The sequence below is a fragment of the Escherichia sp. E2661 genome (genome assembly GCF_004745185.1).
Taxonomy (GTDB): domain Bacteria; phylum Pseudomonadota; class Gammaproteobacteria; order Enterobacterales; family Enterobacteriaceae; genus Escherichia.
Genome location: NZ_PDIG01000019.1, coordinates 57,672 through 115,342, shown reverse-complemented (window position 1 = coordinate 115,342; position 57,671 = coordinate 57,672). Strand labels below are relative to the sequence as shown.

At 52.3% G+C, this 57,671-nt stretch carries 46 protein-coding genes and 7 pseudogenes (2 of these 53 cut by a window edge); 29 read left to right on the top strand and 24 right to left on the bottom strand.

Annotated elements, in window-relative coordinates; all coding sequences use genetic code 11:
• Both rtcB and rtcA read left to right on the top strand, forming a co-directional pair.
• Nucleotides 1-827: pseudogene (rtcB, locus tag CRI63_RS10135) on the top strand (RNA-splicing ligase RtcB); it begins 401 nt to the left of the window's first position.
• A 3-nt stretch (nt 828-830) separates the two neighbouring features.
• Nucleotides 831-1,847, top strand: coding sequence for an RNA 3'-terminal phosphate cyclase (rtcA, locus tag CRI63_RS10130; protein ID WP_135385416.1), 1,017 nt, complete (start codon nt 831-833; stop codon nt 1,845-1,847).
• A gap of 42 nt (nt 1,848-1,889) precedes the next feature.
• On the opposite strand, the gene malT is transcribed toward rtcA, so the two are convergent.
• On the bottom strand, nt 1,890-4,595 hold the full coding sequence (malT, locus tag CRI63_RS10125) for an HTH-type transcriptional regulator MalT (protein ID WP_130217682.1): 2,706 nt from the start codon (nt 4,593-4,595) through the stop codon (nt 1,890-1,892).
• A 623-nt stretch (nt 4,596-5,218) separates the two neighbouring features.
• Here malT and malP point away from each other — a divergent pair.
• Together malP and malQ are read left to right on the top strand one after the other, a co-directional pair.
• A pseudogene (malP, locus tag CRI63_RS10120) lies at nt 5,219-7,611 on the top strand (maltodextrin phosphorylase).
• A 9-nt stretch (nt 7,612-7,620) separates the two neighbouring features.
• Nucleotides 7,621-9,705 (top strand): 4-alpha-glucanotransferase, encoded by a 2,085-nt coding sequence (gene malQ / locus CRI63_RS10115; RefSeq protein WP_135519425.1) that lies wholly within the window; start codon nt 7,621-7,623, stop codon nt 9,703-9,705.
• Nucleotides 9,706-9,815: 110 nt separating this feature from the next.
• Here the strand turns inward: malQ and gntT are convergent.
• The 3 genes and pseudogenes from gntT to gntX all read right to left on the bottom strand — a co-directional run bounded on the left by gntT (nt 9,816) and on the right by gntX (nt 12,799).
• A pseudogene (gene gntT / locus CRI63_RS10110) lies at nt 9,816-11,131 on the bottom strand (gluconate transporter).
• A gap of 350 nt (nt 11,132-11,481) precedes the next feature.
• A complete protein-coding gene (gene nfuA, locus CRI63_RS10105; protein ID WP_000619389.1) occupies nt 11,482-12,057 on the bottom strand; it encodes a Fe-S biogenesis protein NfuA in 576 nt (191 codons plus the stop codon).
• 58 nt (nt 12,058-12,115) lie between these two features.
• Nucleotides 12,116-12,799 carry a DNA utilization protein GntX gene (gene gntX / locus CRI63_RS10100; RefSeq protein ID WP_130217676.1) on the bottom strand — a complete coding sequence of 228 codons (684 nt, stop codon included), beginning with the start codon at nt 12,797-12,799 and terminating at the stop codon, nt 12,116-12,118.
• Between the two features lie 37 nt (nt 12,800-12,836).
• Between gntX and bioH the strand changes: the two genes are divergently transcribed.
• A complete protein-coding gene (gene bioH / locus CRI63_RS10095) occupies nt 12,837-13,607 on the top strand; it encodes a pimeloyl-ACP methyl ester esterase BioH (protein ID WP_135519423.1) in 771 nt (256 codons plus the stop codon).
• A gap of 14 nt (nt 13,608-13,621) precedes the next feature.
• Here the strand turns inward: bioH and CRI63_RS10090 are convergent, their stop codons facing one another.
• The 8 genes and pseudogenes from CRI63_RS10090 to greB all read right to left on the bottom strand — a co-directional run bounded on the left by CRI63_RS10090 (nt 13,622) and on the right by greB (nt 21,571).
• Complete coding sequence (locus CRI63_RS10090) at nt 13,622-13,990, bottom strand: type II toxin-antitoxin system PemK/MazF family toxin (RefSeq protein ID WP_130221387.1); 369 nt, start codon at nt 13,988-13,990, stop codon at nt 13,622-13,624.
• Nucleotides 13,984-14,253 (bottom strand): hypothetical protein, encoded by a 270-nt coding sequence (locus CRI63_RS10085; RefSeq protein ID WP_032218497.1) that lies wholly within the window; start codon nt 14,251-14,253, stop codon nt 13,984-13,986. The genes CRI63_RS10090 and CRI63_RS10085 overlap by 7 nt, the downstream gene beginning before the upstream one ends.
• A 71-nt stretch (nt 14,254-14,324) precedes the next feature.
• Nucleotides 14,325-15,203 carry a recombination-promoting nuclease RpnA gene (gene rpnA / locus CRI63_RS10080; RefSeq protein ID WP_135488669.1) on the bottom strand — a complete coding sequence of 293 codons (879 nt, stop codon included), beginning with the start codon at nt 15,201-15,203 and terminating at the stop codon, nt 14,325-14,327.
• A gap of 203 nt (nt 15,204-15,406) precedes the next feature.
• A complete protein-coding gene (feoC, locus tag CRI63_RS10075) occupies nt 15,407-15,643 on the bottom strand; it encodes a [Fe-S]-dependent transcriptional repressor FeoC (RefSeq protein ID WP_000157586.1) in 237 nt (78 codons plus the stop codon).
• A 10-nt stretch (nt 15,644-15,653) separates the two neighbouring features.
• The gene (gene feoB / locus CRI63_RS10070) at nt 15,654-17,975 is read right to left on the bottom strand and encodes a Fe(2+) transporter permease subunit FeoB (RefSeq protein ID WP_130258698.1); all 2,322 of its coding nucleotides are present in this window, start codon (nt 17,973-17,975) and stop codon (nt 15,654-15,656) included.
• 16 nt (nt 17,976-17,991) lie between these two features.
• Nucleotides 17,992-18,219: a ferrous iron transporter A gene (gene feoA, locus CRI63_RS10065; protein WP_001200455.1), complete on the bottom strand. Its 228-nt coding sequence runs from the start codon at nt 18,217-18,219 to the stop codon at nt 17,992-17,994.
• A gap of 456 nt (nt 18,220-18,675) precedes the next feature.
• Nucleotides 18,676-20,998 (bottom strand): annotated as a pseudogene (locus tag CRI63_RS10060) (Tex family protein).
• A gap of 96 nt (nt 20,999-21,094) precedes the next feature.
• Nucleotides 21,095-21,571, bottom strand: coding sequence for a transcription elongation factor GreB (gene greB / locus CRI63_RS10055; RefSeq protein WP_000856744.1), 477 nt, complete (start codon nt 21,569-21,571; stop codon nt 21,095-21,097).
• 227 nt (nt 21,572-21,798) lie between these two features.
• On the opposite strand from greB, the gene ompR reads away from it, so the two are divergent.
• The gene (gene ompR / locus CRI63_RS10050; RefSeq protein ID WP_001157751.1) at nt 21,799-22,518 is read left to right on the top strand and encodes a two-component system response regulator OmpR; all 720 of its coding nucleotides are present in this window, start codon (nt 21,799-21,801) and stop codon (nt 22,516-22,518) included.
• The gene (envZ, locus tag CRI63_RS10045) at nt 22,515-23,867 is read left to right on the top strand and encodes a two-component system sensor histidine kinase EnvZ (RefSeq protein ID WP_130217662.1); all 1,353 of its coding nucleotides are present in this window, start codon (nt 22,515-22,517) and stop codon (nt 23,865-23,867) included. Before ompR ends, envZ begins: the two co-directional genes overlap by 4 nt.
• 152 nt (nt 23,868-24,019) lie before the next feature.
• Here the strand turns inward: envZ and CRI63_RS10040 are convergent, their stop codons facing one another.
• Together CRI63_RS10040 and pckA are read right to left on the bottom strand one after the other, a co-directional pair.
• Nucleotides 24,020-24,352, bottom strand: a complete 333-nt coding sequence (locus tag CRI63_RS10040) for a hypothetical protein (protein ID WP_240782744.1) — start codon at nt 24,350-24,352, stop codon at nt 24,020-24,022.
• 74 nt (nt 24,353-24,426) lie between these two features.
• Entirely contained in the window at nt 24,427-26,049 is a 1,623-nt protein-coding gene (pckA, locus tag CRI63_RS10035; protein ID WP_130208983.1) for a phosphoenolpyruvate carboxykinase (ATP), read from the bottom strand.
• 379 nt (nt 26,050-26,428) lie between these two features.
• Between pckA and CRI63_RS10030 the strand changes: the two genes are divergently transcribed.
• On the top strand, nt 26,429-28,153 hold the full coding sequence (locus CRI63_RS10030) for a DUF4153 domain-containing protein (protein WP_135519421.1): 1,725 nt from the start codon (nt 26,429-26,431) through the stop codon (nt 28,151-28,153).
• Nucleotides 28,154-28,283: 130 nt separating this feature from the next.
• On the opposite strand, the gene hslO is transcribed toward CRI63_RS10030, so the two are convergent.
• From hslO to igaA, 4 genes and pseudogenes are all read right to left on the bottom strand, one after another.
• Nucleotides 28,284-29,162: an Hsp33 family molecular chaperone HslO gene (hslO, locus tag CRI63_RS10025; RefSeq protein WP_130208979.1), complete on the bottom strand. Its 879-nt coding sequence runs from the start codon at nt 29,160-29,162 to the stop codon at nt 28,284-28,286.
• Nucleotides 29,163-29,186: 24 nt separating this feature from the next.
• A complete protein-coding gene (hslR, locus tag CRI63_RS10020; protein WP_135519419.1) occupies nt 29,187-29,588 on the bottom strand; it encodes a ribosome-associated heat shock protein Hsp15 in 402 nt (133 codons plus the stop codon).
• A gap of 10 nt (nt 29,589-29,598) precedes the next feature.
• Nucleotides 29,599-30,267: a GMP/IMP nucleotidase gene (gene yrfG / locus CRI63_RS10015; RefSeq protein WP_130221392.1), complete on the bottom strand. Its 669-nt coding sequence runs from the start codon at nt 30,265-30,267 to the stop codon at nt 29,599-29,601.
• A gap of 64 nt (nt 30,268-30,331) precedes the next feature.
• Nucleotides 30,332-32,467 (bottom strand): annotated as a pseudogene (gene igaA / locus CRI63_RS10010) (intracellular growth attenuator protein IgaA).
• A gap of 321 nt (nt 32,468-32,788) precedes the next feature.
• Here igaA and nudE point away from each other — a divergent pair.
• Nucleotides 32,789-33,349: an ADP compounds hydrolase NudE gene (nudE, locus tag CRI63_RS10005; RefSeq protein ID WP_126511443.1), complete on the top strand. Its 561-nt coding sequence runs from the start codon at nt 32,789-32,791 to the stop codon at nt 33,347-33,349.
• Between the two features lie 166 nt (nt 33,350-33,515).
• Here nudE and mrcA read toward each other — a convergent pair whose 3' ends face one another.
• The gene (mrcA, locus tag CRI63_RS10000; RefSeq protein WP_135519417.1) at nt 33,516-36,068 is read right to left on the bottom strand and encodes a peptidoglycan glycosyltransferase/peptidoglycan DD-transpeptidase MrcA; all 2,553 of its coding nucleotides are present in this window, start codon (nt 36,066-36,068) and stop codon (nt 33,516-33,518) included.
• Between the two features lie 119 nt (nt 36,069-36,187).
• On the opposite strand from mrcA, the gene hofM reads away from it, so the two are divergent.
• The 20 genes and pseudogenes from hofM (at nt 36,188) to CRI63_RS09900 (ending at nt 54,016) form a co-directional block, all read left to right on the top strand.
• Nucleotides 36,188-36,967, top strand: a complete 780-nt coding sequence (gene hofM, locus CRI63_RS09995; RefSeq protein WP_130217654.1) for a DNA utilization protein HofM — start codon at nt 36,188-36,190, stop codon at nt 36,965-36,967.
• A complete protein-coding gene (locus CRI63_RS09990) occupies nt 36,967-37,506 on the top strand; it encodes a PilN domain-containing protein (RefSeq protein ID WP_135519415.1) in 540 nt (179 codons plus the stop codon). Before hofM ends, CRI63_RS09990 begins: the two co-directional genes overlap by 1 nt.
• Nucleotides 37,490-37,930: a DNA utilization protein HofO gene (locus CRI63_RS09985; RefSeq protein WP_135519413.1), complete on the top strand. Its 441-nt coding sequence runs from the start codon at nt 37,490-37,492 to the stop codon at nt 37,928-37,930. The genes CRI63_RS09990 and CRI63_RS09985 overlap by 17 nt, the downstream gene beginning before the upstream one ends.
• Complete coding sequence (locus CRI63_RS09980) at nt 37,920-38,324, top strand: DUF2531 family protein (protein WP_130221396.1); 405 nt, start codon at nt 37,920-37,922, stop codon at nt 38,322-38,324. Before CRI63_RS09985 ends, CRI63_RS09980 begins: the two co-directional genes overlap by 11 nt.
• Nucleotides 38,236-39,474 (top strand): DNA uptake porin HofQ, encoded by a 1,239-nt coding sequence (gene hofQ, locus CRI63_RS09975; protein WP_135519411.1) that lies wholly within the window; start codon nt 38,236-38,238, stop codon nt 39,472-39,474. Before CRI63_RS09980 ends, hofQ begins: the two co-directional genes overlap by 89 nt.
• 400 nt (nt 39,475-39,874) lie before the next feature.
• Nucleotides 39,875-40,397 (top strand): annotated as a pseudogene (gene aroK / locus CRI63_RS09970) (shikimate kinase AroK).
• Nucleotides 40,398-40,453: 56 nt separating this feature from the next.
• Complete coding sequence (gene aroB / locus CRI63_RS09965; protein WP_130208963.1) at nt 40,454-41,542, top strand: 3-dehydroquinate synthase; 1,089 nt, start codon at nt 40,454-40,456, stop codon at nt 41,540-41,542.
• Nucleotides 41,543-41,633: 91 nt separating this feature from the next.
• A pseudogene (damX, locus tag CRI63_RS09960) lies at nt 41,634-42,931 on the top strand (cell division protein DamX).
• A 105-nt stretch (nt 42,932-43,036) separates the two neighbouring features.
• Nucleotides 43,037-43,873: an adenine-specific DNA-methyltransferase gene (gene dam / locus CRI63_RS09955; protein WP_130217642.1), complete on the top strand. Its 837-nt coding sequence runs from the start codon at nt 43,037-43,039 to the stop codon at nt 43,871-43,873.
• A 17-nt stretch (nt 43,874-43,890) separates the two neighbouring features.
• Nucleotides 43,891-44,568 carry a ribulose-phosphate 3-epimerase gene (gene rpe / locus CRI63_RS09950; RefSeq protein ID WP_000816280.1) on the top strand — a complete coding sequence of 226 codons (678 nt, stop codon included), beginning with the start codon at nt 43,891-43,893 and terminating at the stop codon, nt 44,566-44,568.
• On the top strand, nt 44,561-45,319 hold the full coding sequence (gene gph, locus CRI63_RS09945; protein WP_135519409.1) for a phosphoglycolate phosphatase: 759 nt from the start codon (nt 44,561-44,563) through the stop codon (nt 45,317-45,319). Before rpe ends, gph begins: the two co-directional genes overlap by 8 nt.
• Nucleotides 45,312-46,316 (top strand): tryptophan--tRNA ligase, encoded by a 1,005-nt coding sequence (trpS, locus tag CRI63_RS09940; RefSeq protein ID WP_130208955.1) that lies wholly within the window; start codon nt 45,312-45,314, stop codon nt 46,314-46,316. The genes gph and trpS overlap by 8 nt, the downstream gene beginning before the upstream one ends.
• A 290-nt stretch (nt 46,317-46,606) precedes the next feature.
• On the top strand, nt 46,607-47,512 hold the full coding sequence (yhfZ, locus tag CRI63_RS09935; protein WP_130221399.1) for a GntR family transcriptional regulator YhfZ: 906 nt from the start codon (nt 46,607-46,609) through the stop codon (nt 47,510-47,512).
• A 16-nt stretch (nt 47,513-47,528) separates the two neighbouring features.
• The gene (locus CRI63_RS09930; RefSeq protein ID WP_130208951.1) at nt 47,529-47,891 is read left to right on the top strand and encodes a PRD domain-containing protein; all 363 of its coding nucleotides are present in this window, start codon (nt 47,529-47,531) and stop codon (nt 47,889-47,891) included.
• Between the two features lie 83 nt (nt 47,892-47,974).
• The gene (locus CRI63_RS09925; RefSeq protein ID WP_135519407.1) at nt 47,975-49,138 is read left to right on the top strand and encodes a YhfX family PLP-dependent enzyme; all 1,164 of its coding nucleotides are present in this window, start codon (nt 47,975-47,977) and stop codon (nt 49,136-49,138) included.
• The gene (locus CRI63_RS09920; protein ID WP_135519405.1) at nt 49,138-50,364 is read left to right on the top strand and encodes a phosphopentomutase; all 1,227 of its coding nucleotides are present in this window, start codon (nt 49,138-49,140) and stop codon (nt 50,362-50,364) included. The genes CRI63_RS09925 and CRI63_RS09920 overlap by 1 nt, the downstream gene beginning before the upstream one ends.
• On the top strand, nt 50,361-51,239 hold the full coding sequence (locus CRI63_RS09915; RefSeq protein WP_135519403.1) for a phosphotriesterase-related protein: 879 nt from the start codon (nt 50,361-50,363) through the stop codon (nt 51,237-51,239). Before CRI63_RS09920 ends, CRI63_RS09915 begins: the two co-directional genes overlap by 4 nt.
• Nucleotides 51,240-51,249: 10 nt before the next feature.
• Nucleotides 51,250-51,603 (top strand): DUF2620 domain-containing protein, encoded by a 354-nt coding sequence (locus tag CRI63_RS09910; protein WP_000719728.1) that lies wholly within the window; start codon nt 51,250-51,252, stop codon nt 51,601-51,603.
• Nucleotides 51,604-51,614: 11 nt separating this feature from the next.
• Nucleotides 51,615-52,919: a YhfT family protein gene (locus CRI63_RS09905; protein WP_000366844.1), complete on the top strand. Its 1,305-nt coding sequence runs from the start codon at nt 51,615-51,617 to the stop codon at nt 52,917-52,919.
• 11 nt (nt 52,920-52,930) lie between these two features.
• Nucleotides 52,931-54,016 carry an aminotransferase class I/II-fold pyridoxal phosphate-dependent enzyme gene (locus CRI63_RS09900; protein WP_135519401.1) on the top strand — a complete coding sequence of 362 codons (1,086 nt, stop codon included), beginning with the start codon at nt 52,931-52,933 and terminating at the stop codon, nt 54,014-54,016.
• Between the two features lie 107 nt (nt 54,017-54,123).
• Here the strand turns inward: CRI63_RS09900 and CRI63_RS09895 are convergent, their stop codons facing one another.
• The 5 genes from CRI63_RS09895 to nirB form a co-directional block, all read right to left on the bottom strand.
• Nucleotides 54,124-54,291, bottom strand: coding sequence for a YhfL family protein (locus CRI63_RS09895; protein WP_064527562.1), 168 nt, complete (start codon nt 54,289-54,291; stop codon nt 54,124-54,126).
• Between the two features lie 276 nt (nt 54,292-54,567).
• Nucleotides 54,568-55,941, bottom strand: a complete 1,374-nt coding sequence (gene cysG / locus CRI63_RS09890; RefSeq protein ID WP_130217628.1) for a siroheme synthase CysG — start codon at nt 55,939-55,941, stop codon at nt 54,568-54,570.
• An 18-nt stretch (nt 55,942-55,959) separates the two neighbouring features.
• The gene (nirC, locus tag CRI63_RS09885; RefSeq protein ID WP_130208937.1) at nt 55,960-56,766 is read right to left on the bottom strand and encodes a nitrite transporter NirC; all 807 of its coding nucleotides are present in this window, start codon (nt 56,764-56,766) and stop codon (nt 55,960-55,962) included.
• A 125-nt stretch (nt 56,767-56,891) separates the two neighbouring features.
• Nucleotides 56,892-57,218, bottom strand: coding sequence for a nitrite reductase small subunit NirD (gene nirD / locus CRI63_RS09880; RefSeq protein ID WP_135519399.1), 327 nt, complete (start codon nt 57,216-57,218; stop codon nt 56,892-56,894).
• Nucleotides 57,215-57,671, bottom strand: the final stretch of a protein-coding gene (gene nirB, locus CRI63_RS09875; RefSeq protein WP_000049213.1) for an NADPH-nitrite reductase large subunit. 2,087 nt of this gene lie beyond the right edge of the window; the window shows 457 of its 2,544 coding nt (coding positions 2,088-2,544); the start codon falls outside the window, past its right edge; its stop codon occupies nt 57,215-57,217. The genes nirD and nirB overlap by 4 nt, the downstream gene beginning before the upstream one ends.

Sequence of the window (57,671 nt, the reverse complement as noted above, 5' to 3'; positions counted from 1 at the left end):
GGCTGAGCTTGAAGCCGGTTATCAGTGGTTAACGCAAAAATATCCCCGTTTCCTTAACACTAACAACTATAAACACCTGGGAACGCTGGGAACGGGTAACCACTTTATTGAAATCTGCCTTGATGAGTCGGACCAGGTGTGGATTATGCTGCACTCCGGTTCACGCGGAATCGGTAACGCCATCGGAACATATTTTATCGATCTGGCACAAAAAGAGATGCAGGACCAGCTTGAGACGTTGCCGTCGCGTGATCTGGCGTACTTTATGGAAGGTACGGAATACTTTGATGATTACCTGAAAGCCGTGGCCTGGGCGCAGCTTTTTGCCAGCCTTAACCGCGATGCGATGATGGAAAACGTGGTAACGGCGTTGCAGAGCATTACGCAGAAAACGGTAAGACAGCCACAAACGCTGGCGATGGAAGAGATCAACTGTCACCACAACTATGTGCAAAAAGAACAAGCACTTTGGCGAAGAGATCTACGTGACGCGTAAAGGCGCGGTGTCTGCGCGTGCTGGTCAATATGGAATTATTCCCGGTTCGATGGGAGCGAAAAGCTTTATCGTCCGTGGGCAGGGAAATGAAGAGTCGTTCTGTTCGTGCAGCCACGGTGCCGGGCGGGTTATGAGCCGTACTAAAGCGAAAAAACTGTTCAGCGTGGAAGATCAAATTCGTGCCACCGCGCATGTGGAATGCCGTAAAGATGCCGAAGTGATCGACGAAATCCCGATGGCGTATAAAGATATTGATGCGGTGATGGCGGCACAAAGCGATCTGGTGGAAGTTATCTACACCCTGCGTCAGGTGGTGTGCGTAAAAGGATAAATGATGAAAAGGATGATTGCGCTGGATGGCGCACAGGGCGAAGGCGGCGGGCAGATCCTGCGCTCGGCGCTGAGTCTGTCGATGATAACCGGCCAGCCATTTACCATCACCGGCATTCGTGCCGGGCGGGCGAAACCGGGGCTGTTGCGCCAGCATCTGACTGCGGTAAAGGCGGCGACGGAAATTTGCGGAGCAACGGTGGAAGGCGCGGAGCTGGGATCGCAGCGTCTGGTCTTCCGGCCTGGTACCGTGCGCGGCGGCGATTACCGCTTTGCTATCGGTAGCGCCGGAAGTTGTACGCTGGTGCTGCAAACGGTGCTGCCCGCGCTGTGGTTTGCCGACGGGCCTTCGCGTGTTGAAGTGAGCGGCGGTACCGATAACCCGTCGGCCCCGCCTGCGGATTTTATCCGCCGGGTGCTGGAGCCGCTGCTGGCGAAAATAGGAGTTCATCAGCAAACCACATTATTACGCCACGGTTTTTACCCTGCCGGAGGCGGCGTGGTGGCAACGGATGTCTCGCCCGTGGCATCGTTTAACACCTTGCAACTTGGCGAGCGCGGGAACATTGTGCAGATGCGTGGAGAGGTGCTACTGGCTGGTGTGCCGCGCCATGTCGCTGAACGTGAAATCGCTACGCTGGCGGCAAGTTTTTCCCTGCATGAGCAGAATATTCATAACCTGCCGCGCGACCAGGGGCCGGGTAATACCGTCTCGCTTGAAGTCGAAAGTGAAAATATCACCGAACGCTTTTTTGTCGTCGGTGAAAAGCGCGTCAGTGCCGAGGTGGTCGCGGCACAGTTAGTGAAAGAGGTGAAACGCTACCTGGCAAGCCCAGCTGCGGTGGGGGAATATCTCGCTGACCAGTTGGTACTGCCGATGGCGCTGGCGGGCGCGGGAGAATTTACGGTCGCCCATCCCTCATGTCATCTGCTGACCAATATCGCCGTGGTGGAGCGTTTCTTGCCCGTGCAGTTCAGTCTGACAGAAACAGACGGCGTAACGCGAGTGAGCGTTGAATGATGCAGAGATGTCAGCCGGATCTGGCGCGTTATCCGGCTAAATTCACACTCCATACCCCATCATCTTCAGCAGTTTCTGCGCGTGTTGTACCGCAGCCTGGCGGTGGGCGACGCCGAGTTTCTGATACAGGTTGCGGATATGCGTCTTGATAGTGGTCGCTGCGACTTCCAGCTCGCCCGCAATTTGTTCGTTGCTGTAACCGGAGTAAATCAGCCCCAGTACTTGCCATTCACGTTGTGTCAGCGGGCTGGTGCGGATAAGTTCTGGCACTTCCGGATGATTTAGCAGACGTTCAACGAAACTCTCATCGAAATGGGCGAATTTATGTCGATGATGTTGATTGATTTCCCGCAGAATACGCTGCGCGCGGTGCTGTTCCAGTTCCGGCAACGTATTGAGTTGAATCAGCTGACGTAACTGTTGCGCCATCGCTTCGCCTTCAATAACAAAATGACTGATAAATCCAGTGCGGTTTGCCAGTTTTAATGCATCCAGCAACACACGCTGGGCGTCGCTTTTACGCCCAGCTTGCCAGTACAACTGATTGAGTAAAAGCAGGTTCCGGTTGAGGTCGCTCATTAACCGCAGACTGCGGGCGTTTTCGTTCAGTTCTTCGAGGACTATTTCCGCCGGTTCAAACTCGCCCAGCAAGATTTGTGCACGGGCAATGTTGCGCCATTGACCTTGCAGGAAGTGATTGTTCGCAAACTCTGGTTTCGCAGTATGGCTCAGCCAGTTGGCGGCAGCCGCTTTATCGCCGGTCATCTGCCAGTAAATCACGCGAACTTTGTTGGCGTTAGAGATCCAGTCGCTGTGATATTTGCCATTCCCCAGCAGGTTTTCCAGACGGTTAAGCTGGCTACGGGCGTTATCCAGATCGCCACGGGCCAGCGAGCATTGAATCAACATTGCCAGGCACTGAAGCTGTTGCTGCGGCTGATAAGACGACAAGACTTCAATCCCGCTACGCGCCGACGCTTCGGCTTCATCCAGTCGCGCCCAGGCCCATAGCAGCTGTGCACGGATGCGCACCAGAAACTCATGCATCGGCAACTGTTCCAGATGCTGCTCGTTTATCAACTGGAACGCTTTTTCCTGTGTTTCCCATGCAGTTTGCAGGAACCCTTGGGCAAACAGAATTTCACTTTGCTGAATCAGACTCCACAAAGCGTAGTGCCAGACATCGTGCTGACGCGCCATTTGTTCGGTTTGCTGCATTAACGCCAGTGAGCGGGTCAATTCGCCTTTGCAGTGCAACACTTCGCCAAGCACGGATGTCGCGACAATGCGGCTGTAGAACCAGCCCGGGGGCAGTTCTTCCAGCGCCAGTTTTGCCAGGCGCTCGGCTTCATCCGGATTGCCGTCGTTAATAGCCACCTGGGCGCGCAGAGCGTTAAATTCTGCGTGCATGGTACCTTCCCTGATATCCTTGATCTCATGCTCGGCACGCGCCAGCAGGGTGTTCACTTCGCCATAGCGATGTTGGCTTTGCATCAGCCACGCCTGCAACAACACCAGCTGTGGGTTTTCCAGCAGGCTGTCCCACGGCAGGGCGTTGAGCGACTCTTCCAGCAGTGACAGTTCGCTATGGTTGAACAAACTCCAGGCGTGATTAAGCAGGATATCGCGCAGCATCAGCGCGTCGCCTGCGGCCAGCGCATGATGAATAGCTTCGCTGGGAAAACCTTGCGCCATCCAGCTTTCTGCGGCAGCACGGTGAATTTCCGGCAGTTCCGCCGCCAGTTCCCACTGGCAGCGCTGGCGCAGGAAGTTGCCAAACAACGGGTGATAGCAGAACCACTCGCCGGTATCATCCATCCGTTGCAAAAACAGTCCCTGACGTTCAATTTCTTCGAGGCGCATTTGCCCGTTGTCTTCACCGGTCACGCGGGTGATTAGCGCATCGTTCATCGAGCGTAAAATGGCACTTTTCAGTAGAAAATGGCGCGTCGCCAGATCAACGTTATCCAACACTTCATCGACCAGATAATCAGAAAGATGGCTGGCATTAATGCCCGCCAGGCGACGTGCGGATTTGTGCGCAGAGTGGGTATTCTGTCGGACGGAGAGGGCGATTAATTGTAAAGCCGTTGCCCAACCAGAAACGTCATCGCAAATCCGGCTACTTTCAGCGGCTTCAATGGGCGAAGACAGACGGCAATCAAAAAACTGCTTGGCTTCCTGGTGGGTAAACGCCAGTTGCTGGCTGCCAATTTCCAGCAGTTGGTCACGTACACGCAAATTGGCAATACCCAGTTGCGGAAGATTGCGCGACAAAACCACCAGGGTCAGATTTTCTGGTTGATGACGAATAAAGAAGCGCATTGACTCGTGAATCACTGGGTTGGTGATCAGATGATAATCGTCAATAACCAGGTAGAGCGGCTGGTGCCACTCTGCCAGTTCGATAAACAGTTGGGCAAAAAGTGAGGATAGACTGGCATATTGCCGCTTTTGCGCCATCACTTCACTGGCGGGGCAATGCCCGTTGGTGGCCTGTTGAATTGCGGCAATCAGGTAGCTGGCGAAACGTTCTTGCTGGTTATCGCCGTCATCCAGCGAGTACCAGCCCAAATCGTTTTTGCCTGCCGCCCATTGGGATATGAGCGTTGTCTTTCCGTAGCCCGCAGGACTTGTGATCAGCACCAGCCTGAAGTTGTTCGCGCCGGAAAGTTTAGCCAGCAGGCGCTCACGAACCACGGTATGGTCGAGTCGAACCGGACGACTTAATTTTGACGGAATCAGCATAGTTAATCACTTCACTGTGGAAATTGAGGAAATATTATTTTTTTTGCGCTTCGTAATTAATGGTTATAAGGTCGGCCAGAAATCTGTGCAATGCAAGCGATGACGGTTTTTTATGTGTCTGAATTTGCACTCTGTCACAATTCAAAACCTTTATTAATGGTTCACCTAAAAACTACGCTGATTCAGCGTAGATACTGGATCTTATGGTGTTTTCTCGTGGTTCAAAAGCGTTATTAAAGCAATGATGCTTCCTTAATTCATGATGAAAGGTCTATCTAAAAAGATGATCTTAATAAATCTATTAAGAATGAGATGAATCACGATTGGTATTTCATTACTGAAACTATTTCGCTGCTTTACTTAATTTATAGAGTGGCTTTCCGCTTTTTGATAATACGCGACGCCCTTTCTTACTGTTAATCGTCGATTTTTTTGCGCTCTTTGGCACTGGGCCGATGCTTTTGCAGTTGATTGCACTACCTTTAAGTGTTCGCGATCACATTTTCTTGCTCATCCCCGTCACTCCTCCCCGCCTAATCCCCCGTAGGATGAGGAAGGTCAACATGGAGCCTGGCAAACTAACGATAACGTTGTGTTTAATGTCTAAGAAAACTGGAACTCCTATGTCACAACCCATTTTTAATGAAAAGCAATTTCAGGAAGCCCTGTCACGTCAATGGCAGCGTTATGGCTTAACTTCTGCAGCTGAGATGACCCCTCGCCAGTGGTGGCAGGCAGTGAGTGAAGCGCTGGCGGAAATGCTGCGCGCCCAGCCTTTTGCCAAACCGGCAGCGAATCAGCGCCATGTCAACTACATCTCAATGGAGTTTTTGATTGGTCGTCTGACGGGGAACAACCTGTTAAATCTCGGTTGGTATCAGGCCGTTCAGGATTCGCTGAAGTCTTATGACATCAACCTGACAGATTTGCTGGAAGAAGAGACTGACCCGGCGCTGGGCAACGGCGGTCTGGGCCGTCTGGCGGCATGTTTCCTCGACTCAATGGCGACCGTCGGACAGTCCGCAACAGGCTATGGTCTGAACTATCAATATGGTCTGTTCCGTCAGTCGTTTGTTGACGGTCAACAAATGGAAGCGCCAGATGACTGGCATCGCGGTAACTATCCGTGGTTCAGCCATAATGAAGCGCTTGACGTGCAGGTTGGGATTGGTGGCAAGGTCACGAAAGACGGACGTTGGGAGCCCGCATTTACCATTACCGGCCAGGCGTGGGATTTACCTGTGTTGGGCTACCGAAATGGTGTGGCGCAGCCGCTGCGTTTATGGCAAGCGACACATGCGCATCCGTTTAACCTCACCAAATTCAACGACGGCGATTTCCTGCGTGCTGAACAACAGGGCATCGACGCTGAAAAACTGACTAAAGTGCTCTATCCGAACGACAACCATACTGCCGGTAAAAAACTGCGTCTGATGCAGCAATATTTCCAGTGTGCTTGTTCGGTTGCCGACATTCTGCGTCGTCACCATCTGGCGGGGCGTAAACTGCACGAGCTGGCAGATTACGAAGTTATTCAACTGAACGATACCCACCCGACTATCGCTATTCCGGAGCTGCTTCGTGTGCTAATCGATGAGCACCAGATGAGCTGGGATGACGCATGGGCAATCACCAGCAATACCTTTGCTTATACCAACCATACCCTGATGCCAGAAGCACTGGAGTGCTGGGATGAGAAACTGGTAAAAGCCCTGCTGCCACGCCATATGCAGGTAATCAACGAAATTAACAACCGCTTTAAGAAGTTGGTGGAAAAAACCTGGCCGGGCGATAAAGCGGTATGGGCGAAGCTGGCGGTGGTGCATGACAAACAAGTTCGCATGGCCAATATGTGCGTGGTAAGCGGCTTTGCGGTGAACGGTGTGGCGGCGCTGCACTCGGATCTGGTGGTGAAAGATCTGTTCCCGGAATATCACCAGCTATGGCCGAACAAATTCCATAACGTCACCAACGGTATTACTCCACGTCGCTGGATCAAACAGTGCAACCCGGCACTGGCGGCTCTGTTGGATAAATCACTGAAAAAAGAGTGGGCTAACGATCTCGATCAACTGATTAATCTGGAAAAATTCGCTGATGACGAGAAATTCCGCCAGCAATATCGCGAGATCAAACAGGCCAATAAAGTTCGTCTGGCGGAGTTTGTGAAAGTCCGTACCGGTATTGAAATCAATCATCAGGCGATTTTCGATATTCAGATCAAACGCTTGCACGAATACAAACGCCAGCACTTGAATCTGCTGCATATTCTGGCGCTGTACAAAGAGATTCGCGAGAACCCGCAGGCTGACCGCGTACCGCGCGTCTTCCTCTTCGGCGCGAAAGCGGCACCGGGCTACTACCTGGCGAAGAACATTATCTTTGCGATCAACAAAGTGGCAGATGTGATCAACAACGATCCACAGGTGGGCGACAAGCTGAAGGTTGTGTTCCTGCCAGATTATTGTGTATCTGCTGCGGAAATGCTGATCCCGGCGGCGGATATCTCCGAACAGATCTCCACCGCAGGTAAAGAAGCTTCTGGTACTGGCAATATGAAACTGGCGCTTAACGGTGCGCTCACTGTCGGCACGCTGGATGGCGCAAACGTGGAGATAGCGAGAAAGTCGGTGAAGAGAACATCTTTATCTTTGGTCATACCGTCGAGCAGGTTAAGGCGCTGAAAGCGAAGGGCTATGACCCGGTGAAATGGCGGAAGAAAGATAAGGTGCTTGATGCGGTATTAAAAGAGCTGGAAAGCGGCAAATATAGCGATGGCGATAAACACGCGTTTGACCAGATGCTGCATAGCCTCGGTAAGCAGGGCGGCGATCCGTATCTGGTGATGGCGGATTTTGCGGCTTATGTCGAAGCGCAAAAACGCGTGGATGTGCTGTACCGCGACCAGGAGGCCTGGACTCGCGCGGCGATCCTCAATACCGCCCGCTGCGGTATGTTCAGCTCGGATCGCTCAATCCGTGATTATCAGGCTCGTATCTGGCAGGCAAAACGCTAAGGAAGCGCGATGGAAAGCAAACGTCTGGATAAAGCCGCGTTGGCGGCGGGGATCAGCCCCAATTACATCAATGCCCACGGAAAACCGCAGTCGATTAGCGCCGAAACCAAACGGCGTTTGCTTGATGCGATGCATCAAAGTACCGCCACGAAAGTGGCGGTAACACCAGTGCCAAATGTCATGGTGTATACCGCCGGGAAAAAAATGCCAATGGCGGTAGAGGGCAGCGGCGAATTTAGCTGGTTGCTGACCACCGAAGAAGGTACGCAGTACAAAGGCCACGTGAGCGGTGGTAACGCGTTCAATTTGCCGGCAAAACTGCCGGAAGGTTATCACACGCTGACGCTTACTCAGGATGAACAGCGTGCTCATTGTCGGGTGATTGTCGCCCCGAAACGTTGCTACGAACCGCAGGCATTGCTCAACAAGCAAAAGCTGTGGGGGGCCTGCGTTCAGCTTTATACGCTGCGATCGGAAAAAAACTGGGGTATTGGGGATTTTGGCGATCTTAAAGCGATGCTGGTGGATGTGGCAAAACGTGGCGGGTCGTTCATCGGCCTGAATCCGATTCATGCGCTCTATCCGGCAAACCCGGAAAACGCCAGCCCATATAGCCCGTCTTCTCGCCGCTGGCTGAACGTGATTTATATCGATGTCAACGCCGTTGAAGATTTTCAGCTTAGCGAAGAGGCGCAAACCTGGTGGCAGATGCCGACGACGCAGCAGACGCTGCAACAGGCGCGGGATGCCGACTGGGTCGATTACTCCACGGTTACCGCCCTGAAAATGACAGCATTGCGCATGGCGTGGAAAGGTTTCGTGCAACGTGATGATGAGCAGATGACCGCGTTTCGCCAGTTTGTTGCAGAGCAAGGCGACAGCCTGTTTTGGCAGGCAGCCTTTGATGCGCTACATGCCCAGCAAGTGAAAGAAGACGAAATGCGCTGGGGCTGGCCAGCATGGCCTGAGATGTATCAGAACGTGGATTCGCCAGAAGTGCGTCAGTTCTGCGAAGAACATCGCGATGACGTCGATTTTTATCTCTGGTTGCAGTGGCTGGCTTACAGCCAGTTTGCCGCTTGCTGGGAGATAAGCCAGGGCTATGAAATGCCGATTGGCTTGTATCGTGACCTGGCGGTTGGTGTAGCAGAAGGTGGGGCAGAAACCTGGTGCGACCGTGAACTGTATTGCCTGAAAGCGTCGGTTGGCGCGCCGCCGGATATCCTCGGCCCGTTGGGGCAGAACTGGGGCTTGCCGCCGATGGACCCGCATATCATCACCGCGCGTGCCTATGAACCGTTTATCGAGCTGCTGCGTGCCAATATGCAAAACTGCGGCGCATTACGAATTGACCATGTGATGTCGATGCTGCGTTTGTGGTGGATACCGTATGGCGAGACGGCGGATCAGGGGGCGTATGTTCACTATCCGGTGGATGATCTGCTCTCGATTCTGGCACTTGAAAGTCAGCGTCATCGCTGCATGGTGATTGGTGAAGATCTCGGCACTGTACCAGTAGAGATTGTCGGTAAACTGCGTAGTAGCGGTGTTTACTCCTATAAAGTGCTCTATTTCGAAAGCGACCATGAGAAGACATTCCGCGCGCCGAAAGCGTACCCGGAGCAGTCGATGGCAGTTGCGGCGACACACGACCTGCCAACGCTGCGTGGCTACTGGGAAAGCGGTGATTTAACGCTGGGCAAAACGCTGGGGCTGTATCCGGATGAAGAGGTGCTACGCGGTTTGTATCATGATCGCGAACTGGCGAAGCAGGGGCTGCTGGATGCACTGCATAAATACGGTTGTCTGCCTAAACGCGCCGGGCATAAGGCGTCGCTGATGGCGATGACGCCGACGCTTAATCGTGGTTTGCAACGCTACATTGCCGACAGCAACAGCGCCCTGTTAGGGCTACAGCCGGAAGACTGGCTCGATATGGCGGAACCGGTAAATATTCCTGGAACCAGTTACCAGTACAAAAACTGGCGACGCAAGCTTTCCGCAACGCTTGAGACGATGTTTGCCGATGATGGGGTGAACAAGTTGATTAAGGATCTGGACAAGCGGCGCAGGGCGGCAGCGAAGAAGAAGTAGAGTACGTTTGATGCCGGATGCGACGCTTGACGCGTCTTATCCGGCCTACTAATTAATGCCGAATCGTAGGCCGGATAAGGCGTTCACGCCGCATCCGGCCATCAGTATTATCAAATCACCATATTCAGCAGCAGACAGCCAACCAGACCGCACACTGAGATAATGGTTTCCAGCATCGACCAGGATTTGATGGTCTCGCCGATAGTCAGGTTAAAGTACTCTTTGAACAGCCAGAAGCCCGGATCGTTCACGTGCGAGAAAATCACACTACCGGAACCAACCGCAATAACCATCAGCTCTGGCTAACGCCTGTCGTTGCAATCAGCGGTGCCGCGATACCACCCGCAGTGATTGCCGCAACGGTTGCGGAACCCAGCGCGATACGCAGTACGGCAGCAATCGACCATGCCATCAGCAGCGGAGAAATGTTGGTTTCGTGCATCATGGAAGCAATGTATTTGTCCACGCCGCTGTCTACCAGCACCTGCTTGAACGCACCGCCACCGCCGATGATCAACAGCATCATCGCGATGATTTTGATGGAAGAAACCAGCGTGTCGTTAATCTGATCCATTGAACGGCCACGGTTCAGACCAAAGGTGAACATCGCAATCAGCACAGCAATCAGCGTTGCCATTACCGGGTCACCGAGGAACTCCGCCACCGGCAGGAACGCGTGACCTTTCGGCAAGATCATTTCGGCAATCGCACGCATCGCCATCAGCACAACCGGCACCAGAGAGGTCCAGACGCTGACGCCAAAGCTCGGCATCTCTTCTTCGCTGAAGGTTTTCGCGCTGTACAGACCTTCCGGGATTGGCTTATCGATACCTTTCAGCACGCGAGCGTAAACCGGACCAGCAAGAATCACGGTCGGGATTGCCAGAATGGTGCCGTACAGCAGGGTTTTACCCATATCGGCCTGGAAGATGGTGGCAATCGCAGTCGGACCCGGATGCGGCGGCAGGAAACCGTGAGTAACAGACAGCGCAGCAGCCATCGGTACACCAACGTACAACAGTGGAATATTCGCCGCTGCAGCGATAGTGAACACCAGAGGCAGCATCAGTACGAAACCCACTTCATAGAACAGGGCAAAACCAACGGTGAAACCGGTCAGTACCACTGCCCACTGGATGTGCTTTTTACCAAATTTGGCAATCAGCGTGGTGGCGATACGTTGTGCACCACCGCAGTCTGCCAGCATTTTGCCCAGCATCGCGCCAAAACCCATGATCAGGGCAAGGCTGCCGAGCGTACCGCCGACACCGGCTTTGATAGAGCCAATAACTTTATCCAGTGGCATACCTTGCATTAATCCAACAGCAAGCGCCACCAGGACGAGAGCGATGAAACCGTTCATTTTGAAGCGGATCATCAGGAGTAATAACAAGATTACACCGATAGCAACAATGACTAATGGCATGATTTACCTGGCCTTTCATTTGTTATGGGTAACGTCAGGCTTCTGACGATAAATTCTGATCGTCCCAACTGGGAACAGAGATATAACAGCACCATAGCTGACGACTTCTAAAACTAATTAGTGTAGTCAGATGTTATGAGTGTGTTTGGTGCCCACGCAAATGATACGGGTAACATTGTGTGCTTGAGAATCACCAGAGCGGGGTAAATTTAAATTATGAGAGGTTGGTCATATTATCGCGGGGAAACGAAGGGATGGATTTGCCGAGCCAATGTAGAGCCAATGCCTGGCAGACGGCCCGATAAGGCGCTTTAGCGTCGCATCGGGCTATCTACAAAAGAGGGGATAACTTAGTAGTAAGAGTGCTCGCCGCGCTGGTGTTCGGTGAGATCGCGTACACCTTTCAGCTCCGGGAATTCGTTCAGCAGCTGCTTCTCGATCCCTTCTTTCAGCGTCACATCGACCATAGAACAACCGTTACAGCCGCCGCCGAATTGCAGAATGGCGTAACCGTCTTCGGTGATTTCCATCAGCGAAACGCGACCACCGTGACCGGCAAGTTGCGGGTTGATCTGCGATTGCAGCATATACTCCACACGCTCCATCAGTGGCGCATCGTCAGCCACTTTACGCATTTTGGCGTTCGGGGCTTTCAGCGTCAGCTGCGAACCCAACTGGTCGGTAACAAAGTCGATCTCTGCATCTTCCAGGTAAGGCGCGCTTAACTCATCAACATACGCAGTCAGCAGGTCAAATTTCAGGGCGGTGTCGGTGGCTTCCACAGCGTCCGGCGGACAATAAGAAACGCCACATTCAGCGTTAGGCGTGCCAGGGTTAATCACAAATACGCGGATTTGTGTCCCTTCTTCCTGGTTTGCCAGCAGTTTGGCAAAGTGCGCTTGTGCAGCATCGGAAATACGGATCATAGTAATGGCCTAATAGTTGACTATTTTAGTTGGTTATAATACGCCCATCATCGAGGCTCTACAAGGTTCGACAAAGGCACCAGACCTGGACTGTCGCCGCACCATTGCGTAAAAGCAGCTGCGCAATCTCTGCGACGGTACTTCCGGTGGTAACGACATCATCCACAATCACCATATGGCGACCTTGCACAGGCAATTCAAGGCGAAAGGCATTTTTCAGGTTGCGCTTGCGCAGCCGGGCACTGAGAAAATGCTGGATAGCGGTGGCCCGTGTTCGTACGACGGCTTCGCTATCCCACTGGCAGTGCAACCAGCGTGATAACGGCTGACACAGCAAATCGCTCTGATTAAATCCCCGACGCCAGTGACGCCGCTGCCATAACGGAACGCTGATGATGCGATCCGGCAGTTGTAATCCGGTAGTCCGACGGGCGTGTAAGACTTCCAATAGTAACAGACGTGCCAGGGCGCTGGCGATTTCGCTGCGCCGGGAAAACTTAAGCTGGTGGATGAGCGGACTTAATGGCGGCGCATAGTTGGCGACCGTGACCAGTCTTTGCCAGGGCGGCGGTTTTTGCAGGCAGCGACCGCAAGGAAGATGGGAGTGTGTGGCGGGTAATCCACATTGTGGGCATAACGTTTTATCTGTACGGGCGGCGCGTGAACAGACCGAACAAATCCCCCAATGACCTAACGCCAGCGGCATTCGGCATAGCCAGCATAATCCCGGTACTGTTAGCATATGTTCATCCTTGTAAGTCAAAAGAGAACAATAGCGGATGAATAACATCTGGTGGCAGACCAAAGGTCAGGGGAATGTTCATCTTGTGCTGCTGCACGGATGGGGACTGAATGCTGAAGTGTGGCGTTGCATTGACGAGGAACTTAGCTCGCATTTTACGCTGCACCTTGTTGACCTGCCCGGCTTCGGGCGCAGCCAGGGATTTGGTGCGATGTCGCTTGCTGAGATGGCAGAAGTTGTGCTGCGACAGTCACCGGATAAGGCCATCTGGCTAGGCTGGAGTCTGGGTGGACTGGTGGCAAGCCAGATTGCGTTAACCCATCCCGAGCGTGTTCAGGCGTTGATTACCGTGGCATCGTCACCGTGTTTCAGTGCGCGTGACGGCTGGCCGGGGATAAAACCGGACGTGCTGGCAGGTTTCCAGCAGCAACTGAGTGAAGATTTTCAGCGCACAGTAGAACGGTTCCTTGCGTTACAAACCATGGGTACAGAAACGGCACGCCAGGATGCGCGAGCGCTGAAGAAAACCGTTCTGGCGTTACCGATGCCGGAGGTTGACGTGCTTAATGGCGGGCTGGAAATTCTGAAAACGGTCGATCTCCGTCAGCTGTTGCAAAACGTACCCATGCCGTTTTTGCGATTGTATGGCTATCTCGACGGTCTGGTGCCGCGCAAAGTGGTGCCGATGCTGGATGAAGCCTGGCCGCACAGCGAGTCATACATCTTCGCCAAAGCGGCCCATGCGCCGTTTATTTCGCATCAGGATGAGTTTTGTCACCTGCTGGTGGCATTGAAGCAGAGGGTGTAGGCAGGAAGTGAGGGTTACTGTTGTGGGTCGATTATATTCACCAGTTTACCGATCACCTCACTAATCAATGCTTCATCGGCAACAGTATGAAATTTAGCGCCACGGGCAATAAGATCGACGGCTTTCAGCTGGTGACAAAGCACAACGCCATGCAGGTTACCGGTTTGCGTATCATGGGGGAGGACGTTCACCGTCACCCCTGTGGAACGTGCTGCATTTGCCCCTGTTGAAATCGGACAGCACATAGCAACTTTTAAAACATTGTTGAGTTCTTTGTCTGTTACCACAATGCAATAATGTGGCCCCCGAAGTTCATGCCCGGCAACCGGATCAGGGTTAAAATACCAGATCTCACCACGATGTGGCGTCCGTGCCTTTACCATGCTTCATTACCTTTTTTCCCTTCAGCCCATCCTTCTGTGGACTGATTTAGCTCCGTAATTTCGCTTTCATCGATCTGACTCAACAACTGCGCGACGGTAAGACGCCCACGTGGTTTGTGCTCTGTTGCGCGCAAATTAACGCTATCGCCTTTTTTCTCCACGGTAAGCTCTGTGCCCGGTGACCAGCCAAGATCGGTGGCAAGATCTCGTGGGATAGTAACGATCATGGCTCCTCCTTGTTGCCGTAATTTCACTGTCTGCATATCAGTTCCTAAGTGCTACTTTGTGTTACACGTAAGATAGCACAAAGTAGCACTTAAGCAGGGGATAGTGTCTACTGGCTCGCCGCAGCCAATTCTTCCTCTGACAGCCCGGTAAATCGCAGAACGTCCTCAAGAGGGACTCCGGCATCCAGCATGGTTTTGGCAATAGCACGTATACCTTTCTGAAACCCCTCCTGCCGCAATCTTTCCGCAATAGTCATTAAACTCTCCTTGTGTTTTGGTGAACGTTCGGCAACGCCGTCGATAAAATCGTTAAAACGCACCGCATCGCCGGTTTGCAATATGTAATTAAACAGCCCTTTGATTTGTCTGTCATTAGCGTATCCACTACTTAATAAGCAGGCCATTTGCTCTACCAGCCCCATCAGGTCGCGTTGACGAATATGTTTTTGAATTAACTCCAGCAGCGCCATGCGTCGGTGTTGCATGATTTCATCATCAGGCATGACGGTGACATCAATCAGCGGAAATGCAGAGGCATAGAGCTGCCTGGCCAGGTTGGGATCGGCGAAACAATCCAGCCAACACAGCGAATAGGGATAGGGGCTTTCAATACCGTGGTAAAACAACAATGGCACCACCATCGGCAACGTTTTGTATCCGGCATCAAGGTGATTTTGCATTGCGGCAATGGCGTAACGCATCATGCGAAATGCGATCAGTTTGTTTGAGGTGCTTTGATGTTCAATCAGGCAATAGATATATCCCGGTCCTTGTTCCGTTTTCACCGACCACAGCACGTCGGAGTAGCTTTCACGCAGATCGTCATCAATAAAACTGCTCGACTCCAGCTTGAGGGTTTTCATATCACAGAGCGCGTGAATGGGGGCCGGTAAATGGAACGCAAGAAAATCGCGTGCCGTGTCCGGTTGGCGTAAAAAGAGTTTGAACAGTGCATCGTGTGGGGTGGAACTCTGCTTTTTGCTCATGGCGTTCCTTCACCTGTTGTTTGAATGCCGCGACTCTACGCGCCACTCCACACCTGTGCATTAGCCAGTTTTCATCCCTGCGAGACACTTTCAGAGGAACTTACTCTGTGCTGCAAGAATTGCATTTTTATGGAAAGCCGCACGCAAAAAAAGCCCGGTTGCAAACGCATACCGGGCTTTTCAAAACAGGCGGTGGAGTATGGTTAACGCAGCGCCCACCACTCGCGCAGACAGGCTTTTCCTTCCGGGCAGCTTTTACAACTGCCGGAGAGGCAGCCGTCGGGTTCTTCCTGAATCCGCACGGCTTTGCCCATACTTTCCAGTTGTTGCAGCATGGCGTTAATCATTGGCTGTGGAGTGTTCAATGTCTGGCTTATCTGGGCCGCTTCCATACGACCCCGTAACGCCAGCAAATCACGCACCTGAATGAGCGAAGCCATTGCTGTATCCTTAGTGGCAATCGCCAGTCGTGCTGGCTGCACAGCAACTGCTTACCGACTTGCGCGTTGCCAGCAGTTCGATATCCACCCGGCTACGCGCGCGGCGCAGCAGACCGATAACCACGATGTTAAACAGGATAACCGCCAGAATGCACACCAGGCTGTAAGTTGGATGCTGACTGTAGCTGGCGACCTGATAGAACAATGTTGCCAGCGAGTAAGCGATATTCAGCCCCCACAGGATGGAGAAGCCCATCCAGCCACGGCTTGATTCACGCGCGATAGCACCCATCACCGAGATGCACGGTACATACAGCAGGACGAAAATCAGGTAGCTGTATGCGGCAGCTGCGCTACCGAATTTCTGATCCATCACGCCCATCGCCCCGGTACCCATTTCGCCGTCGCCTTTGCTTGCTTCAATGGGGTTCATCAGTACGCTCAGGCTGAAGGTGTCTTTCAGGCTCTGCCAGGTTTCATCTACCGCGCTGAACAGCTCTTCACCGAGGTTAAATTCCGCCGGATTGAACTCTTCGTCCTGAATATTTTCTGCGGTGTAGAGGGTGTTGAGCGTACCCACCACCACTTCTTTCGCCATGGCACCTGTAAACAGGCCAACCGTTGCCTGCCAGTTATCTTCATGTACGCCAATCGGCTTGAAGACCGGGGTGATCACCCGGCTAACGGAAGCCAGCGCCGAGTCGTTGATGTTATCGACGATTTTCCCGCTCAGCGAGAAGCTGTTGAAAGCGCTCAGGAAAATGCTGACGATGATAATCACTTTACCAGCACGCAGAACGAAGCCTTTCAGACGCTGCCAGGTCTGGATAATCAGACTCTTAACGTGTGGTACATGGTAGACCGGCAGCTCCATGACGAACGGCGTCGCTTCACCGCGCATGATGGTGTACTTGAGCATCAGGCCCGTCAGCACCGCCATTACGATACCCAGCATATACAGCGAGAAGACCGCCAGCGCACCGTTCTGCCCGAAGAAGGCAGCCGCGAATACTGCGAAGATAGCCAGACGCGCGCCGCAGGACATAAACGGTGCCATCATGATGGTCATCAGACGTTCACGCGGTGCATCAAGCGTACGTGCGCCCATTACCGACGGTACGTTACAACCGAAACCAACGATCAGCGGTACAAAGGATTTCCCCGGCAAGCCCAGCGCCTGCATCAGACGGTCCATCACAAACGCCGCACGCGCCATATAGCCGGAGTCCTCGAGGAAGGAGAGGAACAGGTACATCATGCCGATCTGCGGCACCAGTGGCAGCACGGTGTTAATACCGCCGCCCAGGCCCTGGGCGAGGAAGATAGTCAGCCAGTCCGGGAAGTGGAGCGTGTAGCCAATCCACTGAATACCATGCACAAATAGCGCCACGGAGCCGACGTCAAACAGCGGCTGTAACGCCCCGCCGATGTTGATAGCCAGCAGGAACATCAGGTACATCACAAAGAGGAAAATCGGCAGCCCGAGAAAACGGTTGAGCACGATTTTATCTACCGCAGTGGTGAAACGGCTGGGTTCTGCCGTCAGGGTGTTGCTTACCACATCGCAGATAGCAGCAATACACTGGTAACGCGCATCGGCAATGTGCAGCGCCGGATCGTCCATCTCATTACGCAGACGGGCGAGGGCGGCATCCAGATGCTGCGACGCTTCACCGGCGTAGGCGCGGCTGTAAATATCGCCTTCCAGCATTTGCAGGCCCAGCCAGCGACGCTGCTTGAGCGGGATGTCGGACGGCATCACTTTTGCCAGCGAGTCGGCTTCATTGATTAGCGGCTGGGCGTAATGCACCAGTTCTACATTGTCGTTGGCTTTGTAGCGGTCAATCGCCAGTTTCAGAGCTTCGATACCGCGACCACGCGTGGAAACCAGTGGAACTACCGGGCAGCCAAGACGCGCCGACAGCGCATCAATTTCAATGCGAATATTTTGCTTCTCGGCAATGTCGAGCATGTTCAGCGCCACGATGCAGGGAATACCGAGTTCCAGCAGTTGTAGCGTCAGATACAGGTTACGCTCAAGGTTAGACGCATCCACCACGTTAATCAGCAGATCGGCGTCGCCACTCAAAATGTAGTGGCAGGCGATTTGCTCGTCCAACGACGTCTGCGATGAAATAGTAGTCAGAGAATAAGTACCGGGCAGATCCACCAGCGTGACCTGATGATCGGTGGTGGAAAATTGACCCTCTTTACGTTCGACGGTAACGCCGGCCCAGTTTCCTACACGCTGACGTGCGCCGGTGAGCTGGTTAAATAAGGTTGTCTTGCCAGAATTTGGATTACCAATTAAGCCAATGGTTAATTTTTTCATTGTTGTTATCACCGTATTAACAGGAAACCGCTTCCACTTCTAATAAGGCCAGATCTTTTTTCCGTAATACCAGGCTTACACGACGGGTTTCGATATGAATGGGGTCGCCGAGTGGAGCGACGCGCACCACATTAAAAGAGGAGCCAGGTAACATGCCAAGAGAAAGCAGTTTTTGGCGATATGCCGGGCTGATTTCACGGGAAAAGCCAGTGATTTTCCACGCAGTATCTGGAGTGTATTGCATAGGTGCCTACTTGTTTCTCATTAACTGGATAACTACCTCATGGGGCGTTTGACAGCGACATGAGACCAGATGATTTGCCAACGAAGGAGAGATTAAATAATCAACAGTACAATGATAATGAGAATGGTTTCTATCAGCAATACTTAAAATGTGTGCGAATGTTGGTTTAGATAATAATCTGACTCAATGTTGATGTGGCTCAAGGTTATATCGCAGCCAAAATATAATTCGAATGACGAATTATTAGGGCGGGTTAATGTTTAATTAAGGTTTCAGTTGTTAATGAGGTGATAAATATTAACGAAATATATTGTGAGTTTGGCTGTGGAATAAATATGCCGGAGAATATCTCCGGCATATTTATGTCAGGCAGGGCGTTCGTTGGCAGATGCGGCGTGAACGCCTTATCTGGCCTACGATTTCGTGCAAATTTGAACCGTAGGCCAATCAGGGTGTTTAACGCTTTTTACCCATTGCTGCCGCCAGCGCATCCATCATCGCGCTATTACCGGCAGGCTGCGCTTCACGCCCACGCGGTTTGGCTGCCGGGCGGTTGTTTTGCGGGCGATCGTTACCGCCGCCGCGACGAGCGTTGGTTTCGCCAGGCTGCTCGTCCAGACGCATGGTCAGGGCGATACGTTTACGCTGAAGATCCACTTCCAGCACTTTCACCTTCACAATGTCGCCTGCTTTCACCACGGTATGCGGATCTTCCACAAACTTGTTCGACAAAGAAGAGATGTGAACCAGGCCGTCCTGATGTACGCCGATATCAACAAAAGCACCAAAGTTGGTGACGTTGGTGACCGCGCCTTCGAGGATCATACCCGGTTGCAGGTCGTTCATTGTCTCGACGCCATCGGCAAACTGAGCGGTTTTAAATTCCGGACGCGGATCGCGACCCGGTTTTTCCAGCTCTTTGATGATGTCGGTTACCGTCGGCACACCGAATTTCTCATCGGTAAAATCAGACGCTTTCAGGTTACGCAGCTCGCTGCTGTTACCCATCAGATCTTTCAGTGCCTGCTGTGTCGCCGCCAGAATGCGTTCCACCACCGGATAGGCTTCCGGGTGAACGGTAGACGCGTCCAGCGGGTTATCACCGTGGTTAATGCGCAAGAAGCCCGCACACTGCTCGAAGGCTTTCGGCCCCAGACGGCTCACTTTTAACAGTTGCTGACGGTTCTGGAACTGGCCGTTCTCATCGCGCCAGGCAACGATGTTTTGCGCCATCATGCGCGTCAGGCCCGCCACGCGAGTTAACAGCGGAACAGAAGCGGTATTCAAATCAACGCCAACGGCGTTTACGCAGTCTTCTACAACTGCATCCAGCTTGCGGGCCAGTTGCGTCTGGCTGACGTCATGCTGATATTGACCCACGCCGATAGATTTCGGATCGATTTTCACCAGCTCCGCCAGCGGATCCTGCAAACGGCGGGCGATAGACACCGCGCCACGCAGCGAAACGTCGAGATCCGGAAACTCCTGCGCTGCCAGCTCGGAAGCCGAGTAAACCGACGCGCCTGCTTCGCTGACGATCACTTTCTGCGCGGTCACTTTCGGGAACTGCTTCTGCACGTCGAGATAGAAACGCTCAGTTTCGCGGGAAGCCGTACCGTTACCGATCGCCACCAGTTCAACGTTATGTTTTTCACACAGCGCAGCAACGGTCATCGCCGCTTTAGCGGCCTGCCCGGTATGCGGATAAATGGTATCGGTTGCTACCAGTTTGCCCGTTGCGTCGACCACCGCTACTTTTACCCCGGTACGCAGACCCGGATCGAGGCCCATCGTCGCACGCAGTCCGGCAGGGGCCGCCATCAGCAGATCGTGCAGGTTACGGGCAAAGACGTTGATTGCTTCATCTTCCGCGCGTTCGCGCACGGTGCCCATCAGTTCAGTTTCCAGATGCATCAGCACCTTGATGCGCCACGTCCAGCTCACCACGCCTTTGCGCCAGCTATCCGCCGGGGCATTGTTCAGGCGCAGGCCGAGATGATCCATGATGATTTGCTTCGCAATAGCTCTCTTTCGGTGGCTCGTCGAACTGCGGATCGGCATTCAGCGAAAGCTGGAGTATGCCTTCGTTACGCCCACGGAACATCGCCAGCGCACGGTGCGAAGGCACCGTTGACAGCGGTTCGTGATGATCGAAATAGTCGCGGAATTTTGCCCCTTCCTCTTCTTTACCGTTCACTACGGTCGACACCAGATGCGCGTTTTTCCACAGATAATCACGCACTTTTGCCAGCAGCGCGGCATCTTCGGCAAAGCGTTCCATCAGGATATAGCGCGCGCCGTCCAGCGCAGCTTTGGTATCTGCCACGCCTTTATCGGCATCAACATATTGTGCGGCGGCGACTTCTGGCGTGTGTGACGGATCGCTCCACAGCAGGTCAGCCAGTGGCTCAAGACCTGCTTCAATGGCGATTTGCCCGCGGGTACGACGTTTAGGTTTGTAAGGCAGGTAGAGGTCTTCGAGTTCGGTTTTGCTCAAGGTAGCGTTGATGGCATTCGCCAGCTCGTCGGTGAGTTTACCTTGCTCAGAAATGGACTTGAGAATAGCCTGACGTCTCTCTTCCAGCTCGCGCAGATATCCCAGACGCGTTTCCAGATTACGCAACTGCGTGTCATCCAGACCGCCGGTGATTTCCTTACGATAACGTGCGATAAACGGCACGGTATTCCCTTCGTCAAGCAGGCGAACGGCAGCGTCAACCTGTTCCGGGCGCGCCTGAATTTCACCCGCAATAATGCGGCAGAACGAATCATTCATCATGGTTTGAGTTCATCTTTTCGGATCAAAAATCAGGGGATAGTTATACGGACTGGCTGGCAAAAATGCCAGCCATCGGCAGGAGGTTAAGATTCTTCCTTACGGTTTCACGTACTCAATAGCATTAACATACCAGCTCGCTTCCCCGGCAGGGGTATTCACCACCGCCAGATCGCCGACTTCTTTTTTCAGCAATGCGCGGGCCATCGGGGAATCGATAGAGATGTAATCTTTACGGCCAAAGATTTCATCGTAGCCGACGATCCGGAAACGGTGAGTCACGCCATCGTCGTTTTCAATCTCTACCCACGCGCCAAAGAAAACTTTGCCTTCCTGCTGGGGCGAGTAATCGACGATTTTGAGATTTTCCATGCATTTAGTGAGATAGCGCACACGACGGTCGATTTCACGCAGGCGCTTTTTATTATACTGATAGTCAGCATTTTCGCTGCGGTCGCCCAGACTTGCGGCCCAGGTCACCTTCTTTGTGACTTCCGGGCGCTCTTCACGCCAGAGATAATTTAGCTCTTGTTTGAGTTTTTCATACCCTTCCCGGGTAACCAGGGGCGTTTTCATCTCGTTGATTCCCTTTGTCTGTTTGATAATGCGCACATTGGGTATAACGTGATCATATCAACAGAATCAATAATGTTTCGCTGAATAAATTGTATACTTAAGCCGCTGTTTAATATGCTTTGTAACAATTTAGGCTGAAATTCATACCAGATTTAGCTGGTGACGAACGTGAGCTTTTTTAAGAATACACGCTTACAAATTGTTGCGAACCTTTGGGAGTACAAACAATGCAAGAGAACTACAAGATTCTGGTGGTCGATGACGACATGCGCTTGCGTGCGCTGCTGGAGCGTTATCTCACCGAACAAGGCTTCCAGGTTCGAAGCGTCGCTAATGCAGAACAGATGGATCGCCTGCTGACTCGTGAATCTTTCCATCTTATGGTACTGGATTTGATGTTACCTGGTGAAGATGGTTTGTCGATTTGCCGACGTCTTCGTAGCCAGAGTAACCCGATGCCGATCATTATGGTAACGGCGAAAGGGGAAGAAGTTGACCGTATCGTTGGCCTGGAAATTGGTGCTGACGATTACATTCCAAAACCGTTTAACCCGCGTGAATTGCTGGCCCGCATCCGTGCGGTGCTGCGTCGTCAGGCGAATGAACTGCCGGGCGCGCCGTCACAGGAAGAAGCTGTGATTGCTTTCGGTAAGTTCAAACTTAACCTGGGTACGCGTGAAATGTTCCGCGAAGATGAACCGATGCCGCTGACCAGCGGTGAATTTGCGGTACTGAAGGCGCTGGTCAGCCATCCGCGTGAGCCGCTCTCCCGCGATAAGCTGATGAACCTTGCCCGTGGCCGTGAATATTCCGCAATGGAACGTTCCATCGACGTGCAGATCTCTCGTCTGCGCCGCATGGTGGAAGAAGATCCGGCGCATCCGCGTTACATTCAGACCGTCTGGGGTCTGGGCTACGTCTTTGTACCGGACGGTTCTAAAGCATGAGGCGATTGCGCTTCTCGCCACGAAGTTCATTTGCCCGCACGTTATTGCTCATCGTCACCTTGCTGTTCGTCAGCCTGGTGACGACTTATCTGGTGGTGCTGAACTTCGCGATTTTGCCGAGCCTCCAGCAGTTTAATAAAGTCCTCGCGTACGAAGTGCGTATGTTGATGACCGACAAACTGCAACTGGAGGACGGCACGCAGTTGGTTGTGCCTCCCGCTTTCCGTCGGGAGATCTACCGTGAGCTGGGGATCTCTCTCTATTCCAACGAAGCTGCCGAAGAGGCCGGGCTGCGTTGGGCGCAACACTATGAATTCTTAAGCCATCAGATGGCGCAGCAGCTGGGCGGTCCGACGGAAGTTCGCGTCGAGGTTAACAAAAGCTCACCTGTTGTCTGGCTGAAAACCTGGCTGTCGCCCAATATCTGGGTACGCGTGCCGCTGACCGAAATTCATCAGGGCGATTTCTCCCCGCTGTTCCGCTATACGCTGGCGATTATGCTGATGGCGATTGGCGGGGCGTGGCTGTTTATTCGTATTCAGAACCGACCGTTGGTCGATCTCGAACATGCTGCTTTGCAGGTCGGTAAAGGGATTATTCCGCCGCCGCTGCGTGAATATGGCGCTTCGGAGGTGCGTTCGGTTACCCGCGCCTTCAACCATATGGCGGCTGGTGTTAAGCAACTGGCGGATGACCGCACGCTGCTGATGGCGGGGGTAAGTCATGACCTGCGCACGCCACTGACGCGTATTCGCCTGGCGACCGAGATGATGAGCGAGCAGGATGGCTACCTGGCAGAATCGATCAACAAAGATATCGAAGAGTGCAACGCCATCATTGAGCAGTTTATCGACTACCTGCGTACTGGTCAGGAGATGCCAATGGAACTGGCGGATCTTAATGCGGTGCTTGGTGAGGTGATTGCCGCGGAAAGTGGCTATGAGCGTGAAATTGATACCGCGCTTTATCCTGGCTGCATAGAAGTGAAAATGCATCCGCTGTCAATCAAACGTGCGGTGGCGAATATGGTGGTGAACGCTGCCCGCTATGGCAATGGTTGGATCAAAGTCAGCAGCGGAACGGAGCCAAATCGCGCCTGGTTCCAGGTGGAAGACGACGGTCCGGGTATCGAGCCTGAACAGCGTAAGCATCTGTTCCAGCCTTTTGTCCGCGGCGACAGTGCGCGCACCATTAGCGGCACGGGATTAGGTCTGGCGATAGTGCAGCGTATCGTGGATAACCATAACGGGATGCTGGAGCTTGGCACCAGCGAGCGGGGCGGGCTTTCCATTCGCGCCTGGCTGCCATTACCGGTAACGCGGGCGCAGGGCACGACAAAAGAAGGGTAAATAAACGGGAGGCGAAAGTACCTCCCGTTTTTTTCGCTTCTAATACATTATGCTCACAACACGAGAATATAGACTCATCGTGTTGATAAGATTATTCAACTTCCATATTGCTACTTACATTGCAAAAGCCAACCTGATGAATGTGAGCTATTTCACGAACTTTTTTTCAAAGCGTCATCTGCTACAGACCAGCTGAATGCCATATAGATAATATTTTTTCCAATTGAATAGTCGGTCAAATAAACATCTAATCCTGACTCCTCCAGCTTATCGAACTGTTCGTCATCGGGGGCATCCGGCCCATTTAAATTAGGGAAGGTTTGAATCAGAGTTGAGTAAAAATTTCTAAGGGCGGGACTGCTTATTTCTGAATTATTGTAGTCGTGTTGTTCACTCCACGAAGTTTGCTTCTCATACCATTCCATAAAAACAGCCGGATCTTGTGGGGCTGCACTACGTTCAAACACCATTAAATCGTAGCTCATTGATGCTTCCTTTCTACTATAAAAAATCCCCCGAATCTCGCGAAACGGGGGATTTCGTCGCTTAACTTAACCGATTACAGCTTCGGACCAGCCGCTACCAGCGCGGCACCCGCTGGGGTGTCGGTGTATTTATCGAAGTTGTCGATAAACAGTTTCGCCAGCGTTTCAGCTTTTTCCTGCCACTGTTCCGGAGAAGCGTAGGTGTTACGCGGATCGAGGATCTTCGTGTCTACGCCCGGCAGTTCGGTCGGGATCGCCAGGTTAAACATCGGCAGAGTGAAGGTTTCTGCGTTATCCAGCGAACCGTTGAGGATGGCGTCGATAATGGCGCGGGTATCTTTAATGGAGATACGTTTGCCAGTGCCGTTCCAGCCAGTGTTAACCAGATATGCCTGCGCGCCCGCTGCCTGCATACGTTTTACCAGCACTTCTGCGTACTGAGTCGGGTGCAGCGACAGGAATGCCGCGCCGAAGCAGGCAGAGAAGGTTGGCGTCGGTTCGGTGATGCCACGCTCTGTACCAGCCAGTTTGGCGGTGAAGCCTGAGAGGAAGTGGTACTGAGTTTGATCGGCAGTCAGGCGAGAAACCGGTGGCAGTACGCCAAAAGCATCTGCGGTCAGGAAGATAACTTTAGTCGCGTGGCCCGCTTTGGAAACTGGCTTAACGATGTTATCGATGTGATAGATCGGATAAGAAACGCGGGTGTTCTCGGTTTTTGAACCATCATCAAAGTCGATGGTGCCATCTTCACGTACAGTGACGTTTTCCAGCAGTGCATCGCGACGGATAGCGCCATAGATTTCTGGCTCTGCTTCTTTCGACAGTTTAATGGTTTTCGCGTAGCAGCCGCCTTCGAAGTTAAACACACCGTCATCGTCCCAACCGTGCTCGTCATCGCCAATCAGACGACGTTTCGGGTCGGTGGAAAGGGTGGTTTTACCGGTGCCGGAAAGGCCGAAGAACACCGCAACATCGCCTTTCTCGCCAACGTTGGCGGAGCAGTGCATAGAAGCGATACCTTTCAGCGGCAGCAGGTAGTTCATCATTGAGAACATCCCTTTCTTCATTTCGCCGCCGTACCAGGTGCCACCAATCAGCTGCATGCGCTCGGTGAGGTTAAACGCCACGAAGTTTTCAGAGTTCAGACCCTGTTCTTTCCACTGCGGGTTGGTGCACTTCGCGCCGTTCATGACGATAAAGTCAGGTTTGAAACCTTCCAGCTCTTCATCACTCGGGCGAATAAACATGTTCTTGACGAAATGCGCCTGCCAGGCCACTTCGGTGATGAAACGTACGGAAAGGCGAGTATCCGGGTTAGCGCCACAGAAAGCATCAACCACGAACAGGCGTTTGCCGGAAAGCTGTTTGGTCACCAGGCCTTTCAGATGTTGCCAGGTTTCCGGAGAGAGGGGTTTGTTGTCGTTCTTACCTTTGCCTTTGTCTGCCCACCAGAAAGTATCGCGAGTCGTATCGTCACGGACGATATACTTATCTTTTGGTGAACGCCCGGTGAAGATCCCGGTATCCACGGCAACGGCACCCAGATTAGTTAACACCCCGCGCTCATAACCTGTCAGGCTCGGATCGAGCTCTTCCTGATACAGCAGGTCGTAGCTTGGGTTGTAAACGATATCATGAACATCACTGATACCATAAGCCTCGAGTTCTTGCGGGGTCAAACCATTGTTAACGCGCATTTCACTGCTCCTTAGCCAATATGTATTGCCTGAATAGTAAAGTCTTTTTGGGGGTGTTAACCGCGACAAGGCTCATAGATTTACGCATCTGGAGAAATTCATATTTGACAAAAAACTCCGTGATTCCTGTCACGAAACGGTTGCTATTATCGCAGAAATGGCATTCCAGGTGTGGAAAATGTTCCTAAAAGGTTAAAAGTTAGTTTAATTGGCCATTATAATGTGAGTTAAATCTCATTCCTGATTGAAATTTATGCAAAATCAATCAGTAAAGTATCGATTCACCACCGCAAAATTTTTTTGTAAATTTTTCTTAAAATAAATATTAGTACTGCCTGAATGCAATAATTAACCTTCCTTTTGATTCCGGATCACGAACATGGATAACGTTGAACTTTCACCTGCAACACGGTGGGGAATGGTCGCCACTGGATTAATCCAGGGGCTGGTTTGCTATTTTCTGATAACCTGGCTGGCTGTGGACAATAACAACTGGCTTGTTTACGGCATTCCTGCGACCGTGGCGCTTTCATCCGTTTTGTTATTCACCGTGGAATCCTTCAAACAGAAGCGTTTGTGGGGGTGGCTGGCGCTGGTATTTATTGCCACCCTGGCGATGAGCGGCTGGCTGAAGTGGCAAATTGATGGCATGAGTCCCTGGCGAGCGGACCAGGAACTCTGGGAATTTGGTTGTTATCTGCTGTTAATGGCGATGTTGTTATTGCCCTGGATACAACTGAATTTGCACGACAGAAAAGAGCAAACGAACTATAGCTTTTTTTACCAGTCAGCGTGGCATAACGCTCTAATATTGATGGTGATTTTTATCACTAATGGTCTGACATGGCTGGTACTTTTACTGTGGAGTGAGTTATTTAAACTTGTTGGCATCACGTTTTTCAGTACCCTCTTTTTTTCAACCGACTGGTTTATTTATCTTACGCTGGGCCTGGTTACCGCGCTGGCAGTCATTCTTGCGCGGACTCAATCGCGGTTAATCGCCTCTATTCAAAAGCTCTTCACGTTAATCGCCACAGGTTTGCTACCACTGGTTTCACTGCTGACGCTGCTGTTTATTATCACTTTACCCTTTGCTGGTTTGAATGCGATTTCCCGCCACATCTCCGCCGCTGGGCTGCTTTTAACTCTGGCCTTTTTGCAGTTGCTCTTAATGGCCATTGTCCGCGATCCGCGAAAAGCATCGCTTCCCTGGACTGGCCCATTGCGTTGCCTGATAAAAATGTCTCTGCTGGTGGCGCCGCTCTATGTGCTGATCGCCGCCTGGGCTATATGGATGCGGGTCGCTCAATACGGCTGGACTACCGAACGCTTGCACGGCGCACTGGCGGTGGTGGTGTTACTGGTCTGGTCGCTGGGGTATTTCGTCAGTATTGCCTGGCGTAAAGGGCAAAATCCCCTTGTTCTTCAGGGCAAAGTGAACCTTACGGTTTCGTTATTGGTGCTGGTGATACTGGTGCTTCTTAATTCGCCGGTGCTGGACAGTATGCGCATTAGCGTGAACAGCCATATGGCGCGTTATCAGAGTGGCAAGAACACGCCAGACCAGGTAAGTATCTACATGCTCGAACATAGCGGTCGCTATGGACGTGCAGCGCTTGAGTCGCTGAAAAGCGATGTCGAGTATATGAAAGACCCGAAACGCAGGCGGGGTCTGCTGATGGCGTTTGATGGAGAGCAACGTCTTCAGCAGCAGATATCGGAAAAAGCATTAGCTGATAATGTATTTATTGCCCCGGGTTCTGGAAAGCCGGATATGACATTCTGGTCGGCAGTGATGAAAAATCGCTATAACGCAATGATATGTATTGAAAAAGATGCCTGCGTGCTGGTAGAGCAAGATCTGAATAGTGATGGTAGGGCAGAGCGGATCCTGTTTGCCTTTAATGATGAAAGATACATTGTCTATGGTATTGATCCTGCCGGGAAAGAATGGAAAGAGATTGCGATGAGTTCACTCCCGCGTGTAATAACGAAAGAGAAATTACTCACAGCGGCGAAGAATGGAAAACTGGGGACGAAGCCTAAAGTGTGGCGCGATCTTACGGTGGATGGTGAAACGTTGGATTTGAATCTGAATGAGTGACAGCGCGTTTGGATGCTGCGCCTTATCTTACCTGCGATAAATTGCATTTAATCCGTAGGCCAGATAAGCGCAGCGCATCAGGCAATTTAGTTATGATATCCGGCAGAGTCATCTCTGCCGGACATGGCGATTAATGAACCTGCGGATCTGCCGGAGACGCATTGTTGCGGATCTCGGCAATATCCATTGCATTGAACAGATAGTGGTTACCACAGTAATCACAATGCATGTCAATTTCGCCTTCTTCCGCGAGGATGCTATCAACTTCTTCATCCGGCAGCGTTTTCAGCGCGCCTGCGCAACGTTCACGCGAGCAGGTGCATTTGAATTCAACATCCTGCGGATCGTAAACCGTCACCTCTTCTTCGTGATACAAACGCCACAACACTTCGTTTGCCGGTAACGTCAGCAGCTCTTCAGTTTTGATGGTTTCGGTCAGCGTCGCCAGGTGGTCGAAGTCGTCTTGCTGGGCATTTTGCGCAGGCATTACCTGCAACAACATACCGCCCGCAGCCGGTTTGCCGTCTACGTCACCGGTGCGAATAAACAGGCGTGTCGGCAGCTGTTCAGAACGCATAAAGTAATCTTCCAGGCAAGCCGCCAGGGTATCACCTTCCAGACCAACTACGCCCTGATAGCGTTCGCCTTCGCTCGGGGTAATGGTGATCACCACGTAACCATTGCCGACCAGCGTTTTCAGGTCGGCATTTTCTGGAATTTCGCCCTGCACGCGCGCCACACCGCGCATCTGCTGTTTGTTGTTACCGTTAATAACCGCCAGATTCATCGGACCGTCGCCTTGCAGCTGTACGGTGATATCACCATCAAACTTCAGCGTAGCGGTCAACAGGCTGGTCGCGACCAGCAGTTCTGCCAGCACGTTTTTCACGGGCTGCGGATAATCGTGATTCTCAAGGATCTGTTGTAGGGTTTCCGAAACGGTTACCAGTTCGCCGCGAACGGCAAAGTTTTCAAACAGATAGCGATGTAATTGGTCATGTTGCGGCATAATCATCTCTCTTGCAGGTGACAGTTATTCACTGTCGCCGTGTTTAAATCGTAACAGGTCGCGGCGCTCTTTTTTGTCCGGGCGTCGGTCCGGATGCGGCATGGTTAAGGCATTAAGTTTACGTGCCAGCGCCATTTTTTCGCGTTTCTCTACACTTTCCGCAGTCTCTTCATACAGCAAGGCTGCCTCGCTGGCGGTGCGACGCTGTTCAGTAATCGCCTTTACAATCACCGTGCGTTCGTCATTTCCCTGGCGCAGAGTGAGCGTGGCATTCAGCTCGACGATTTTGCTCGGCTTGCTGCGCTGCCCGTTGTAATGCACCTTACCGCCTTCAATCATTTCACGGGCCAGCGCGCGGGTTTTATAAAAACGGGCGGCCCATAGCCATTTATCCAGTCGAACCTCAACAGCCGGTTTTTCTTTCATGGCGTCTCCTTCACATTAGCGAGGGGATCAGGCGGCGGTAGTCATTCAGTGACGGATGGCGCTCATACTGTTTTTCGGCTATTCCAGAGTCAGGGTTGGTGACGCCGAGACAGTAACGAATACCAAATTGCGCGGCAGCATCGAGAATGGCTTCGCTGTCATCAATAAACAGCGTTCTTTCAGCTTTCAGACCCGTAGCTTCGGCCACCGCATGCCATAACCGCTGATCCTCTTTCGGATAACCAAATGTGTGGGTGGAAAGTAATAAATCAAGGTGTGCGTCCAGACCCGTATGCTCAAGTTTAACGGCCAGGTTATGTGGATGGGCGTTAGTGAGCAAAATTCGCTGCTTGCCGCTGGCTTTCAGCGCTTCGAGAAACGGAATAGTATCTTCACGCAACACAGCACGCGGCCCCATCTCGGTGGTCATCGCACAGATATCCAGACCCAGTTGCTCGCTCCAGTAATCAAGACAGTACCAGTTTAGCGTATGCTGCACGTCGTGATATTGCTGGCGCATATATTCCATTGCTTCCTGTGGCGTAACACCGTTTTGCGCGCCCCATGTTTCAGGCACCAGCTTTTGCCAAAAATAGTTATCGAAGGCGAGGTCGAGCAACGTGCCGTCCATATCCAGCAGAACGGTATCTACGTCCTGCCAGGCAATGTTGATATGCATGGGGGAAATCTCCAGAGTGAAGCAATTTGCGCGACAGGGTAGCATAACCTGCCGCGCAAACGTGTTATTCGATGAGGCTTTCTGAAGACGTGAGCAGCGTCGGATTCAGGCAGCTTTCGTAATATTCCTTAATCTCCATCATGCGGGTGCGATGACGCTGGTAACGACGCCAGGCCTGCACGCCATTATAGATGGCACAGCCGAACATCGTCAGTAGCAGTAATGTGGTGCCGAGATAGCGCCACAGGCCAGAACGGTCCGGAATAGGGTGCAAGCTGATATGCTGCGTGCCGTTGGCATCGGTGAAAATATTGGTGACGATCCCCTCGGCGTTAAACGGTGTATGCATCAACATTTGCGCCAGCTTCTGGAAAGCGTTCCATTGTTCTTGCGCCGGGTAGTCATAAAGTGAGGCTGCTGGCCACGGTTGATCGACAAAATCGCTGCCTTCGTCGCTGACAATCAGGAAGCCGCCAGGCGCTGGGCTATTCAGTGATTGTGCCGCTCGCGCCGTTTCATGAGTGATAAACGGTGCGGTGGAAGTCGCCACCAGATTATCCAGCGATTCTGCGCTCACCGGGCGGAGTAATACATTCACACCATCAAGTTTTCCTGCGTTGGCGCGTTTCACCAGTGCGTCCCAGTCCTTACTGTTGCCAAGATTCACCAGGGCGTTTTTTTAAGCGCACACAATCATCTTTGGCTGCACAGAGATCTGCTGTCTTCAGCACGATGTCGCCAAAGTCATCAAGCAAAACCATGCCGGATTTCTGAATCGCAGAACGTAATGAGGCACTGACGCGTGATTCATCTTCTGGTTTAGGGTGCAGTTGACGGTTTACTGCTTCGGTCAACGCCGTAGCTTTGTTAACCAGTTCCGATTCCGGTAATGGCAATGAACGGGCGTCATTCCAGATGATTTGCGAGCAGTCAAACGGCAAAAACGGTGAATTGGTTTTCGCGCTCCAGGTGCCGGAAGTGCGGATATTACACATGCCTGTACCACTTAGACGTAAGGTATCGCCTACGCGTACGCCAGCGTCCGCGAGTTGTTTAACACTGGTGGCCTCAATAGTCTGCGCGCCTTTCATCCACGAGAGAGTGAATTTCAGCGGCATATCCAGTGGGATCCAGAACAGCAGCATAAACAAGACAATCAGCGAACCGGCTGCGATAACCGTGCTGCGTAGCCAGTGCTGCAACGGGAAGTTTTTTACTTCGTCATGCAGCGAAAGATAGCGCCCCTGGCGCACGACGTGACGGTCGAGGTAGATATCGATATCGGTTTGTTGTCCGAGATCCTGGGCAATGTAAGGTTGCCAGTGCGCGGGGTAGACCAGATCGATAATACCAAGCGAAATATTGTTAATCTGTTCCTGAGAGTTTTCACCAAACAGCCCCCAGCGACGCGGTGTCCCGCGCAGGCAGTGGATTTCCCTTAGGGAAGATTTGGCAGGTGGCGCATATAATCCCCACAGGCCCGCGCCCAACAGCAGTAGCGCGCCGCCAACCAACCACGGGACAAATACATCTGGGGTCACCAGGCAGAAATAGAACATCAGGAATGAGGCGACAATCAGCAGCGCTTCCCGCAATCCTCGTGGGCGGCTAAGTGCATACTCTTCGTGCGTTTCCTGGCGAATGTTGAGCAACTCAATTTGTTCGCTCTCTTCACCGCGAATCGATGCCTGCGTTGATGGAATAGGTTGTAACGTGTAACCGCGAGTCTCCTGCATATACTCTTGCAGCGTATGGCCGTTGAGTGAAATGACTAATGGGAGTGAGTCGGTATAAATCAGTTCAACGGTGTTTTCGTCGTTGATGTACTGCTCCCAGAAAGGCGGCAGGTGGACTTCTACCGAGTCAAGGTAGTAGCGCCATTTATTGGGATCGTCGGTAGAGATGCCATAACGTGTGATAGCGTGCGTCAGCATCATCACATTATTGCTTTCGGCGTTCAGCGTCAGAGAGACAGGCGCCGTGCTGGCACCCGTCGGGCCGGGAACCTGCAAAATCTGCGTCAGGCTCTCGAGATAATTTTCAACAGCGCTACGTTCTTCCGGAGTGAGTTTGCGCGTTTGCGCATCAGCGAAGGCGTTAGCCCAGGGCAATTGTCGCCGCCTGGTGCGGGTTTTATCAGCCATCCCGCAAGTAGTGAGCAGGCCAGCAAAGCAGCTAAAAAAATCACAATGGTGCTCATGCTTTCCCCATCTTACTTAATTTGTCAGGCGTGATTATTCGCACCCTGGACACAATATAGGATTCTGCGGTTGGCTATCGGCAAGCGTGGAGTTGAACTTGAGCATCATTAAGCGCATCCCAGTAACCGCTGATCATAGCAAACCCTCTGAGGGCGGAATATCAGCAAATTCCTGGAGTTATTTCAACCTATTGACTTTTAATTTGATTTGAGAACGATTATTTATCAGGTTGCATAAATGTAAATAACATGCAATTCACATTGCCGAAACGGTGTCCGATATCGCACAATAAATACTGATTTCACTGCAAAGATTCCACAATGAGAAAATCATTACAAAAACCCACCATTCTGAATGTTGAAACTGTAGCCCGTTCCCGACTGTTTACCGTCGAAAGCGTGGATCTGGAGTTCAGCAATGGCGTGCGGCGTGTTTATGAACGAATGCGTCCAACCAACAGGGAAGCGGTGATGATTGTGCCTATTGTGGACGACCATCTGATCCTGATTCGTGAGTACGCGGTGGGAACTGAATCCTACGAGTTAGGGTTTTCGAAAGGGCTGATTGATCCCGGTGAAAGCGTCTACGAAGCAGCTAACCGCGAGCTAAAAGAAGAAGTGGGATTTGGTGCGAACGATCTAACTTTTTTGAAGAAACTCAGCATGGCGCCGTCTTACTTTTCCAGCAAAATGAATATTGTGGTAGCGCAGGATCTCTACCCGGAATCGCTGGAAGGCGATGAGCCAGAGCCGCTACCGCAGGTTCGCTGGCCGCTGGCGCATATGATGGATTTGCTTGAAGATCCTGACTTCAATGAAGCGCGCAATGTCAGTGCGCTGTTTCTGGTACGTGAGTGGTTGAAGGGGCAGGGGCGGTTGTAAATATGTAGAGCTTGCCTGATGCGCCATGCTTATCAGGCCTACGGGATTCCTGCAATGTATTGAATTTTCAATGTGTTGCATGCCGGCTAAGGCGTTCATGCCGCATCCGGCATGAACAACGCGCACTTTGCCAGCAAACTGAAAAGGCGCCGAAGCGCCTTTTTAATCAGAACAATTCCTGTGCCTCACCATTATCGATAATGGTCGTTCCCACCTCGCGCACCGCCTGCTGTGTAGGCTGTGTACCTTCAATGAAGTACTCTTCGCGGCTGTTGCCGCCGCTGGCCAGTTGCCCAGTGCTGCGATCGATATTCACCGTCACAATACCCGGCGGCGGCGTCAGCGGTTGTTCCGGTACGCCTTCCAGAACGGCTTTCATATAAGCGTCCCATGCAGGCTGCGCGCTTTTAGCACCACCTTCATAACCAGAGATCTGATCTTTAATTGCCCCTGAAGCCGTGGTATGACCGAGATTACGACGGTGATCGTCAAAGCCAATCCATACTGAGGTTACTACGCCTGGTCCGTAACCCGAGAACCATGCATCCTTCGAGCTGTTGGTGGTCCCGGTTTTCCCGCCGATATCATGACGTTGCAAATCACGACCTGCGCGCCAGCCAGTACCTTGCCAGCCTGGTTCACCAAAGATATTGGTGTTCAGTGCGCTCTTAATCAGGAATGCCAGCGGAGTGCTGATAACGTGCGGTGCATACTCCTGCGCGCCGGTCTTCGCGACTAATGTCTGATTAGCTTGCTCCAGTTGCGGCATCGGCACCGAAACATTTTGCTGCTCGCGGGAGATAGCCACGTCTTCAACGTCGTTATTTTCCAGCACGTTCGATTTTTGCGTATCGCCGTAAATCACCGGGATATCGCATTCCGGGCAAGCTACTTTCGGTTTCGCTTCGAAAATCACGCCGCCCTGGTCGTTTTCAATTTTGCTGATAAACCACGGATCCACCAGGAAGCCACCATTCGCCATTACTGCGTAGCCGCGCGCCACCTGCAGCGGCGTGAAGGACGCGGAACCCAGCGCCAGCGATTCGGTATGAACAATGTTTTGCGCCGGGAAGCCGAAGCGTTGCAGATACTCTGCAGCGTAGTCAACGCCCATAGCCCGCATTGCACGCACCATCACTACGTTCTTCGACTGGCCCAGTCCCTGACGTAAACGGATTGGACCGGCATATTGCGGCGGTGAGTTTTTCGGCTCCCAGTCAGAACCAGCACCGGCGTCCCAGCGGGAAATCGGCACATCGTTCAGCATACTTGCCAGCGTCAGACCTTTATCCATTGCTGCGGTGTAGAGGAACGGTTTGATATTCGAACCCACCTGACGCAGCGCCTGAGTTGCGCGGTTGAACTTGCTCTGGTTGAAGTCAAAGCCACCCACCAGCGCCATGACTGCACCGTTTTGCGGATTGATCGACACAAGCGCCGAGTTCACCTCTGGCACCTGCGCCAGCCACCAGGCATCGCCAACCTGGCGAACCCAGATTTGCTGACCCGTTTGCACCACATCAGTCACTTTACGCGGCGTCGGTCCCTGTTGAGTGTCTGAACGGTAAGGACGCGCCCAGCGAACGCCTTCCATACGCAACGTTACGGACGTTCCGTCAGCCAGCATCGCTGTCGCTTCCTGCGGATTGGTGCTGGTAATTGCGGCAGGCAGCAGCGGACCGTAAGTCGGCAACGCTTTCAGAGTATTGGTTATCTTTTTGGTGTCCCACGCCGTCTCACCCACTTTCCACAGCACATTAGCCGGGCCGCGATAACCGTGACGCATGTCGTAGTCCAGCACGTTGTTACGCACCGCTTGCTGCGCGGCCTGCTGAACTTTGCGGGTAATGGTGGTGTAAATGCGATAACCGTCTTCATAAGCGCTTTCGCCGTAACGGCTATACATCTCCTGACGCACCATTTCGGTGAGATACGGCGCCGAGAACGCAATTTCCGGCGCGTGATAATTGGCGTTAATCGGCTCACTACGCGTCTGATCGTATTGCTGCTGGGTGATATACCCTTCGCTCAACATACGTGACAGCACAACGTTACGCCGCGCGACGGCGCGATCCATTGAGTAGAGCGGGTTGAAAGTGGATGGGGCTTTTGGCAGCCCGGCAATCACCGCCATTTCGTTCAGCGTCAGTTGGTCGACCGTTTTACCGAAATAGACTTGTGCCGCAGCACCGACACCATAGGCACGGTAACCGAGGTAAATCTTGTTCAGATAAAGCTCGAGGATCTCGTCTTTAGTCAGCAACTGTTCAATACGAATCGCGAGGAAGACTTCCTTAATCTTACGCATCAGCGTGCGTTCCGGACTGAGGAAGAAGTTTCTCGCCAGTTGCTGGGTAATGGTACTCGCCCCTTGTGACGCGTGACCAGAGAACAACGCCACACTTGCCGCACGGAAGATCCCCACCGGGTCAACGCCGTGATGCTCATAAAAGCGGCTGTCCTCCGTCGCGATAAAGGCTTTCACCATTTCCGGCGGGATTTGATCCAACGTAACCGGAATACGACGCTTTTCACCATATTGCGCAATTAGCTCGCCATCGGCGCTGTAAATCTGCATCGGAATTTGTAGGCGAACATCTTTTAATGTCGCCACATCCGGCAGTTGTGGCTCGATGTAGCGGTAGAGGCCATAAATCGAGCCTGCTCCCAGCAGAATGCAACAGACTGCAAGGATCAATAAATACTTTACGAACTTCACTGGAAATTTCCGATTTGGTTTCATTTGGGCAGTTTATAAACAAACGCGCGGTAGTATAAAGGCAAGCCAGACGCATTGATATACCCGTCAGAGTGACGGGTGATAAGGAGATCATCACAATGGCATTTAAGAACTGGCAAATTGGGTTGCATTTACAACAGCAAGAAGCGGTGGCGGTTGCTATCGTGCGTGGTGCAAAAGAATGTTTTTTGCAACGTTGGTGGCGTTTGCCGCTGGCGACAGACATTATCAAAGATGGACGCATTCTCGATACAGAGCGGCTGGCAAAAACGTTGTTACCGTGGAGTCGTGAACTGCCGCATCGACATCACATTATGCTGGCATTTCCTGCTGGTCGAACGTTACAGAGGGCATTTCCACGCCCAGCGATGTCTCTCGGTGAGCGAGAGCAAACGGCATGGCTGGCAGGCACAATGGCACGCGAGCTGGATATGGAACCGGACTCTCTGCGCTTCGATTATAGCGAAGATTCACTAAGCCCGGCCTATAACGTGACCGCCGCGCAAAGCAAAGAGTTGGCAACGTTACTTACCCTGGCAGAAAGATTGCGTGTTCACGTTAGCGCGATTACCCCAGATGCCTGCGCTTTACAACGGTTTCTGCCTTTTTTACCCCCTCACAAGCAATGTCTGGCCTGGTGTGACCACGAACAGTGGTTGTGGGCGACGCGTTATAACTGGGGGCGCAAGCTGGTGGTGGGGATGACAAGCGCGAATGACCTTGCAGCGATGTTATCCGTGGACCCCGACAGTATCGCAATATGCGGCGAAGGCGGATTTGACCCCTGGGAGGCGGTTTCTGTTCGTCAGCCGCCGCTACCGCCACCAGGTGGAGACTTCGCCATTGCGCTGGGGTTGGCGCTTGGGGAGAGTCGCTAATGAACCCACCAATCAATTTTTTGCCCTGGCGACAGCAACGCCGTGCGGCCTTTTTTCGCTTCTGGTTGCAGATGTTTGTTGCCCCTCTGCTGCTGACCGTAGGGATAACGCTAATGCAGCGTCTGGCATATAACGCCGAAGCACGCGTAGACGCCATTTTGCTCGAGGGAGAACAACAACTCGCCCGTAGCTTACAGGTCACTAAGCCACGTTTGCTGGAACGCCAACAGTTACGCGAACAGCATTTGCGACGTCAGCGTCAGCGACAATTTACCCGCGACTGGCAACCAGCGCTGGAAGCGCTGGCGATGCTTTTACCAGAAAAAGCCTGGCTGACCACGCTGAGCTGGCAGCAGGGAACGCTGGAAGTCAAAGGACTTACGTCGAACATCACCGCACTAAATGTGTTGGAGAAGTCACTCCGTGAGGATGCCTTTTTTCAGCTCAACCAGCGAGGGGCCACGCAGCAGGATGCACAAGGGCGCTGGCAATTTGCGTATCAGTTAACAAGGAAGGTTAGTGATGAACTCGCTCTTTGACTGGTGGTTTGCCACATCTCCTCGTACCCGTCAGTTTGGCTGGGCAGTCTGGTTGCTGGTGTTGTTCACAATCATCGTTCTTTCATTGGCTCATCAGGAAGAGAGCGACGCATTAATTCGACTGCGGGCAAGTAATCACCAGCAGTGGGCTGCACTGCATCGCCTGGTAGACACCACACCCATCCGCGAAGAAAAGACGTTGCCCTTTTCGCCGCTGGATTTTCAGTTGCCTGGCGCGCAACTGGTTTACTGGCATCCGTCAGCCCAGGGAGGCGAGCTGACGTTGAAAACGCTCTGGGAAGCGGTGCCGTCGGCATTTACACGACTGGCAGAGCGCAACGTCAGCGTAAGTCGTTTTTCGTTAAGCGTGGAAGGTAATGAACTCTTGTTCACGTTACAACTGGAGGGGGCGAATGATGGCTAAACGTTGGCTGCTGGCTGGTGTTGCATTATGGCTATTAACCGGCATGCGCGACCCGTTTAAACCACCGGAAGATTTATGCCGGATTAGCGAACTTACCCAGTGGCGCTATCAGGGGATGGTAGGAAGAGGCGAGCGCGTTATCGGCGTAATAAAAGATGGGCAAAAGAAATGGCGACGGGTGCAGCAAAACGATGTGCTGGAAAACGGCTGGACGATCTTACAGCTGACGCCAGACACACTAACGCTGGGAACCGGGACAAACTGCGAACCGCCACAGTGGTTGTGGCAACGGCAAGGAGATACAAATGAAGCAATGGATAGCCGCACTACTGTTGATGATGATGCCCATCGTGCAGGCGGCAAAGCCGCAAAAAGTCACGCTGATGGTGGATGACGTTCCGGTTGCTCAGGTTTTGCAGGCGCTGGCCGAACAGGAGAAGCTAAACCTGGTGGTGTCGCCAGACGTCAGCGGTACGGTATCGCTACATTTAACGGATGTTCCCTGGAAGCAGGCGCTACAAACCGTAGTGAAAAGCGCCGGGCTGATAACGCGCCAGGAGGGCAACATTCTCTCAGTGCATTCCATTGCCTGGCAAAATGAAAATATCGCCCGCCAGGAGGCAGAGAAGGCACGGGCGCAGGCAAACCTGCCGCTGGAAAATCGCAGCATTACCCTGCAATACGCCGATGCTGGAGAGTTGGCGAAAGCGGGGGAGAAGCTACTTAGCGCCAAAGGCAGCATGACCGTTGATAAACGCACCAATCGCCTTTTGCTGCGCGATAACCAGGCGGCGTTAACTGCACTGGAACAGTGGGTCATGCAAATGGATTTGCCGGTAGGCCAGGTTGAACTGTCGGCGCATATTGTCACCATTAATGAAAAAAGTTTGCGTGAGTTAGGCGTGAAATGGACGCTGGCCGATGCGCAACACGCTGGCGGCGTTGGGCAAGTAACTACGCTCGGTAGCGATCTCGCGGTGGCGACGGCGACGACGCATATCGGTTTTAACATTGGGCGGATCAACGGACGTTTGCTGGATCTGGAGCTTTCCGCACTCGAACAAAAACAGCAACTGGATATTATCGCTAGCCCACGTTTACTGGCTTCGCATCTCCAGCCTGCCAGCATTAAACAGGGAAGCGAAATTCCGTATCAGGTTTCCAGTGGTGAAAGTGGTGCAACATCGGTGGAGTTTAAAGAGGCGGTACTGGGAATGGAGGTCACGCCCACGGTGTTACAAAAAGGTCGCATCCGGCTGAAATTACACATCAGCCAGAACGTTCCGGGGCAGGTCCTTCAACAAGCCGATGGCGAAGTGCTGGCAATTGATAAGCAGGAGATCGAAACGCAAGTCGAGGTCAAAAGCGGAGAAACGTTGGCGCTGGGCGGCATTTTTACCCGTAAAAATAAATCGGGTCAGGATAGCGTACCGTTGTTGGGTGACATTCCCTGGTTCGGGCAATTATTTCGTCATGATGGAAAAGAAGATGAACGACGTGAGTTAGTGGTGTTTATCACGCCACGACTGGTTTCCAGTGAGTAAACCGCCGCAAAAGCGGTGATGTTTTTACGTTGAACGTGTTTCATCTATTTGACGCGCGCAGGTATTTAGCATACAAGGAGTACCGATTTGAGAGTTGGTGCTCTTAGCTGCCTGCGTTTTATGATGATGATTTATCATTCAGGCGGCATTTTGCTGTCTTTTTTACGCTAATCTTACCCGGTGATTTATCGCCAAAGCGGTGATAGCAAGGCAGCATGCCTGCAGCGACCAGATATGCAGAGGGATGGGCGATTTATTCAGTTGCCAAACCTGCTGGAGTATTGAGATAATTTTCAGTCTGACTCTCGCAATATCTTATGAGGTTTCAGTTCATGTCCTGCTGCGCTCTCTGAGCGAAGCGGGTTTATCATTAACGAATAGTCTTAGTAGTACCGAAAAAATGGCAGAGAAACGCAATATCTTTCTGGTTGGGCCTATGGGTGCCGGAAAAAGCACTATTGGGCGCCAGTTAGCTCAACAACTCAATATGGAATTTTACGATTCCGATCAAGAGATTGAGAAACGAACCGGAGCTGATGTGGGCTGGGTTTTCGATTTAGAAGGCGAAGAAGGCTTCCGCGATCGCGAAGAAAAGGTCATCAATGAATTGACCGAGAAGCAGGGTATTGTGCTGGCTACTGGCGGCGGCTCTGTGAAATCCCGCGAAACGCGTAACCGTCTTTCCGCTCGTGGCGTTGTCGTTTATCTTGAAACGACCATCGAAAAGCAACTTGCACGCACGCAGCGTGATAAAAAAACGCCCGTTGCTGCACGTTGAAACACCGCCACGTGAAGTTCTGGAAGCGTTGGCCAATGAACGCAATCCGCTGTATGAAGAGATTGCCGACGTGACCATTCGTACTGATGACCAAAGCGCTAAAGTGGTCGCAAACCAGATTATTAACATGCTGGAAAGCAACTAATTCTGGCTTTAAATACACTCGTCTGCGGGTACAGTAATTAAGGTGGATGTCGCGTTATGGAGAGGATAGTCGTCACTCTCGGGGAACGTAGTTACCCAATTACCATCGCATCTGGTTTGTTTAACGAACCAGCTTCATTCTTACCGCTGAAATCGGGCGAGCAGGTGATGTTGGTCACCAACGAAACCCTGGCTCCTCTGTATCTCGATAAGGTCCGCGGCGTACTTGAACAGGCGGGTGTTAACGTCGATAGCGTTATCCTCCCTGACGGCGAGCAGTATAAAAGCCTGGCAGTACTCGACACCGTCTTTACAGCGTTGTTGCAAAAGCCGCATGGCCGCGATACTACACTGGTTGCACTGGGCGGCGGCGTGGTGGGTGATCTTACCGGTTTCGCGGCGGCGAGCTATCAGCGCGGCGTTCGCTTCATTCAAGTCCCAACGACGTTATTGTCGCAGGTTGACTCCTCCGTTGGCGGCAAAACCGCGGTAAACCATCCCCTCGGTAAAAACATGATTGGCGCGTTTTACCAACCTGCATCGGTGGTGGTAGATCTCGATTGTCTGAAAACGCTTCCTCAGCGTGAGTTGGCTTCGGGGCTAGCGGAAGTCATCAAATACGGCATTATTCTTGACGGTGAGTTTTTCCACTGGCTGGAAGAGAATCTCGACGCGCTGCTTCGTCTGGATGGCCCTGCAATGGCGTACTGTATTCGCCGCTGCTGTGAGCTGAAAGCAGAAGTTGTCGCCGCCGACGAGCGTGAAGCAGGCTTACGTGCTTTACTCAATCTTGGACATACCTTTGGTCATGCCATTGAAGCTGAAATGGGCTATGGTAATTGGCTACACGGTGAAGCGGTTGCTGCGGGTATGGTAATGGCGGCGCGCACATCGGAACGTCTCGGGCAGTTCAGTTCTGCCGAAACGCAGCGTATTATTACCCTGCTCACGCGGGCTGGGTTACCGGTCAATGGGCCGCGCGAAATGTCCGCGCAGGCATATTTACCGCATATGCTGCGTGACAAGAAAGTTCTTGCGGGAGAAATGCGCTTAATTCTTCCGCTGGCAATTGGTAAGAGCGAAGTTCGCGGCGGTGTTTCGCACGATATCGTTCTTAACGCCATTGCTGATTGTCAGTTAGCGTAACAACAAGAAAGGTCAGGCCGCTTATCCGGCGGTTTATTAGCTTCAGGTTAATTGCAACGTGGTAAGCATTAACCTTTTAGTGGGGTGTTAAATGGATGAATTCAAACCAGAAGACGAGCTGAAACCCGATCCCAGCGATCGTCGTACTGGTCGTTCTCGTCAATCTTCTGAGCGTTCTGAACGTACTGAACGTGGCGAACCGCAAATCAATTTTGATGATATTGAACTTGATGAAACTGACGATCGCCGTCCGACTCGTGCGCAAAAAGAGCGCAATGAAGAACCGGAAATCGAACAAGAATATGACGAATCCGAAGATGAAACGGTGGATGAAGAGCGCGTAGAGCGTCGTCCGCGTAAGCGCAAAAAAGCAGCCAGCAAACCTGCTTCTCGTCAGTATATGATGATGGGCGTCGGTATTCTGGTTCTGTTGCTGTTGATCATCGGTATCGGTTCTGCGTTAAAAGCCCCCTCGACCTCTTCCAGCGATCAAACTGCGTCTGGCGAGAAGAGTATTGATCTTGCTGGCAATGCGACCGATCAGGCGAATGGCGTGCAGCCAGCACCGGGAACCACGTCTGCGGAAAATACTCAGCAGGATGTTTCTCTGCCGCCGATTTCTTCTACGCCGACCCAGGGGCAGACCCCGGCGGCAACGGATGGTCAACAGCGTGTTGAAGTACAGGGTGATCTGAACAATGCCCTGACCCAGCCGCAAAATCAGCAACAGCTGAACAATGTGGCGGTAAATTCGACATTGCCGACCGAACCCGCAACGGTTGCGCCAGTACGCAATGGCAATGCATCGCGTGACACGGCAAAAACGCAAACCGCTGAACGTCCGACCACCACGCGTCCGCCGCGTCAGCAGGCAGTGATTGAACCGAAAAAACCGCAAGCAACGGTGAAAACCGAACCGAAGCCGGTAGCACAGCAACCGAAGCGTACCGAACCAGCAGCGCCAGTGGCGAGCTCGAAGGCACCGGCTGCGACTTCTACGCCAGCGGCAACGCCAGCGCCGAATGCGACTGTCAGCACGGAGCGGGCACAAACGGCATCTCCGGCGCAAACCACAACAACACCAGCTGCTGGGGCGAAGAGCGCGGGTAATGTTGGTTCGTTGAAATCGGCACCGTCAAGCCATTACACTCTGCAGTTGAGCAGTTCCTCTAACTACGACAACCTGAACGGTTGGGCGAAGAAAGAGAACCTGAAAACTACGTTGTCTATGAAACGACGCGTAATGGTCAGCCGTGGTATGTCCTGGTTTCTGGCGTGTACGCTTCGAAAGAAGAAGCGAAAAAAGCGGTATCTACATTGCCAGCCGATGTCCAGGCCAAAAATCCTTGGGCGAAACCGCTGCGTCAGGTACAGGCCGATCTGAAGTAATCAAGCTATTTCCCGCAATGGATAACCGTTGCGGGAACTGCCTGAAGCGCTGGATGCTGTCGGAGCTTTCTCCACAGCCGGAGAAGGTGTAATTAGTTAGTCAGCATGAAGAAAAATCGCGCTTTTTTGAAGTGGGCAGGGGGCAAATATCCCTTGCTTGATGATATTAAACGGCATTTGCCTAAGGGCGAATGTCTGGTTGAGCCTTTTGTTGGTGCCGGGTCGGTGTTTCTTAACACCGACTTTTCTCGTTATATTCTTGCTGATATCAACAGCGATCTGATTAGTCTCTACAACATTGTAAAGACGCGTACCGAAGAGTATGTGCAGGCTGCCCGCGAGCTGTTTGTTCCCGAAACAAATTGCGCCGAGGTCTACTATCAGTTCCGCGAAGAGTTCAACAAAAGCCAGGATCCCTTGCGTCGGGCAGTACTGTTTTTATATTTGAACCGCTACGGTTACAACGGTTTGTGCCGTTACAATCTGCGCGGTGAATTTAATGTGCCGTTTGGCCGTTATAAAAAGCCCTATTTCCCGGAAGCTGAGTTGTATCATTTTGCCGAAAAAGCGCAGAATGCCTTTTTCTATTGTGAGTCTTACGCCGACAGCATGGCGCGCGCAGATGATGCATCCGTCGTCTATTGCGATCCGCCTTATGCGCCGCTTTCTGCGACCGCTAACTTCACGGCGTATCACACAAACAGTTTTACGCTTGAACAACAAGCCCATCTGGCGGAGATCGCAGAAGGTCTGGTTGATCGCCATATTCCTGTGCTGATCTCCAATCACGATACGATGTTAACGCGTGAGTGGTATCAGCGCGCAAAATTGCATGTCGTCAAAGTTCGACGCAGTATAAGCAGCAACGGCGGCACACGTAAAAAGGTGGACGAACTGCTGGCTTTGTACAAACCAGGAGTCGTTTCACCCGCGAAAAAATAATTCTCAAGGAGAAGCGGATGAAACAGTATTTGATTGCCCCCTCAATTCTGTCGGCTGATTTTGCCCGCCTGGGTGAAGATACCGCAAAGGCCCTGGCAGCTGGCGCTGATGTCGTGCATTTTGACGTCATGGATAACCACTATGTTCCCAACCTGACAATTGGGCCAATGGTGCTGAAATCCTTGCGTAACTACGGCATTACCGCCCCTATCGACGTGCATCTGATGGTGAAACCGGTCGATCGTATTGTGCCGGATTTCGCTGCTGCTGGCGCCAGCATCATTACCTTTCATCCAGAAGCCTCCGAGCATGTTGACCGCACGCTGCAACTGATTAAAGAAAATGGCTGTAAGGCGGGGCTGGTATTTAACCCGGCGACACCATTGAGCTATCTGGATTACGTAATGGACAAGCTGGATGTGATCCTGCTGATGTCCGTCAACCCTGGTTTCGGCGGTCAGTCTTTCATTCCGCAAACATTAGATAAACTGCGCGAAGTGCGCCGCCGCATCGATGAGTCGGGCTTTGATATCCGTCTGGAAGTGGACGGTGGCGTGAAGGTGAACAACATTGGCGAAATCGCTGCGGCGGGAGCGGATATGTTCGTCGCCGGTTCGGCAATCTTCGACCAGCCAGACTACAAAAAAGTCATTGATGAAATGCGCAGTGAACTGGCAAAGGTAAGTCATGAATAAGTTTGAAGATATTCGCGGCGTCGCTTTTGATCTCGACGGTACGCTGGTGGACAGTGCTCCTGGTCTTGCTGCTGCGGTAGATATGGCGCTGTATGCGCTGGAGTTGCCTGTTGCAGGTGAAGAACGCGTTATTACCTGGATTGGTAACGGTGCAGATGTTCTGATGGAGCGCGCATTGACCTGGGCGCGTCAGGAACGTGCGACTCTGCGTAAAACAATGGGGAAACCGCCCGTTGATGACGACATTCCGGCAGAAGAACAGGTACGTATTCTGCGTAAACTGTTCGATCGCTACTATGGCGAAGTTGCCGAAGAGGGGACGTTTTTGTTCCCGCACGTTGCCGATACGCTGGGCGCGTTGCAGGCTAAAGGCCTGCCGCTAGGCCTGGTTACCAACAAACCGACGCCGTTCGTTGCGCCGCTGCTCGAAGCCTTAGATATCGCCAAATACTTCAGCGTGGTGATTGGTGGTGATGATGTGCAAAACAAAAAACCGCATCCGGACCCGCTGTTACTGGTGGCTGAGCGGATGGGAATTGCCCCACAACAGATGCTGTTTGTTGGCGACTCACGCAATGATATTCAGGCGGCAAAAGCGGCAAGTTGCCCATCAGTTGGCTTAACCTACGGATATAACTACGGCGAGGCTATCGATCTCAGCCAGCCTGATGTAATTTATCACTCTATAAATGACCTTCTGCCCGCATTAGGGCTTCCGCATAGCGAAAATCAGGAATCGAAAAATGACTAAGCCCATCGTTTTTAGTGGCGCACAGCCCTCAGGTGAATTGACCATTGGTAACTACATGGGTGCGCTGCGTCAGTGGGTAAACATGCAGGATGACTACCATTGCATTTACTGTATCGTTGACCAACACGCGATCACCGTGCGCCAGGATGCACAGAAGCTGCGTAAAGCGACGCTGGATACGCTGGCCTTGTATCTGGCTTGTGGCATCGATCCTGAGAAAAGCACCATTTTTGTTCAGTCCCACGTACCGGAACATGCGCAGTTAGGCTGGGCACTGAACTGCTATACCTACTTCGGCGAACTGAGCCGCATGACCCAGTTTAAAGATAAATCTGCGCGTTATGCCGAGAACATCAACGCTGGTCTGTTTGACTATCCGGTGCTGATGGCTGCGGACATCCTGCTGTATCAAACTAATCTGGTGCCGGTGGGTGAAGACCAGAAACAGCACCTCGAACTGAGCCGCGATATCGCCCAGCGTTTCAACGCGCTGTACGGCGATATCTTTAAGGTGCCGGAGCCGTTTATTCCAAAATCTGGCGCGCGTGTAATGTCGCTGCTGGAGCCGACCAAGAAGATGTCCAAGTCTGACGATAACCGCAATAACGTTATCGGCCTGCTGGAAGATCCGAAATCGGTAGTGAAGAAAATCAAACGTGCGGTTACTGACTCCGACGAGCCACCGGTAGTTCGCTACGATGTGCAGAACAAAGCGGGCGTTTCCAACCTGCTGGATATCCTTTCTGCAGTTACTGGCAAGAGCATCCCGGAACTGGAAAAACAGTTCGAAGGCAAGATGTATGGTCATCTGAAAGGCGAAGTGGCTGATGCCGTTTCCGGTATGCTGACTGAATTGCAGGAACGCTATCACCGTTTCCGCAATGACGAAGCCTTCCTGCAACAGGTGATGAAAGACGGCGCAGAAAAAGCCAGCGCGCACGCTTCCCGTACGCTGAAAGCGGTGTATGAAGCGATTGGTTTTGTGGCGAAGCCGTAATTCACTATTGCTGGCAAATTGCGCTTTGTTCATGCCGGATGCGGCGTGAACGCCTTATCCGGCCTACAAAGTAATGCACATATTGCAAGGAAATGTAGGCCTGATAAGCGTAGCGCATCAGGCAATTTTGCTTTTATCATCACTCTGAAACCGGGGAACCCCGGTTTTTTTATCCTCTTTTCGCAACAACCCGAAAAAATGTGAAGTGCCTCGCCGTTTCCACATCTCTTGGTTGCCACTTATCTTCATTTTAATGAAGATATAAATATTCACTTTATTGAAAATATACTATGCGTCGAACGTTTATCAAAAAAGAAGGCGTCGTCATCACGACTCTGGCTCGTTATCTGTTAGGTGAAAAGTGCGGTAATCGATTGAAAACAATAGATGAACTGGCAACTGAGTGCCATTCATCGGTTGGTCTGACACAGGCCGCGCTAAAAACGCTGGAATCAAGCGGCGCGATAAGAATTGAACGCCGTGGGCGCAATGGCAGCTATCTGGTTGAGATGGATAATAAAGCCCTGCTGACTCATGTGGATATCAACAACGTGGTATGTGCGATGCCCTTGCCCTATACCCGTTTGTACGAAGGACTGGCGAGCGGATTGAAAGCCCAGTTTGATGGCATTCCTTTTTACTATGCGCATATGCGTGGCGCGGATATTCGCGTGGAGTGTTTGCTTAACGGCGTGTATGACATGGCGGTAGTGTCCCGCCTGGCGGCAGAAAGTTATCTCACGCAAAAAGGGTTATGCCTCGCGCTGGAGTTGGGGCCGCATACCTACGTTGGCGAGCACCAGCTGATTTGCCGTAAAGGGGCGTCCGGCAACGTGAAACGCGTGGGGCTGGATAACCGCTCGGCGGATCAGAAAATCATGACCGATGTCTTTTTTGGTAATAGCGATGTGGAGCGCGTCGACCTCTCATATCACGAGAGTTTACAACGCATTGTTAAAGGCGATGTCGATGCGGTTATCTGGAACGCGGTGGCGGAAAGCGAACTGGCCATGCTGGGATTAGAAGCGACGCCGCTGACGAACGATCCGCTATTTTTACAGGCCACTGAAGCCGTGGTGCTAACGCGAGCCGATGATTACCCGATGCAACAATTGCTACGTGCGGTTGTTGATAAACATGCCCTGCTTGCTCATCAACAGCGAGTCGTCAGTGGGGAACTTGAACCCAGTTATTAAGCGAAAGGCGTCTTAAATGGAAAACAGACTCAACCTGCTTTGCGAGGCAGGAGTCATTGATAAGGACATCTGCAAAGGCATGATGCAGGTCGTCAAAGTACTGGAAACAGAATGCCATCTTCCCATACGCAGCGAGCAGGGAACGATGGCGATGACGCATATGGCGAGTGCGCTGATGCGCAGTCGTCGGGGCGAACACATACTGCCGCTGGATGACGAATTACTGGCGGAACTGGCGCAATCCACATACTGGCCAGCGATTGTGCAATTGCATCAGGTGCTATTGAAGGAATTCGCGCTGGAAATTAACCCGTGTGAAGAAGGGTATTTGCTGGCCAATCTCTATGGATTATGGATGGCCGCCAACGAAGGTGTCTGAGTCATACGGCAAATCCGCGTCACATAACTTAAATATTCAAAAAAATGAATGTTTAATTCAAGGAATAGAAACGAGGCAACAAGATGTTTGTAGAAGCATTGAAACGCCAGAACCCAGCGCTGATTTCCGCCGCACTAAGCTTGTGGCAACAGGGCAAGATCGCCCCGGACAGTTGGGTGATCGACGTGGATCAGATACTGGAAAACGGTAAGAGGCTGATTGAGACGGCACGGCTTTACGGCATTGAGCTGTATCTGATGACCAAGCAGTTTGGCCGTAATCCGTGGCTGGCGGAAAAACTTCTGGCACTGGGCTACAGCGGCATTGTGGCGGTGGATTACAAAGAGGCGCGGGTCATGCGCCGCGCCGGTCTGCCGGTGGCGCATCAGGGACATCTGGTGCAAATCCCTTGTCACCAGGTTTCTGACGCCGTTGCACAGGGAACTGACGTCATCACCGTATTTACCCTCGATAAAGCGCGGGAAATCTCTGCAGCAGCGGTGAAGGCCGGATGTGTGCAGTCTGTGCTGCTCAAAGTTTATAGCGATGATGATTTTCTTTATCCGGGCCAGGAGAGCGGTTTTCCCCAAAACACGTTGCATGACATTGTCGCTGAAATCCAAAAACTACCAGGACTACATTTAGCGGGGCTTACCCATTTCCCTTGCCTGCTTTGGGATGAGGCTGCCGGGAAAGTTTTGCCAACACCGAATCTTCACACGCTGGTACAAGCACGGGATCAACTGGCGAAATCTGGTATTGCGATTGAGCAACTGAACGCGCCTTCAGCGACCAGCTGCACTTCGCTGCCATTGCTGGCGCAATACGGTGTTACCCATGCCGAACCCGGGCATGCGCTGACCGGTACTATTCCGGCAAACCAGCAGGGCGACCAACCTGAACGTATCGCCATGCTCTGGTTAAGTGAAATTTCCCACCATTTCCGTGGCGACAGCTACTGCTACGGCGGCGGTTACTACCGCCGTGGTCATGCTCACCGCGCTCTGGTTTTTACTAAAGAAAATCAAAAGATTACTGAAACCAACCTCAAAACTGTAGATGACAGCAGTATCGACTACACCCTGCCGTTAGCAGGCGAGTTTCCGGTGAGTAGTGCCGTAGTGTTCTGTTTTCGTACACAAATTTTTGTTACCCGCAGTGATGTGGTGCTGGTATCGGGTATTCAGCGTGGCGAACCGGAAATCGTCGGTCGTTATGACAGTCTTGGAAACTCTCTGGGGGCGTAATGGCGCGATTCGTGGTGTTAGTGATTGATAGCTTTGGCGTAGGCGCAATGAAAGATGTCACGCTGGTGCGCCCGCAAGATGCGGGAGCGAATACCTGTGGTCACATTTTGAGCCAGCTGCCGCATTTGCAGCTGCCAACGCTGGAGAAAATGGGGCTAATCAACGCATTAGGTTATGCGCCTGGAGATATGCAGCCGTCAGATTCTGCAACCTGGGGCGTGGCAGAGCTGCAACATGAAGGTGGCGATACCTTTATGGGGCATCAGGAAATTTTAGGCACGCGCCCGTTACCGCCGCTACGGATGCCCTTTCGCGATGTGATTGACCGTGTTGAGCAAGCATTACTTAACGCTGGCTGGCAGGTGGAGCGCCGTGGCGATGATCTGCAATTTCTGTGGGTCAATCAGGCGGTTGCGATTGGCGATAATCTCGAGGCGGATTTAGGCCAAGTCTATAACATTACCGCCAATCTCTCTGTGATCTCTTTTGACGACGCAATCAAAATTGGTCGTATCGTGCGTGACCAGGTACAGGTCGGTCGGGTCATTACATTTGGCGGCCTGTTAACCGACAGTCAGCGTATTCTCGATGCCGCAGAAAGCAAAGAAGGGCGCTTTATTGGTATTAATGCGCCGCGTTCTGGCGCTTATGACAACGGTTTCCAGGTCGTGCATATGGGCTATGGCGTCGATGAAAAAGTGCAGGTGCCGCAAAAACTGTATGAAGCAGGCGTGCCAACCGTGCTGGTGGGTAAGGTGGCAGATATCGTCAACAATCCTTATGGCGTGAGCTGGCAAAACCTGGTGGATAGCCAGCGGATTATGGATATCACCCTCGACGAATTTATCACCCATCAGACAGCGTTTATTTGCACCAACATTCAGGAAACCGACCTCGCTGGTCACGCAGAAGACGTCGCACGTTATGCCGAACGTTTGCAGGTCGTTGACCGTAACCTTGCCCGGCTTGTTGAGGCGATGCAGCCAGATGATTGCCTGGTAGTGATGGCGGATCACGGTAACGATCCGACCATTGGTCACAGCCACCATACCCGCGAAGTGGTGCCAGTGCTGGTTTATCAGCAAGGGCTGGTCGCCACGCAGCTTGGTGTTCGCACCACGCTTTCTGATGTGGGGGCTACCGTGTGTGAATTTTTCCGTGCGCCACCGCCACAAAATGGTCGCTCTTTTCTTTCCTCCCTCCGGTTTGCAGGAGACACCCTATGAGTTTTGATCCGACGGGTTACACCCTGGCCCATGAGCATCTGCATATTGATCTCTCCGGCTTTAAAAACAACGTGGACTGCCGCCTTGATCAGTATGCGTTCATTTGCCAGGAGATGAACGACCTGATGGCCCGGGGCGTGCGTAATGTGATTGAGATGACCAACCGTTACATGGGGCGCAATACGCAATTTATGCTCGATGTAATGCGCGAAACCGGGATCAACGTGGTGGCCTGTACCGGTTATTACCAGGACGCGTTTTTCCCGGAACATGTGGCGACCCGCAGCGTGCAGGAACTGGCGCAGGAGATGGTCGATGAAATTGAGCAGGGTATCGATGGCACGGAACTGAAAGCCGGGATCATCGCGGAGATCGGCTCCAGCGAAGGGAAGATTACGCCGCTGGAAGAGAAGGTGTTTATTGCCGCCGCGCTGGCACATAACCAGACCGGACGCCCGATCTCCACACATACCTCTTTTAGCACCATGGGACTGGAACAACTGGCTCTGTTGCAAGCCCACGGGGTTGATCTTTCGCGCGTCACCGTTGGTCACTGCGATCTGAAAGACAACCTCGACAACATTTTGAAGATGATCGATCTCGGCGCGTATGTGCAGTTCGACACCATCGGCAAGAACAGCTACTACCCGGACGAAAAGCGCATTGCGATGCTCCACGCGCTACGTGACCGTGGGTTGCTGAACCGCGTCATGCTGTCGATGGATATTACGCGCCGCTCCCATTTAAAAGCCAACGGTGGTTATGGCTATGACTTTTTATTGACCACCTTTATTCCGCAATTGCGCCAGTCAGGATTCAGTCAGGCCGATGTGGATGTGATGTTACGTGAAAATCCCTCTCAATTTTTCCAATAAGGACAGACTAATGAAAAAGATTGGCGTTGCAGGCTTACAGCGTGAGCAGATTAAAAAAACCATCGAAGCGACGGCTCCTGGCTGTTTTGAAGTTTTCATTCACAACGACATGGAAGCGGCAATGAAAGTGAAATCCGGGCAACTGGATTACTACATCGGCGCGTGTAATACCGGTGCGGGCGCGGCATTGTCGATTGCCATCGCGGTGATTGGCTATAACAAAAGTTGCACTATTGCCAAGCCGGGCATTAAAGCGAAAGACGAGCATATCGCCAAAATGATCGCCGAAGGGAAAGTCGCATTTGGGCTTTCCGTTGAGCACGTCGAACACGCGATTCCGATGTTGATTAACCATCTGAAATAAAAGGCACGACTATGGATCTGTATATTCAGATTATCGTGGTGGCGTGCCTGACGGGTATGACATCGCTTCTGGCGCATCGCTCGGCGGCTGTTTTTCATGACGGCATCCGCCCGATCCTGCCGCAACTGATTGAAGGCTATATGAACCGTCGCGAGGCGGGGAGTATCGCTTTTGGTCTGAGCATTGGTTTTGTGGCTTCGGTGGGGATCTCTTTTACCCTGAAAACCGGGCTGCTCAACGCATGGCTACTCTTTCTTCCTACCGATATCCTCGGCGTACTGGCGATAAACAGCCTGATGGCGTTTGGCCTTGGCGCTATCTGGGGGATATTGATCCTCACCTGCCTGTTGCCAGTAAACCAGCTGCTGACCGCGCTACCGGTGGATGTATTAGGTAGTCTGGGGGAATTAAGCTCGCCGGTGGTTTCAGCTTTTGCACTGTTCCCACTGGTGGCGATTTTCTACCAGTTTGGCTGGAAGCAAAGTCTGATCGCCGCCGTGGTTGTGCTGATGACCCGTGTGGTAGTCGTGCGCTATTTCCCGCATCTCAATCCGGAATCCATCGAAATCTTTATTGGCATGGTAATGCTGCTGGGGATCGCGATAACTCACGACCTGCGTCATCGTGATGAAAATGACATCGATGCCAGCGGGCTTTCGGTGTTTGAAGAACGTACGTCGCGGATTATCAAAAACTTACCCTATATCGCTATCGTGGGGGCATTGATTGCTGCCGTTGCCAGCATGAAGATTTTTGCTGGTAGTGAAGTTTCGATCTTCACACTGGAGAAAGCATATTCCGCAGGCGTAACGCCGGAACAATCGCAAACGCTGATTAATCAGGCGGCTCTGGCAGAATTTATGCGCGGACTGGGATTTGTGCCGTTGATTGCCACCACCGCGTTAGCCACCGGCGTATATGCAGTTGCGGGCTTTACCTTTGTTTATGCGGTGGGCTATCTCTCGCCGAATCCGATGGTTGCAGCAGTATTAGGTGCCGTGGTTATTTCGGCAGAAGTCTTGCTGCTTCGTTCGATCGGCAAATGGCTGGGGCGCTACCCGTCGGTGCGTAATGCGTCGGATAACATCCGTAACGCCATGAATATGCTGATGGAAGTGGCTCTGCTGGTCGGTTCGATTTTCGCAGCAATTAAGATGGCGGGTTATACCGGATTCTCTATCGCGGTTGCCATTTACTTCCTCAACGAATCTCTGGGCCGTCCGGTACAGAAAATGGCGGCACCGGTCGTGGCAGTAATGATCACTGGCATCCTGCTGAATGTTCTTTACTGGCTTGGCCTGTTCGTTCCGGCTTAAGGAAGGCATCGATGAAGACGTTTCCTCTGCAAAGCCTGACGATTATTGAGGCGCAGCAAAAGCAGTTTGCGCTGGTGGATAGCATTTGTCGCCATTTCCCCGGCAGCGAGTTTCTTACTGGCGGTGATTTAGGGTTAACTCCAGGTCTGAATCAACCGCGTATTACCCAGCGGGTGGAGCAGGTGCTGGCTGATGCATTTCACGCACAGGCCGCGGCGCTGGTGCAGGGCGCGGGGACTGGAGCGATTCGCGCCGGGCTGGCGGCTTTGCTCAAACCGGGGCAGCGTCTTCTGGTGCATGACGCGCCTGTTTATCCGACGACTCAGGTCATTGTTGAGCAGATGGGGCTGACGCTTATCACTGCTGATTTCAATGACCTGGCGGCACTGAAGCAGGTCGTCGAAGAGCAACAACCGGATGCGGCGCTGGTACAGCATACGCGCCAGCAACCGCGGGACAGCTATGTGCTGGCAGATGTGTTGGCAACGTTGCGCGCGGCAGGTGTGCCAGCGTTAACCGATGATAACTATGCGGTGATGAAGGTAGCGCGAATCGGCTGCGAATGCGGGGCGAATGTCTCGACATTCTCCTGCTTCAAGCTGTTTGGGCCAGAGGGCGTTGGCGCGGTGGTAGGTGATGCCGATGTTATTCGTCGGATTCGTGCCACGCTTTACTCCGGCGGCAGCCAGATTCAGGGCGCTCAGGCGCTGGAAGTGTTGCGTGGGCTGGTGTTCGCGCCGGTAATGCATGCGGTGCAGGCGGGGGTATCTGAACGGCTGCTGGCCTTGCTCAACGGTGGCGCAGTACCGGAAGTGAAAAGCGCCGTCATTGCTAATGCGCAGTCGAAGGTGTTGATTGTGGAGTTTCATCAGCCGATTGCCGCCAGGGTGCTGGAAGAGGCGCAAAAGCGCGGCGCGTTGCCTTACCCGGTGGGCGCGGAGTCGAAATATGAAATCCCGCCGCTCTTTTATCGTCTTTCCGGAACGTTTCGCCAGGCGAATCCGCAATTAGAACATTGTGCGATTCGCATTAATCCTAATCGTAGCGGTGAGGAGACGGTGTTGCGGATTTTGCGTGAGAGTATTGGCTGTATTTAATCGTTGTGAATGACGTTTACGGAGTTAATACAAAAACAAATACGCCCTCAGGTAATCCCGAGGGCGTCAGGTAATTAAATCAGCGTTAGCTAATTTCAGTCAGAGACTTACTGTGCAGTAGGACCGCAGCCGCCAATGATTTTAGAAATAGAAATTGCCGGGTGCAGCAGGTAGTCGTAAGAGCAGTTCTTTTCACGGTTTTCAATATGACCAGTACATGCAGTTAATGTTGCCAGGACTGCACCAACCAGTGCCACTTTAATAAACTTGTTCATTTTCATTCCCTATGTAAAATATATCGAGTAATATTCATTGATTATGTGAATATAAGCAAACAGCTCGCTAAAGACGATACAGGAATATCTATTATGCGTCAGTGAACGGACTATGAATATTATGCTTATATTTGTAAGCCGCTGTAACTGCAGGGCGTTATTAAAATAAATTAGTTAAAAGTTTGTTTTATGTATGCTGAAAATAAACATTAATATAAGTATGTTTGTAAATAAAAAAAGGCCAGAAATATCCGGCCTTAGTTAATTTTTTTTAAATTAATGGTTAGAGAACCAATTTAATTTATTGCGCAGGCCAACGACCCGACCAATAATAATTAATGATGGGCTGTTCATTTGTTGAGCCAGTTCACCTAGCTGCGCGAGCGTACCGTCAATCACGCGTTGCGTGACCGCCGTGCCGTTTTCAACAATCGCCACTGGCATTTCACCAGGCATTCCGTGTTCAATCAGTTTTTGCTGAATGGTCGCGGCCTGATTCAGCCCCATATAGAACACCAGCGTCTGTTTTTCTGCCGCCAGATTTTCCCAGTCCAGCTCGCCACCGGTTTTTAAGTGTCCGGTAATTAAGCGTACGCTCTGAGCATAATCGCGATGCGTAAGTGGAATACCCGAATAGGCAGAGCAACCAGAAGCTGCGGTAATACCCGGAACCACCGAGAACGGAATGCCCGCATTGCACAGTGTTTCCAGCTCTTCGCCACCACGGCCGAAAATAAACGGATCGCCGCCTTTCAGACGCACCACGCGTTTGCCTTTTTGCGCTTCCCGCAGCAGGATCTGGTTAATCTCTTCCTGCGGTACGCAGTGATATCCCGCGCGTTTACCGACGAAGACACGATCCGCATCACGGCGTACCAGATTCATAATATCGTCAGAAACCAGACGGTCGTAGACCACCACATCAGCCTGCTGAATTTGTTGCAGACCTTTCAGCGTCAGCAGCCCGGCATCGCCCGGACCTGCGCCAACCAGCACCACTTCACCACGATGATCGAGCGGTTCGTTGATTAACTGTTCGGTGGTTTCAGTAATGGCTTTCTGATCGTTGTTTGCCAGCGACTGCGCCAGGCGGTCGTTAACGAACAATTTTTCCCAGAAGCGGCGACGTTCACCCATCGTGGCGAACTGTTGTTTCACTCGACCGCGTAACTGCCCGGCATATTTCGCCACCTGGCCCAGATGCAACGGCAGCAGTGATTCAAGTTTTTCGCGCAACAGACGTGCCAGTACCGGCGAGGTGCCGCCAGAGGAGACCGCCACCATCAGCGGTGAGCGGTCAATAATCGACGGCATAATAAAGCTGGCGGCTTTCGGCGCATCGACCACGTTACAGAAGATGCGACGAGCTTCAGCGGCTTCGCTGACGCGCTGGTTAAGCGCGTCATCATCCGTCGCTGCAATCGCCAGCCAGCAGGTGTCGAGAAGGCTTTCATCAAATGGCCCTTCGACGAGGGTTAACATGCCTGCATCTGCCCATGCGGTGAACTGTGGAATAAACGCTAATGCATTCACCGTTAAGCGAGCACCTGCGTCTAACAGCAACCTTGCTTTGCGTTCCGCGACATCACCACCGCCGACAATCAGACAGTCGCGATCGCGTAATTGGCAAAATATAGGCAAATGATCCACGTAAAAACCCCTTAGTAATTAACCGGCAGCCGTTTCAGTTTGATTAAATTTGTCCGCAATCGGACGATTCGCTTTCGGCGTAGCATACCAATAACCCAATCCCATGAATACGGCGCCCGATAAAGTATTACCCAGCGTCACCCACAGCAGGTTATGACCAATACCCGCCAGCGTGTAGGCTTCGCTGTGGTTGCCGAACCAGGAGAGCGCGAACAGCGTCATGTTAGCGATGGAGTGCTCGTAGCCGGACGCGATAAATGCCAGCAGACACCACCAGATAGCGATAAATTTCGCCGCCCCTTCAGTGCGCAGCGCCATCCAGATTGCTAGACAAACCAGCCAGTTACACAATGCACCTTTGAAGAACAGTACCATTGCCGGTGCGGTGGTTTTAGCCAGCGCGACGGAGTGAACGATGCTGGTATCTACCGGCAGCAGGCTACCGCCGCCCCAGCTATAAAGCATGGCAACGAAGACGGAACCGACCAGGTTACCCAGCCAGGTTTGCGGCAGGATTGCCCACATTTGCCCGTGGCTGATGGTGCCCGCTTTCACCCCAAAAGTGAGGAACATGGTGTGTCCGGTGAACAGTTCAGAACCGGCGATAATCACCAGCGTTAAGGCGATACCAAAGGTCGCGCCCATCACCAGAGGACGTATGGACGGATCGAGCAAATTACCGAGCGTGAAAATCAGGATGATCCCAAGACCCACATATGCGCCCGCCATGGCGGAGCTGACCCAAAAGCCGAGCGGGTTATTTGCCGACAGGCGTGCAATGCGCGCAGCATTAGCCGCACACTTATTAATAGTGTCTGTAAACATTTGATTATCCTTTAAAAAATAAAAACAAAAAATAAAACAAAAAGCTTAAAAAATGTCCTGCAATATACCGAAGGTTATTACAGGACCATGCAAAAAGGGGAGGCATTGCGCCTCCCGTTAAAACATTAATCGCGCAGCTGTACCACGCCGTCTTTCACTCGTGCTTCGTAATGCTTGACGGAAAACTGCTCGTCTTCCATGCACAAGCCGTCGCTTAAGCGAAAACGCTGTTTTTTCAGCGGGCTGGCGACCCACAGCTCGCCCTGGTGTTCCGCAATCAGCCCGCGTGACAGCACGCTGGATTCGAAGAACGGATCGATGTTGCTGATCGCAAACACCTGGTCGCTGTGATACGGGCGGAAAATTGCTACCTGCTCGTCACCTAACAGCGCGCAGACGCCGGTTTCAGGCAGGATGTCATCGATTTTGCAGATGTCTTTCCACTGGCTCATGCGTTGTCCTCCACCAGAGTTACCGGGATACGTTCATACGGCGTTGCCGGACGGTGCTGTTCGCGCTCTGGCACCATCTGCACGTTCGGGTCACGCTTGTCGCTGTTGATGAAGTGTTTGAAGCGAGTCTGCGCAGACGGCGTATTGACCGTTTCGGTCCATTCACACACTACCGCTTCACGCAGGCGCGCCATCTCTTCTTCCAGATGTGCGTTCAGCCCCAGTTTGTCGTCAATGATCACCGCTTTCAGGTAATCAATGCCGCCTTCAAGGTTTTCTAACCACGGTGCGGTACGCGTCAGTTTGTCGGCGGTACGGATGTAGAACATCATGAAGCGGTCGAGATATTTGATCAGCGTTTCGCGATCGATATCCGCTGCCAGCAGATCCGCATGACGCGGTTTCATGCCGCCGTTACCGCAAACATACAGGTTCCAGCCTTTTTCAGTGGCG

Bases quoted from the DNA above. Each gene is read 5' to 3' on its own strand.
- hofM (WP_130217654.1), top strand. From the start codon at position 36,188: ATGGCATTTAAGAACTGGCAAATTGGGTTGCATTTACAACAGCAAGAA.
- CRI63_RS09915 (WP_135519403.1), top strand. From the start codon at position 50,361: ATGAGTTTTGATCCGACGGGTTACACCCTGGCCCATGAGCATCTGCAT.
- trpS (WP_130208955.1), top strand. From the start codon at position 45,312: ATGACTAAGCCCATCGTTTTTAGTGGCGCACAGCCCTCAGGTGAATTG.
- CRI63_RS09930 (WP_130208951.1), top strand. From the start codon at position 47,529: ATGGAAAACAGACTCAACCTGCTTTGCGAGGCAGGAGTCATTGATAAG.
- hslO (WP_130208979.1), bottom strand. From the start codon at position 29,162: ATGCCGCAACATGACCAATTACATCGCTATCTGTTTGAAAACTTTGCC.
- pckA (WP_130208983.1), bottom strand. From the start codon at position 26,049: ATGCGCGTTAACAATGGTTTGACCCCGCAAGAACTCGAGGCTTATGGT.
- CRI63_RS09985 (WP_135519413.1), top strand. From the start codon at position 37,490: ATGAACTCGCTCTTTGACTGGTGGTTTGCCACATCTCCTCGTACCCGT.
- gntX (WP_130217676.1), bottom strand. From the start codon at position 12,799: ATGCTAACAGTACCGGGATTATGCTGGCTATGCCGAATGCCGCTGGCG.
- ompR (WP_001157751.1), top strand. From the start codon at position 21,799: ATGCAAGAGAACTACAAGATTCTGGTGGTCGATGACGACATGCGCTTG.
- aroB (WP_130208963.1), top strand. From the start codon at position 40,454: ATGGAGAGGATAGTCGTCACTCTCGGGGAACGTAGTTACCCAATTACC.
- CRI63_RS09980 (WP_130221396.1), top strand. From the start codon at position 37,920: ATGATGGCTAAACGTTGGCTGCTGGCTGGTGTTGCATTATGGCTATTA.
- nudE (WP_126511443.1), top strand. From the start codon at position 32,789: ATGAGAAAATCATTACAAAAACCCACCATTCTGAATGTTGAAACTGTA.
- CRI63_RS10090 (WP_130221387.1), bottom strand. From the start codon at position 13,990: ATGGTAAAGGCACGGACGCCACATCGTGGTGAGATCTGGTATTTTAAC.
- malQ (WP_135519425.1), top strand. From the start codon at position 7,621: ATGGAAAGCAAACGTCTGGATAAAGCCGCGTTGGCGGCGGGGATCAGC.
- yhfZ (WP_130221399.1), top strand. From the start codon at position 46,607: ATGCGTCGAACGTTTATCAAAAAAGAAGGCGTCGTCATCACGACTCTG.
- rpnA (WP_135488669.1), bottom strand. From the start codon at position 15,203: ATGAGCAAAAAGCAGAGTTCCACCCCACACGATGCACTGTTCAAACTC.
- hofQ (WP_135519411.1), top strand. From the start codon at position 38,236: ATGAAGCAATGGATAGCCGCACTACTGTTGATGATGATGCCCATCGTG.
- rpe (WP_000816280.1), top strand. From the start codon at position 43,891: ATGAAACAGTATTTGATTGCCCCCTCAATTCTGTCGGCTGATTTTGCC.
- CRI63_RS09910 (WP_000719728.1), top strand. From the start codon at position 51,250: ATGAAAAAGATTGGCGTTGCAGGCTTACAGCGTGAGCAGATTAAAAAA.
- CRI63_RS10085 (WP_032218497.1), bottom strand. From the start codon at position 14,253: ATGCAGACAGTGAAATTACGGCAACAAGGAGGAGCCATGATCGTTACT.
- CRI63_RS09895 (WP_064527562.1), bottom strand. From the start codon at position 54,291: ATGAACAAGTTTATTAAAGTGGCACTGGTTGGTGCAGTCCTGGCAACA.
- CRI63_RS09905 (WP_000366844.1), top strand. From the start codon at position 51,615: ATGGATCTGTATATTCAGATTATCGTGGTGGCGTGCCTGACGGGTATG.
- feoB (WP_130258698.1), bottom strand. From the start codon at position 17,975: ATGAAAAAATTAACCATTGGCTTAATTGGTAATCCAAATTCTGGCAAG.
- CRI63_RS10030 (WP_135519421.1), top strand. From the start codon at position 26,429: ATGGATAACGTTGAACTTTCACCTGCAACACGGTGGGGAATGGTCGCC.
- envZ (WP_130217662.1), top strand. From the start codon at position 22,515: ATGAGGCGATTGCGCTTCTCGCCACGAAGTTCATTTGCCCGCACGTTA.
- greB (WP_000856744.1), bottom strand. From the start codon at position 21,571: ATGAAAACGCCCCTGGTTACCCGGGAAGGGTATGAAAAACTCAAACAA.
- bioH (WP_135519423.1), top strand. From the start codon at position 12,837: ATGAATAACATCTGGTGGCAGACCAAAGGTCAGGGGAATGTTCATCTT.
- CRI63_RS09900 (WP_135519401.1), top strand. From the start codon at position 52,931: ATGAAGACGTTTCCTCTGCAAAGCCTGACGATTATTGAGGCGCAGCAA.
- nirC (WP_130208937.1), bottom strand. From the start codon at position 56,766: ATGTTTACAGACACTATTAATAAGTGTGCGGCTAATGCTGCGCGCATT.
- feoA (WP_001200455.1), bottom strand. From the start codon at position 18,219: ATGCAATACACTCCAGATACTGCGTGGAAAATCACTGGCTTTTCCCGT.
- malT (WP_130217682.1), bottom strand. From the start codon at position 4,595: ATGCTGATTCCGTCAAAATTAAGTCGTCCGGTTCGACTCGACCATACC.
- rtcA (WP_135385416.1), top strand. From the start codon at position 831: ATGAAAAGGATGATTGCGCTGGATGGCGCACAGGGCGAAGGCGGCGGG.
- CRI63_RS09920 (WP_135519405.1), top strand. From the start codon at position 49,138: ATGGCGCGATTCGTGGTGTTAGTGATTGATAGCTTTGGCGTAGGCGCA.
- CRI63_RS10040 (WP_240782744.1), bottom strand. From the start codon at position 24,352: ATGAGCTACGATTTAATGGTGTTTGAACGTAGTGCAGCCCCACAAGAT.
- nfuA (WP_000619389.1), bottom strand. From the start codon at position 12,057: ATGATCCGTATTTCCGATGCTGCACAAGCGCACTTTGCCAAACTGCTG.
- gph (WP_135519409.1), top strand. From the start codon at position 44,561: ATGAATAAGTTTGAAGATATTCGCGGCGTCGCTTTTGATCTCGACGGT.
- hslR (WP_135519419.1), bottom strand. From the start codon at position 29,588: ATGAAAGAAAAACCGGCTGTTGAGGTTCGACTGGATAAATGGCTATGG.
- nirD (WP_135519399.1), bottom strand. From the start codon at position 57,218: ATGAGCCAGTGGAAAGACATCTGCAAAATCGATGACATCCTGCCTGAA.
- dam (WP_130217642.1), top strand. From the start codon at position 43,037: ATGAAGAAAAATCGCGCTTTTTTGAAGTGGGCAGGGGGCAAATATCCC.
- yrfG (WP_130221392.1), bottom strand. From the start codon at position 30,267: ATGCATATCAACATTGCCTGGCAGGACGTAGATACCGTTCTGCTGGAT.
- CRI63_RS09925 (WP_135519407.1), top strand. From the start codon at position 47,975: ATGTTTGTAGAAGCATTGAAACGCCAGAACCCAGCGCTGATTTCCGCC.
- feoC (WP_000157586.1), bottom strand. From the start codon at position 15,643: ATGGCTTCGCTCATTCAGGTGCGTGATTTGCTGGCGTTACGGGGTCGT.
- CRI63_RS09990 (WP_135519415.1), top strand. From the start codon at position 36,967: ATGAACCCACCAATCAATTTTTTGCCCTGGCGACAGCAACGCCGTGCG.